37 protein-coding genes and 2 pseudogenes (1 of these 39 running past the window's edge) are annotated in these 48,362 nt (G+C 73.1%); 22 read left to right on the forward strand and 17 right to left on the reverse strand.

The window, feature by feature from the left end:
* Positions 1 to 653: the 3' portion of an ABC transporter substrate-binding protein gene (locus AB0F03_RS19205; RefSeq protein WP_361993058.1), read on the forward strand. Its footprint begins 625 nt before the window's first position; the window shows 653 of its 1,278 coding nt (coding positions 626-1,278); the start codon falls outside the window, past its left edge; the stop codon is at positions 651 to 653.
* 67 nt (positions 654 to 720) lie between these two features.
* Here the strand turns inward: AB0F03_RS19205 and AB0F03_RS19210 are convergent, their stop codons facing one another.
* Complete coding sequence (locus AB0F03_RS19210) at positions 721 to 1,530, reverse strand: SDR family oxidoreductase (RefSeq protein WP_361993060.1); 810 nt, start codon at positions 1,528 to 1,530, stop codon at positions 721 to 723.
* On the reverse strand, positions 1,523 to 2,173 hold the full coding sequence (locus AB0F03_RS19215; RefSeq protein ID WP_361993063.1) for a carboxymuconolactone decarboxylase family protein: 651 nt from the start codon (positions 2,171 to 2,173) through the stop codon (positions 1,523 to 1,525). The genes AB0F03_RS19210 and AB0F03_RS19215 overlap by 8 nt, the downstream gene beginning before the upstream one ends.
* Positions 2,174 to 2,401: 228 nt before the next feature.
* On the opposite strand from AB0F03_RS19215, the gene AB0F03_RS19220 reads away from it, so the two are divergent.
* Together AB0F03_RS19220 and AB0F03_RS19225 are read left to right on the forward strand one after the other, a co-directional pair.
* A complete protein-coding gene (locus AB0F03_RS19220; RefSeq protein WP_361993066.1) occupies positions 2,402 to 3,574 on the forward strand; it encodes a helix-turn-helix domain-containing protein in 1,173 nt (390 codons plus the stop codon).
* A 238-nt stretch (positions 3,575 to 3,812) separates the two neighbouring features.
* Positions 3,813 to 6,233: a SpoIIE family protein phosphatase gene (locus AB0F03_RS19225; RefSeq protein WP_361993068.1), complete on the forward strand. Its 2,421-nt coding sequence runs from the start codon at positions 3,813 to 3,815 to the stop codon at positions 6,231 to 6,233.
* A gap of 34 nt (positions 6,234 to 6,267) precedes the next feature.
* Here the strand turns inward: AB0F03_RS19225 and AB0F03_RS19230 are convergent, their stop codons facing one another.
* The 3 genes from AB0F03_RS19230 to AB0F03_RS19240 form a co-directional block, all read right to left on the reverse strand.
* Positions 6,268 to 7,884: a cation acetate symporter gene (locus AB0F03_RS19230; protein ID WP_361993071.1), complete on the reverse strand. Its 1,617-nt coding sequence runs from the start codon at positions 7,882 to 7,884 to the stop codon at positions 6,268 to 6,270.
* Positions 7,881 to 8,339, reverse strand: coding sequence for a DUF485 domain-containing protein (locus AB0F03_RS19235; RefSeq protein WP_361993074.1), 459 nt, complete (start codon positions 8,337 to 8,339; stop codon positions 7,881 to 7,883). The genes AB0F03_RS19230 and AB0F03_RS19235 overlap by 4 nt, the downstream gene beginning before the upstream one ends.
* Before the next feature lie 138 nt (positions 8,340 to 8,477).
* A complete protein-coding gene (locus AB0F03_RS19240; protein ID WP_361993077.1) occupies positions 8,478 to 8,810 on the reverse strand; it encodes a putative quinol monooxygenase in 333 nt (110 codons plus the stop codon).
* 629 nt (positions 8,811 to 9,439) lie between these two features.
* Here AB0F03_RS19240 and panD point away from each other — a divergent pair.
* Entirely contained in the window at positions 9,440 to 9,859 is a 420-nt protein-coding gene (gene panD / locus AB0F03_RS19245) for an aspartate 1-decarboxylase (protein ID WP_361993080.1), read from the forward strand.
* Positions 9,860 to 9,892: 33 nt separating this feature from the next.
* Complete coding sequence (locus AB0F03_RS19250; RefSeq protein ID WP_361993083.1) at positions 9,893 to 10,237, forward strand: GNAT family N-acetyltransferase; 345 nt, start codon at positions 9,893 to 9,895, stop codon at positions 10,235 to 10,237.
* A gap of 1,045 nt (positions 10,238 to 11,282) precedes the next feature.
* Here the strand turns inward: AB0F03_RS19250 and gndA are convergent.
* Positions 11,283 to 12,719 carry an NADP-dependent phosphogluconate dehydrogenase gene (gndA, locus tag AB0F03_RS19255; protein ID WP_361993086.1) on the reverse strand — a complete coding sequence of 479 codons (1,437 nt, stop codon included), beginning with the start codon at positions 12,717 to 12,719 and terminating at the stop codon, positions 11,283 to 11,285.
* A gap of 284 nt (positions 12,720 to 13,003) precedes the next feature.
* On the opposite strand from gndA, the gene AB0F03_RS19260 reads away from it, so the two are divergent.
* Positions 13,004 to 14,158, forward strand: coding sequence for a transglycosylase family protein (locus AB0F03_RS19260; RefSeq protein ID WP_361993088.1), 1,155 nt, complete (start codon positions 13,004 to 13,006; stop codon positions 14,156 to 14,158).
* A gap of 61 nt (positions 14,159 to 14,219) precedes the next feature.
* Here the strand turns inward: AB0F03_RS19260 and AB0F03_RS19265 are convergent, their stop codons facing one another.
* Entirely contained in the window at positions 14,220 to 15,359 is a 1,140-nt protein-coding gene (locus AB0F03_RS19265) for a DMT family transporter (protein ID WP_361993091.1), read from the reverse strand.
* A gap of 227 nt (positions 15,360 to 15,586) precedes the next feature.
* On the opposite strand from AB0F03_RS19265, the gene AB0F03_RS19270 reads away from it, so the two are divergent.
* From AB0F03_RS19270 to AB0F03_RS19295, 6 genes are all read left to right on the forward strand, one after another.
* Positions 15,587 to 16,366, forward strand: coding sequence for a (2Fe-2S)-binding protein (locus AB0F03_RS19270; protein WP_361993094.1), 780 nt, complete (start codon positions 15,587 to 15,589; stop codon positions 16,364 to 16,366).
* A 41-nt stretch (positions 16,367 to 16,407) separates the two neighbouring features.
* Positions 16,408 to 17,559: a glycogen synthase gene (glgA, locus tag AB0F03_RS19275; protein WP_361993097.1), complete on the forward strand. Its 1,152-nt coding sequence runs from the start codon at positions 16,408 to 16,410 to the stop codon at positions 17,557 to 17,559.
* Between the two features lie 51 nt (positions 17,560 to 17,610).
* On the forward strand, positions 17,611 to 18,831 hold the full coding sequence (gene glgC, locus AB0F03_RS19280) for a glucose-1-phosphate adenylyltransferase (protein ID WP_361993100.1): 1,221 nt from the start codon (positions 17,611 to 17,613) through the stop codon (positions 18,829 to 18,831).
* Between the two features lie 126 nt (positions 18,832 to 18,957).
* On the forward strand, positions 18,958 to 21,279 hold the full coding sequence (locus AB0F03_RS19285; RefSeq protein WP_361993103.1) for a GH92 family glycosyl hydrolase: 2,322 nt from the start codon (positions 18,958 to 18,960) through the stop codon (positions 21,277 to 21,279).
* Positions 21,280 to 21,422: 143 nt separating this feature from the next.
* The gene (locus tag AB0F03_RS19290) at positions 21,423 to 22,754 is read left to right on the forward strand and encodes a wax ester/triacylglycerol synthase family O-acyltransferase (RefSeq protein ID WP_361993106.1); all 1,332 of its coding nucleotides are present in this window, start codon (positions 21,423 to 21,425) and stop codon (positions 22,752 to 22,754) included.
* A 171-nt stretch (positions 22,755 to 22,925) separates the two neighbouring features.
* Positions 22,926 to 24,395 (forward strand): SDR family NAD(P)-dependent oxidoreductase, encoded by a 1,470-nt coding sequence (locus AB0F03_RS19295; RefSeq protein WP_361993108.1) that lies wholly within the window; start codon positions 22,926 to 22,928, stop codon positions 24,393 to 24,395.
* Positions 24,396 to 24,556: 161 nt separating this feature from the next.
* Here AB0F03_RS19295 and AB0F03_RS19300 read toward each other — a convergent pair whose 3' ends face one another.
* Entirely contained in the window at positions 24,557 to 24,952 is a 396-nt protein-coding gene (locus AB0F03_RS19300; RefSeq protein ID WP_361993111.1) for a hypothetical protein, read from the reverse strand.
* A gap of 492 nt (positions 24,953 to 25,444) precedes the next feature.
* On the opposite strand from AB0F03_RS19300, the gene AB0F03_RS19305 reads away from it, so the two are divergent.
* Together AB0F03_RS19305 and AB0F03_RS19310 are read left to right on the forward strand one after the other, a co-directional pair.
* Entirely contained in the window at positions 25,445 to 25,618 is a 174-nt protein-coding gene (locus AB0F03_RS19305) for a hypothetical protein (RefSeq protein WP_356822114.1), read from the forward strand.
* 57 nt (positions 25,619 to 25,675) lie between these two features.
* Complete coding sequence (locus AB0F03_RS19310) at positions 25,676 to 26,161, forward strand: GNAT family N-acetyltransferase (protein WP_361993115.1); 486 nt, start codon at positions 25,676 to 25,678, stop codon at positions 26,159 to 26,161.
* Positions 26,162 to 26,164: 3 nt separating this feature from the next.
* Here AB0F03_RS19310 and AB0F03_RS19315 read toward each other — a convergent pair whose 3' ends face one another.
* The gene (locus AB0F03_RS19315) at positions 26,165 to 27,517 is read right to left on the reverse strand and encodes an amidase family protein (RefSeq protein WP_361993117.1); all 1,353 of its coding nucleotides are present in this window, start codon (positions 27,515 to 27,517) and stop codon (positions 26,165 to 26,167) included.
* Positions 27,518 to 27,749: 232 nt separating this feature from the next.
* Between AB0F03_RS19315 and AB0F03_RS19320 the strand changes: the two genes are divergently transcribed.
* A complete protein-coding gene (locus tag AB0F03_RS19320) occupies positions 27,750 to 30,773 on the forward strand; it encodes a glycoside hydrolase family 38 C-terminal domain-containing protein (protein ID WP_361993120.1) in 3,024 nt (1,007 codons plus the stop codon).
* Positions 30,774 to 30,833: 60 nt separating this feature from the next.
* On the opposite strand, the pseudogene AB0F03_RS19325 reads toward AB0F03_RS19320, so the two are convergent.
* Positions 30,834 to 30,992 (reverse strand): annotated as a pseudogene (locus tag AB0F03_RS19325) (FCD domain-containing protein); the annotation flags it as partial.
* A 47-nt stretch (positions 30,993 to 31,039) separates the two neighbouring features.
* A complete protein-coding gene (locus AB0F03_RS19330) occupies positions 31,040 to 32,464 on the reverse strand; it encodes a lipase maturation factor family protein (protein ID WP_361993123.1) in 1,425 nt (474 codons plus the stop codon).
* 124 nt (positions 32,465 to 32,588) lie between these two features.
* Between AB0F03_RS19330 and AB0F03_RS19335 the strand changes: the two genes are divergently transcribed.
* The 3 genes from AB0F03_RS19335 to AB0F03_RS19345 all read left to right on the forward strand — a co-directional run bounded on the left by AB0F03_RS19335 (position 32,589) and on the right by AB0F03_RS19345 (position 36,853).
* Positions 32,589 to 33,719: a DUF6777 domain-containing protein gene (locus AB0F03_RS19335; RefSeq protein ID WP_361993126.1), complete on the forward strand. Its 1,131-nt coding sequence runs from the start codon at positions 32,589 to 32,591 to the stop codon at positions 33,717 to 33,719.
* Between the two features lie 148 nt (positions 33,720 to 33,867).
* Positions 33,868 to 35,934, forward strand: a complete 2,067-nt coding sequence (locus AB0F03_RS19340; RefSeq protein WP_361993129.1) for a SpoIIE family protein phosphatase — start codon at positions 33,868 to 33,870, stop codon at positions 35,932 to 35,934.
* Positions 35,935 to 35,989: 55 nt separating this feature from the next.
* Positions 35,990 to 36,853, forward strand: a complete 864-nt coding sequence (locus AB0F03_RS19345) for a DNA-formamidopyrimidine glycosylase family protein (protein ID WP_361993131.1) — start codon at positions 35,990 to 35,992, stop codon at positions 36,851 to 36,853.
* Between the two features lie 231 nt (positions 36,854 to 37,084).
* On the opposite strand, the gene AB0F03_RS19350 is transcribed toward AB0F03_RS19345, so the two are convergent.
* From AB0F03_RS19350 to AB0F03_RS19360, 3 genes are all read right to left on the reverse strand, one after another.
* Positions 37,085 to 37,738 (reverse strand): zf-HC2 domain-containing protein, encoded by a 654-nt coding sequence (locus AB0F03_RS19350; protein WP_361993134.1) that lies wholly within the window; start codon positions 37,736 to 37,738, stop codon positions 37,085 to 37,087.
* A 151-nt stretch (positions 37,739 to 37,889) separates the two neighbouring features.
* Entirely contained in the window at positions 37,890 to 38,405 is a 516-nt protein-coding gene (locus AB0F03_RS19355) for a hypothetical protein (RefSeq protein WP_361993137.1), read from the reverse strand.
* Between the two features lie 156 nt (positions 38,406 to 38,561).
* On the reverse strand, positions 38,562 to 39,110 hold the full coding sequence (locus tag AB0F03_RS19360; protein ID WP_361993140.1) for a sigma-70 family RNA polymerase sigma factor: 549 nt from the start codon (positions 39,108 to 39,110) through the stop codon (positions 38,562 to 38,564).
* Positions 39,111 to 39,323: 213 nt separating this feature from the next.
* Between AB0F03_RS19360 and AB0F03_RS19365 the strand changes: the two genes are divergently transcribed.
* Entirely contained in the window at positions 39,324 to 40,478 is a 1,155-nt protein-coding gene (locus AB0F03_RS19365) for a CapA family protein (RefSeq protein ID WP_361993143.1), read from the forward strand.
* Here the strand turns inward: AB0F03_RS19365 and AB0F03_RS19370 are convergent, their stop codons facing one another.
* Positions 40,479 to 41,903, reverse strand: coding sequence for an amino acid permease (locus AB0F03_RS19370; protein ID WP_361993146.1), 1,425 nt, complete (start codon positions 41,901 to 41,903; stop codon positions 40,479 to 40,481). It abuts the gene before it with no gap.
* A gap of 235 nt (positions 41,904 to 42,138) precedes the next feature.
* Positions 42,139 to 42,609, reverse strand: a complete 471-nt coding sequence (locus tag AB0F03_RS19375) for a universal stress protein (RefSeq protein ID WP_361993149.1) — start codon at positions 42,607 to 42,609, stop codon at positions 42,139 to 42,141.
* 125 nt (positions 42,610 to 42,734) lie between these two features.
* On the opposite strand from AB0F03_RS19375, the gene lysX reads away from it, so the two are divergent.
* Both lysX and AB0F03_RS19385 read left to right on the forward strand, forming a co-directional pair.
* Positions 42,735 to 46,013 (forward strand): bifunctional lysylphosphatidylglycerol synthetase/lysine--tRNA ligase LysX, encoded by a 3,279-nt coding sequence (lysX, locus tag AB0F03_RS19380; RefSeq protein ID WP_361993152.1) that lies wholly within the window; start codon positions 42,735 to 42,737, stop codon positions 46,011 to 46,013.
* Positions 46,014 to 46,105: 92 nt separating this feature from the next.
* A complete protein-coding gene (locus tag AB0F03_RS19385; protein WP_361993155.1) occupies positions 46,106 to 46,951 on the forward strand; it encodes a polysaccharide deacetylase family protein in 846 nt (281 codons plus the stop codon).
* A gap of 55 nt (positions 46,952 to 47,006) precedes the next feature.
* On the opposite strand, the gene AB0F03_RS19390 is transcribed toward AB0F03_RS19385, so the two are convergent.
* A complete protein-coding gene (locus AB0F03_RS19390; RefSeq protein WP_361993158.1) occupies positions 47,007 to 47,678 on the reverse strand; it encodes a class F sortase in 672 nt (223 codons plus the stop codon).
* A gap of 333 nt (positions 47,679 to 48,011) precedes the next feature.
* Here AB0F03_RS19390 and AB0F03_RS19395 point away from each other — a divergent pair.
* Positions 48,012 to 48,362 (forward strand): annotated as a pseudogene (locus AB0F03_RS19395) (hypothetical protein); the annotation flags it as partial.

Genomic DNA, 48,362 nt, shown 5'->3' on the forward strand with positions numbered 1-48,362 from the left:
TCAAGAAGGCCGTCGCCGGCAGCGGTGTCAAGGTGGTCGCCCAGGAGAGCTACGAGGTCACCGACCCTTCCGTGTCGGCACAGATGGCGAACCTCGCTCGCTCCGAGGCGGACGTGCTGCTGGACGTCACCACTCCCAAGTTCGGCAGCCAGGCCCTCGCAGCCGACGCCAAGAACACGAAGTGGAACCCCCTGCACCTCGTGAACAACGTGGCCTCGTCCGCCGCCGTGCTGAAGCCCGTCGGGTTCAAGAACGTCCAGGGCGTGGTCTCGGCGACCTACTTCAAGGACCCCGCCGACCCGCAGTGGGCGAACGACCCCGCGATGAAGACCTACACCAGCGCCCTGCACAAGTACGCCCCCGACGCCGACCCGGCCAACCAGTTCAACGCCTATGGCTGGGCCGTCGCCTCCAGCCTGCACCAGGCCCTGGACGCGATGAAGTGCCCGACCAGGGAAGGACTGCGGGACGCGGTGCGCAACCTGAAGAACGTGAAGGTGGGCCTGCTGCTGCCCAAGGTCACCATGTCCACGGGCAGCGGCGACGCCTTCCCGCTCGAGACGATGCAGCTGATGCGGTTCAAGGGCGAGCGGTGGCAGCTGTTCGGCAAGCCGGTGGACACCCGCAAGGAGTTCGGCCCGCTGGCGAAGTGAGCCCGGCGGGGGCGGTCCCGGTCGATTCCTCGACCCCTGGGACCGTCCTCGCCCCGGTGACGCCTTCTCAGACGGCGTTCAGCCCTCCGTCCACCACCAGGCTCTGCCCGGTGATGTAGGAGGCGCGGTCGGAGAGCAGGAAGGTGACGGCTTCGGCCACCTCCCACGCGGTGCCCTGGCGGCCGAGCGGAATGCGGGTGAACGAGGTGGAACGCGAGGCCCGCCTGGCCGAGGCCTCGCGGCCCATCGGGGTGTCGATCAGGCCGGGGACGACCAGGTTGGCGCGAATCCCGCGCGGCGCACCCTCCTTGGCGACATGGCGGGTGAGACCGAACAGGCCTGCCTTGGAGCTGTCGTAGGCGGGTGAGTCGGTGGCCGCGCGCAGTCCGGCCACCGAACCGATGAAGACGATCGAACCACCGTCGGCGATTGCGGGCAGCCCGTACTTGGCGGCGAAGAAGGGGGCGCTCAGGTTGACCGACAGCACGCGTTGCCACTGCTGCGGTGTGGTGTCCGCGAGGCCCGTGCCGAGGCCGATGCCGACGTTGACGACTATCGCGTCGAGCGCGCCGAGTTCGTGGACGGCCTCGGCGACCATGGCCGAGGACCGGCCGGGATCCGTGGCGTCACCGACGACGGGGAGGCCGTGGGCGCCCTCCTCCCCGACCAGGGCGGCGGTGGCCGCCGCGGCGGAGGGGGAGATGTCGGCGCAGGCCACGGAGGCTCCCTCGCGGGCGGCGAGCACGGCCACCGCCCGCCCGTTGCCCACCGGGGCCTGCGGATCGTCGCCGGGACGGGTACCCGCGCCGATGATCAGCACGTTACGGCCGGTCAGGAGGCCGACCGGGTGGGTCGCCGGGTGCCGGGGCTCAGGCATCGCCGGGTGTCCCGTCCGCCGCGTCCACGCCCGCCCTGGTGGGCGCGGGCAGAGTTTCCGTTTCGTAGCCGGGCTCGAGCGGCGTACCGGCGGAGTTCAGGAAGAACGCGACCATGTGGTACTGACCGACGAGCATGGTGATCTCGATCAGCTGTGCCTCGTCGTGGTCGGCGGTGAGCGCCGACCAGGTGGCCGCGGACAGGCATGCGTCGCGGTGCAGTTCGTCGGCGGCGCGCAGCAGCCCGGTGTCGGCCGGTGTCCACCCCGGTGCGTCCGGGCCCGCGCCGACCCGCTGGATCTCCTCGCCGGTGACCCCGGCCGCCCTGGCCAGGGGAACGTGCCGCCCCCATTCATAGCCGGCCCGGGTGTTGTACGCGGTGCGCAGGATCAGCAGTTCCCGGGTCCGGTCCGGCAGCCGGCCGTCGCGCAGCAGGTAGGTGCCGAACGGCAGGAAGTGCCGGAAGAGGCCGCGGTGCCGCACCAAGGTGGTGAAGACGTTGGCGAGGTGGCCGTCGGCGTCGCGGGGAATCGGGGCGAGCAGCTCCCCGGTGGACGGGTCCCAGCCGTCCTCGGGCAGCGGCGCGAGGCGCGGGCCGGTGTCGGCGGCGGCGCGGTGGGGTGGGTGATGGTGCCCGTCGGTCATGGTGGTCTCCGCTGGTCGTCCGGGTGGGTCGGTGGTACGAGGGCGGGGCTGAGCACGGTCGATCGGTGCCGCGTGGGTGCTGCGTGCGCACCGATGCGGGCTCTTCCGCCGCCGTGCCACTGTGCTTGCGCAGACAGGGGGCCGTCGACGGCTCCGTGGCCAAGGCCGGAGGGTTGCTTATTGTTCGGTTGGACAACGGCCGGTGCCGGAGGGGCGGAGGTGAGCGACATGTCCGGACAGCCGGGCGCGGCGGCTCCCCTCGAACGGCTCATCGCCGCGATGGCCGCGCAACAGTGGCAGGTGGGCGGGCGGTTGCACGCGGATCTGGCGGACCACATCCCGTCCTACCGCGTCGTCCCGCGGGAACTCCTGGACCAGATCTGGCATCGGCATTTCCAGCGGGCTCTCGCGGTGTTGCGCGACGGGACGGTGCCCGCGCCGGAGGACTTCGACGAAGCCGAGGTGGCCCGCGACCGGGTCTCCCGAGGCGTGCCGCTCAGCGACGGGCTCCGCGCCTTCCGCCGGGCGCTGAGCGCGATACGGGATCTGTTCATCGCCGAGGCGACCGAAGCCGGGCTGGACCCCGCCCTCATCGTGGACCGCACCAAGTGCCTGTGGGAGCTGGCGGACGTAGCGAGCCTGCAGATCGCCGCCGTCCACCGGCAGGCGGAGGTCGCCTCCGCCCTGTTCGACGCCCGCCGCCGCGCCGGCTTCCTGCGTGGACTGCTCCACGGCACGCTGAGCGCGGCGGAGATCCACAGCGGTGCGGCGATCTACGGACTGGACCTGGCGCGGCCGTACCGGGCCCTCAGGGCTGTCCCGTACGGCAACGTCGGTCCGGACGCGCTGGAACGCGCCCTGGACTCCGACTGCCGCAGGAACGGCCGAGGCGCACTGCTCACCGTGCTGGACGAGGCGGTCGTCGGAGTCATCGAGGGGAAACCGGAGACCGGTGACCTGGAGGTGACGGCGGGGCTCGGCCCGCCGACGGACCTGGGCGCGGCGCACCGCTCGTTCCGTGCCGCCGGCAGGCTGCTGGAAGCCGCCCGTGCGTACGGTCTGCGCGGCGTGTACGACCTGGGCGACCTTTCCTGGCGGGTGGCGGTCGTCGCCGAACCGGACCTCGCCGAGCTGCTGCTCGACCGCTATCTGCGGCCACTGGAGGCGGAGGGGGAGTTCGGCGCGCTCATCGAGGAGTCGGTGCGGGGATACCTGGAAAAGGGCCGGCGCATCCGTGAGGTCGCCCGCGGCGCACACGTCCATGTCAACACCGTGCGCTACCGGCTGCGCCGTTTCGAGGAGCTGACCGGTACCAGCCTGGACGCTCCGGACACCGCGGTGGAGCTCAGCTGGGCCCTGGCGGCGCGCGAGCTGCGGACACCTCCAGGAGGCCCGGCATGAGCGGGCCACCGCGGCTGCCGTCATGCAGCACGTACGCCACGCCGTGCCACGCGGCGGGCGAGACCGGCCCTTCCCGCCGGGTTTCCATAGGCTTACAGGGCATCAGCGGGTCAGCGTGCTGGGGGGAACGCCGAGCCAGCGCCCCGGGCACCGTCGTGCCGGTCACCGGCCGCGGTCGGGACCCGTGGCGGAACGTCGGTGACCGAACACGAGGTGGTGTGCAGCCGTGGACAAGCGGATGACGGAACTCAGTGAAAGCCACGACGATCCGTTCGCGCTGCACCTGGCCGCCTTGGCTGTGCTCGACGACCGGGGGGTCGTGGTCGGGTGGAACCGGCGGGCCCAGGAACTTCTCGGCCATCCGGACACGGACGTGATCGGTCGTCCGGCGTTCGAGGGCCTCGTCGATTCTCGTGATCTGCCGGCTGTCAGGGAGGCCGCGGGGATCTGCAGGAGAGCGGGTGGCTGGTTCGGCGTGCTCAGGGTGCGCCACCGTGACGGGCGGCTGGTGGAGATGGGGATCAGAGCCCATGCGATCTCACGCGATGACCGGGTCCGTGAGTGGTTTCTCGCCGGGGCACTCGCGGTGGACGTCCTGGAGTGGCAAAGGGACCGCGCGGTTCTCGACGGGTTGTACCGCCAGTGCCCGATCGGCCTGGTCGTTCACGGCCCCGACCTCAGGCTTCTCCGGGTCAACCGGGCCATCGAACGCTTCACCGGCCTCCCGGCAGCGGACTTCCGGGGGCTGCCCACCGGACAGATGCTCCTCCCCGACGACGCACGCAAGGCCGTGGACCGGGTGCGCCAGGTGATCGAGACCGGAAGACCGTTGGTCTACTCCGAGCAGTTCGCCCGCCTGGAGCAGGACCCGGCACGAGAGCGGGTCGCCCTGGTCTCGTCCTTCCGGATGGAGGATCCCGCCGGCCGCGTCCTGGGCGTGGCCGAGCTGATCGAGGACATCACCGAACGCCATCGGGCCCAACGCCGGCTCGCGCTCCTCGACCAGGCCGGCAGCCGGATCGGCACCACCCTCGACGTGGCGGAGACCGCCCGGGAACTCGCCGAGGTGATGGTGCCGCACCTCGCCGACCACGCGTCAGTGGATCTGCTTCAGCCGGTGACGCGCGGTGAGGAACTGGCGCGGGGCCTGGCAGGGCCCGTGGTACGACTGGGGGACAGCAGCGTCGGTGTCCAGCGAGCCGGCCCGCCCCACCCGCATGGCGAGCCGGTGGAGTTCGCGCCCGACACGCCCCAGGGCAGATGCCTGGTCGAAGGACTGCCCGTCCTGGAACCGGTCCTTTCGCCCGACTGGTTCTCGACGGAGAGCCGCCGGGGCACCCATGCCCCGGACCTGGGTGCCCACTCGCTGATCGTGGTGCCTCTCGCCGCGCGTGGCCTGGCGCTGGGCGTGATGACCCTGTGGCGTTCGCGCCGTCCCGATCCCTTCGAGGCGGACGATCTCACCCTCGCCCAGGAACTCGCCTCGCGCGCCGCCGTCGCCATCGACAACGCCAGGCGCTTCACCCAGCAGCAGCAGACCGCGTTCACCTTGCAGAGCAGCCTTCTGCCCCGGGTGGTTCCGGACCAGTCGGCCGTCGAGGTGGCCCTGCGGTACCTGCCGGCCAGCGCGGCGCCGGGCCTGGGCGGCGACTGGTTCGACGTCATTCCCCTGTCCGGGGCCCGGATCGCCCTCGTCGTCGGCGACGTGGTGGGACGCGGCCTTCATGCTGCCGCCACCATGGGGCGGCTGCGTACCGCCGTCCATACGCTCGCCAGCCTCGACCTCGAACCCGACGAGGTCCTCTCCCGCCTGGACGACCTGGTCGGCCTGTTGGCGGCCGAACAGGAAGCAGCCGGCGAACGGCCTGTGGGCGAGCAGGTCGTCGGCGCCACCTGCCTGTACGCCGTGTACGACCCGGTCTCCGGGGGGTGCTCCATGGCCCGCGCCGGCCACCCGCCGCCGGTGGTGACCGCCCCGGACGGACAGGCGGCTCTGCTCGACCTGCCCGCCGGCCCACCGCTCGGCTTGGGCGGCCTGCCCTTCGAGGCCCGAGAGATCGACCTGGCCGACGGAAGCCTGCTGTGCCTGTACACCAACGGAGTCATCGGCGAACGCCACATCGATGCCGACATCGCCCTGGCCAAGCTGTCCGCGGCGCTCACCCACCCGGCGGACGCGCTGGAACGGACATGCCAAGCGGTGGTCGACTCGCTCGTGCCCGAGCGGCCCAGCGACGACGTCGCGTTGCTGGTCGCCCGCACCCACTTGCTGCCACCGGGGAATGTCGCCTCCTGGTGTCTGCCGCTGGAGCCCGCCAGCGCCGCTCGGGCCCGGGCACTGACCTCGGCCAAGCTGACCGAATGGGGTCTGGAGCATCTGGCGTTCGCCACCGAGTTGATCGCCAGCGAACTGGTCACCAACGCCTACCGGTACGCCAGTGGCCCGGCGACCCTGCGGCTGATCCGGGAACGGTGTCTGGTGTGCGAGGTCAGCGACGCCAGCCACACGTCACCCCACCTGCGTCGCGCACGTACCACCGACGAGGGCGGGCGCGGGCTGTTCCTGGTGGCCCAGATGACGGAACGCTGGGGCACCCGCTACACCCGTGAGGGCAAGACGGTGTGGACCGAACAACCACTGGCCGGCCCACGCCTGTGACCGTCCAGGCCTTGGCCCGCCCCCGCCGCGGCGGTCATTCCGCTGCGGCGAGCAGCCGTGCCTCGCTTTCCTCGTACAGCCGCCGGCTCTCGCGGCTGTCGGTGGCGTTGCGCCGGTGGTCCAGACGGCTGCCCAGCCAGCCCGCCAGATAGCCGAACGGGACGGAGACCAGTCCGGTGGACTGCATGGGGAACAGGTGGAAGTCGGCGTGGGGGAAGACGGCGGACGGCGTGCCCGAAACGGCCTTGGAGAAGATCATCAGCAGCAGTGCGCATGCCGCGCCGCCGTACAGGGCCGCGAGCAGACCGGTGCGCGTGAACCCGCGCCAGAACAGGGAGTAGGTGAGCGCGGGTGCCACCGCTGATGCCCCTATGCAGATGGCCAGAGTGGTCAGCACGCCGACGTCCCAGTCCTTGACCAGGGTGGAGACTGCGACGGCGACGGTCCCCACGGCCACGCTCGTCCACGCCGCCACCGTCATCTCCGTACGCGGCTCGGCGTGACCCCGCCGCGCCGCATGGGCGAACAGGTCGTGGGCGAGCGACGAGGCGGCGGCCAGGGTCATCCCGGCGACCGACGACAGCAGGGTGATGAACACCATGCCCGCCACGGCCGAGTAGAGAATCGTCGCGCCCGCGGAGGCGGGGTCCCCGCCGAGCGCCTGCGCCAGCATGAGCACCGAGGTGCTGCCGCGCGGATCGACCGCGGTGATGTACCGCGATCCCACCAGCGCCGCTGCGCCCGTACCCATGATGATCACGAGCAGGCAGAAGGTGGTGACAGTGCTGACCGCCCACGACATGGAGCGGCGTACGGCCGGCACGTCCCGCGCGGAGTACAGACGCATGGTGATGTGGGGCAGGCAGGCCACGCCGAGGACCACGGTGATCTGGAGACCGGCGAAGTCCAGCCGGTCAACGGCCGAGGTGCCCAGCTGTAGGCCCTGCCGGAGGAAGGCGGGGCCCGCGCCGCTGCCGTGCTGTGCGGCCCTGAGCACCTCGCCGGGGCTCCAGTCGAAACGGCGCAGCACCAGGGCGGCGACGACGGCACTGGTGCCGAGCAGGAGCACGATCTTGATCATCTGCATGAGCGCGGTGCCTCTCATGCCGCCGAGCGCCGCGTAGATGATCATCAAGCTGCCGACGATGACGATGCACGCCGTCCTGGCGCCCCCCGAGTGCGGGATGTTCAGGATGAAGGTGAGCAGCGACCCGGCCCCGGAGAGCTGGACGACCAGGAACGGCATGGTCGCCGCAAGCGTCACCAGACAGGCGGCGATACGCACGGCCCGCCCGGGTATGGTCCGGGCCAGCACGTCGCCCATGGTGAACCTGCCGGCGTTGCGCAGTGGTTCGGCCATCAGGAACATGAGCACCACCAGCGACAGGGCGGTGCTCACCGCGAGCACATAGCCGTCGTACCCGGCCAGCGCGATGATGCCGGAGGTGCTCAGCACCGTGGCCGCGGAGATGTAGTCGCCCGCGATGGCCAGGCCGTTCTTGAGCGGGGTGAGCGACAGGTAGCCGGTGTAGAAGTTCGTGAGATCGTCGCGGTCCGGGCCCGCCATCACGCACGTCAGCAGCGTGACGGTGACCAGGGCGGTGAACAGGACGAGGACGGCTGCCTGCGTCCCGGAGCTGAAGTCGTTCATCTCGCCACCCCCGCGTCCCGGCCCATGGGGCCGGCCGGCTCCCTGACGGCGCGGGCCAGCGGATCCACCGAGCGCCGTGCACTGCGTCCGTACCAGAAGACAGCCGCGAAGGTGACGACGAGTTGGAAGACGCCCAGCGTCATGCCCAGGCTCAGCTCCCCGGCGATCCTGGACCCCATCAGGCCCGGCGCCCAGCAGGACAGCACCACATACACCGCGAAGGAGCCGAGAGCGGCGAGCGTGGTAATCCGACGGAGCAGACGGTAGGCCGAGCGCAGGGCGGCGAGGTCGGTGCCGCGCCGATGCGTCTCGTGCGCATACGGCTCGTTGCGAGCGGCCTGCCCGTACGACGCGTGTCGCGGGGCGTCGTGTCCGTACGACTGGGGCTCGGGGTGCGGCAGCGGCCATCCCCTCGGTACTGACGGCGGGTACAGGTTGTCGTGGGAGTACGTCATCGCCTGGCCTTCCACTACGGATCGGATCCGCGAGGTGAACGGGGAAGAAGGGTCCGGGCGGCGCACCATACCGACTGGTCGGGATGTCTGTAAGTCCGCAGTCGGTCACGTTTTCAGTTCGACGGTTCCCGGCGGCTGCTACCCCTGCTCGGGAACCGCCATCTCACCCAGCAGCGACCAGTCGTCCTGCGGAACGGCCATGTTCACGATGCGGGGCGTCTCGGCCAGGTGCGGCGGCAGGGTCTGCTGCGCGGCCTTGAAGTGCGCGGACTGCACATGAGCGGCCCCTGCCTCGTCATCACGGAAGGCCTCGACCAGGACGAACTCCGTCGGGTCGTCGACGCTTCGGGACCAGCTGAACCAGAGGCAGCCCGGCTCGCTGCGCGTGGCCTCGGTGAATTCGGCGGCGATCTCCGGCCACCGGTCGGCATGCTCGGGACGGACTCGGAACTTCGCGGTGATGAAGATCATCGTTCTGCCTCTCTCATGGAGCCGCACGGTCGGGCGGCGGCGATTCAGGGTGGAACCAAGATCCTACGGCGTCACGCGGCCGTCGGCGGTCCGGGTGGCCGCAGACGAGCGGTGTCAGGTCGAGGCCGGGACCGGGCCGTGCGTCGTGCGTGCACCGCGATCGGCTTGCCCCCGACGGGACGGCGCCCTACGCTCACGGGTACCTACCGACCAGCCGGTATGCCCGCCGGACGGCGACACGCGCGACGAGCAGTCTGCCGACGTGTGTCGGCCCCGATCCAACGAAGGAGCCGCCCGAGATGCGCGGAGTCACCACCAGGTGCGCCTGGCCGCACGTCCCGTGGGGCAACCCCGGCCCACCGACTGGAAGCACACCGAGGAGTCGGCCGGTGAGCCGGGCGGCGGGGAATTCCTGGTGCTGGCGCAGCAGGCGAAGAGGGCATGGTGGCGCGGTGTGTGCGCGGGCGCAGGAGCTGACGCGCTGGACGCGGAAGCCCAGGCCGGGAGCCCTCTCCCCAATGGCAAGCGAAGTTCCTCACAATCGTCGACTTCGACGCGTGCCCGTGTAGAGTGAAGACCGCCTTTGACCTGCACAAAGCAGGCAGGGAGCCGCCTTTCAGGAGTCCAAAGTGCTGCGTACTCTGTTCAAGTCCAAGATCCACCGCGCCACCGTCACCCAGGCCGACCTGCACTACGTGGGATCGGTGACCATCGACGCCGATCTTCTCGACGCCGCGGACCTGCTGCCCGGGGAGCTGGTGCACATCGTCGACGTCACCAACGGCGCCCGGCTGGAGACGTACGTCATCGAGGGCGAGCGCGGTTCCGGGGTCATCGGGATCAACGGGGCGGCGGCCCACCTCGTCCATCCCGGCGACCTGGTGATCATCATCAGCTACGCTCAGGTCACCGAGGCTGAGGCGCGCGAGCTGCGGCCCCGGGTCGTGCACGTCGACGCCGGTAACCGGATCGTGTCCCTCGGCGCCGACCCGTCGGAGCCGGTGCCCGGCTCCGACCAGCAGCGCAGCCCCCAGGCCGTCCAGGCCTGACCGGCCGCGAGGACCAGGACCTGGAGCGTGCCCATGGGTGACACCGAGATTCGCGACGACCGGGCGGCCGGCCGCCTGGAAGCCCTCGGCGGCGGTGAAGTCGTCGGCCGCATCGAGTACTTCGTCCTGGAGTCACCCGCACGCGCCCTGGTTCCCGTCCACACGATCGTCGAGCCCGCCCACGAGGGCAAGGGCATCGCCGGATCGCTCGCCCGCGAGCTGTACACCCTCGCCGAGCGCGAGGGCGTCGCCGTGGCCCCGCTGTGCTCGTACGTCGTCAAGTGGGCCGAACGCCACCCCGACGTCGCCCCGCCGGCCGACCCGGAACTCCTGTCGGCCGCGAAGGACTGGCTGCGCGCGCACCCAGGACGGTTCTGAGCGGCCGGAGGTTTCCGTGGCCCCGGCCCCCCACCCGGACCCGTTCGGTGCTGCCGTCGGGTGAGTGCCGGGGCGGTGGTCGGGTAGGCGGGGGACAAGTCCAGAGGCGACGCTTCGTGACTGCCGGAGGACAACACCGATGACGAACCCCTATCCCGACCCGGTTCCGCCCGGCCCGACACCGGGCCCGGGTCCGACCCCGCCGGATCCGTACCCCAGCCCGGTCCCGAACCCCGAACCGAGCCCCCAGCCCATCCCGCCGGGCCCCGGTCCGGAACCGGCACCGCCCGCGCCGGGCCCCGACCCGACCCCGCCGCCGGTTCCGCCTCACCCGGGGCCGCCCGGACCACCGGACCCCTCCCCGTCTCCGATCCCGCCGGGGCCGGAACCGGTCCCGAACCCCGAACCCGGTCCACCCCTCACCTGACGGCACCGGCATGTGTCGGCGCCTTCGCGGGCGTGGGGAACCGAGCGGCCCAGCATCGGGCAGGCCGCTCGCTTCCCCACGGGCCGGCTGTCGGCGTGCGGGAGGACGGGCGCCGGCCCGCCGTCGTGAGTGAGCCGCCGGCCTGCCCCACGCGAGCCGCCGTCCCGCTGGCCGCCGACCGCGGCGCGGGCCGCGGTCGCGTCACGGCCGCAGCGCCCCGCCAACGGGCGAGCGGCAGCCGTATCGACAGGCAGCCGTATCGACTGGCGGCCCTAACGACCGGCGGCCGTATCGCCGTCCCGCCCCGCCCGTCCCGCCCCGCCCCGACCCGCAGGGATCCGGCGCAGCTGCCCAGCCCATAGGCGCCAACGCCGTCTGCGCTCAGCCCCGCGGTCACCCCGCCCGTCGACAGGCCGCGACCACCCAACCCCGCCGGTACGCATTCTTGCCACCCGGGCCGCTCGCCCCAGCGAGTACGCGGCCCGCCGTCGGCACGCGCCCCCCACTGGCACCCCCTACGACCGCGCACCGGGTGGCGCGCCCCCCGTTGACGCGCCCCCGTCGGTCGTCCTATCCCCGAACCGCCCGCGCCCGGAGCCGCCCGCCCCGCACCGCCCCCTAAGCCGAAACCTCGGACCGATCCCCGCCCCACAGCGTGTGGAACGCGCCGTCCCGGTCCACCCGGCGGTACGTGTGCGCGCCGAAGAAGTCGCGCTGGCCCTGGGTCAGGGCGGCCGGCAGGCGTTCGGCGCGCAGGGCGTCGTAGTAGGCCAGCGCCGCCGCGAAGCCCGGGGTCGGCACTCCCTGTCGTGTCGCCGCGACGAGCACCTCGCGCCAGTCGTCCTGCGCGGCGGCGATCTCCCGTGCGAACGTCTCGTCCGACAGCAGGCTCGGCAGGTCGGACCGGGCGTCGTACGCGGCGCGGATGCGGTCCAGGAAGGCCGCCCGGATGATGCAGCCGCCGCGCCAGATGGAGGCGATCTCACCCAGGTCGATGTCCCAGCCGTACTCCTCGCTGCCCGCGGCGATCTCGTGGAACCCCTGCGTGTACGACACGATCTTGGACGCGTACAGCGCCTGCTCGACCCGGTCGGCGAAGGCCGCCGCATCCGACTCGCCGAGCGGTGTCGCCTTCGGCCCGGCCAGGCCCCGCGAGGCCTCCCGGAGCGCCGCGTGGCCCGACAGCGACCGGGCGAACACCGCTTCCGCGATGCCCGACACCGGCACGCCCAGGTCCAGGGCGATCTGCACGGTCCAGCGACCGGTGCCCTTCTGCTCGGCCTGGTCGACGACGACGTCCACGAACGGCTCGCCGCCGGCGTCCACGTGGGACAGCACCTCGGCGGTGATCTCGATCAGGTAGGAGTCGAGCCGGCCGGTGTTCCAGGTGCGGAAGATGTCGGCGATCTGCGCGGGGGAGTACCCGGCGACGTCGCGCAGCAACTGGTACGCCTCGCCGATCAGCTGCATGTCGGCGTACTCGATGCCGTTGTGCACCATCTTCACGAAGTGCCCGGCGCCGTCCGGACCCACGTGGGTCACGCACGGCGCCCCGTCGGGGGCCTTGGCGGAGATCTTCTCCAGCATCGGCCCCAGCGGCCTGTACGACTCCACCGACCCGCCCGGCATGATGCTCGGCCCGTGCAGCGCGCCCTCCTCACCGCCGGAGATGCCCGTGCCGACGAAGTGGATGCCGTGCTCGCGCAGTTCCCGCTCCCGGCGGCGGGTGTCCGCGAAGTGCGCGTTGCCGCCGTCGATGATCATGTCGCCGGGCTCCAGGAGCGGAGCGAACTCCTGGATGACGGCGTCCGTCGGCTCGCCCGCCTTGACCATGACGACCAGGCGGCGCGGGCGCTCCAGGGCCGCCACGAAGTCCTTGGCGGTCTCGGCAGCGACGAAGTCGCCCTCGTGCCCGAACTCCTTCACCAGCGCCTGGGTGCGCGACACCGTACGGTTGTGCACGGCGACCGTGTAACCGTTGCGCGCGAAGTTCCGGGCGAGATTGCGGCCCATGACCGCCAGGCCCGTGACACCGATCTGCGCTGAAGTGCTCATACCGCCTGCTCCCTGGTTGCCTCGTGACTACGGCTCCGTCAGTACGGGCCCTCGCTCATCCTGACGTGCCGCTACGGCGAGCGCACTTGCGACCCGCCACGCATGTGTACGCGGCGACGGCGCCTTCCGCCTCACTCACCGGCCCGTCTGCCCGGGCAGGGGGACGTTACCGGCCACTCTCCGGAACCGGGCGGCCGAAATCGCGTCTTGTCATGGCCAGTTCGCCGCGCTTACTTTTGCCCCGCCTGACGCACCTCCTGACGCATGCCGAGGGGAATTCGCACATGGCCGCACGCGGCCGGCACCGCCGGTACCAGCCGAACAGGATCAACCGCGCATCACTCACCGTCACGGCGGGCGGTGCCGGCCTCGCGATCCCGCTGGTCGCCGCCGGCACCGCGAACGCCGCCGACGTGGCCACCTGGAACAAGGTCGCCGCGTGCGAGTCCAGTGGGAACTGGAGCATCAACACCGGTAACGGCTTCTACGGCGGCCTCCAGTTCACCCGGTCCACCTGGGACGCGTACGGCGGCACCCGGTACGCGGCGCGTGCCGACCTGGCCACCCGGGACCAGCAGATCGCCGTCGCCGAGAAGGTCCTCGACGGACAGGGGCCGGGCGCCTGGCCCGTGTGCTCGGGGTCCGCCGGGCTCACCCGCGGCGGCGGCAGCCCCGACGTGCGCGCGGAGACCGTCTCCACCCATCCCGCCCGGTCCCGCCCCGCGTCCACCTCCGTGCGGGACGTACGGCCGCAGACCACTCCGCAGTCCCGCGCGGGCCGCGCCGAGATGTACACGGTGGTGCACGGCGACACGCTCTCCGGCATCGCCGGCGACCACCAGGTGCGGGGCGGCTGGCGCACGCTGTACGCGGGCAACCGCACGACGATCGGCACCGATCCCGACCTGATCGTGCCCGGCCAGCGGCTCAGCCTGAGCGGCACCCGCACCAGGACCGCGCCGCCCGAGGCCCCGGGGAAGAAGACACCTCCGCCGCATCGCACCACGCACCACCCCGGCACGCCCCCGACCCGGCACGCGCTCGTCGCCCCGGTGACCGCGCCGGTCGGCACCGGCTACCGCGTGGCCGGCTCCCACTGGTCCAAGGGCTACCACACCGGCGTCGACTTCCTCGTGCCCACCGGCACCTCCGTGAAGGCGGCGGCGGCCGGGCACGTGGTGTCCGCCGGCTGGGGCGGCTCGTACGGCTACCAGGTGGTGCTCCGGCACGCCGACGGCCGCTACACGCAGTACGCCCACCTGTCGGCGATCTCCGTACGGGCCGGCCAGAGCGTCAGCGCGGGCCAGCGCCTCGGCCGCTCCGGCGCCACCGGCAACGTCACAGGCCCGCACCTGCACTTCGAGGTGCGGACGGGGCCGGGCTTCGGCTCGGACATCGACCCGCTCGCCTATCTCCGGGCGGGCGGCGTCGGAATCTGACACGCGGCACGGCAGCGGGCGCGGCACCACTCACTGGTCCGACGCATCCGCCGCACGCGCGTCAGGAACCGACGCGCGTGCGGTGCCGGTCCAGTACCGGCAGCGGCACCCGCACGCCTCCGGGCAGCGGCGTGTACGGCGCGGGGAGCGCATCGCCGGGGTCCGTGCCGCTGCCGCCCGGGCCCGGGACGGGCAGTTCACGCGGTGGCGGTCCGGCCGGCCCGGCACCGGCCTGCGCCGTGCGCTGCCGCGGTACGACGACCAACCCCTCCGCCGCGTCCCGCACCGACGCGCCCCCGGCGGACGACGTTCCGGCGAACAATCCCACAACCGGGGCCGCCTCGGCGGGCGCCGCTGCGCCCGGCACCGATGTGTCCTCCATCCGTTCCGTCGTCAGCATGACCAGGCCACCCGCCGTCACCACGCCGCAGGCCAGCGCGAGCACCGTGCCCGTGGTGCCGTGGCGGAACGTCTCGCCGAACATCAGGACGCCCACCGCGGCGGCCAGCATCGGGTTCACGACCGTCAGCGTGGCCAGGGGCGCGGTGAGTCCGCCGCCCCGGTAGGAGGCCTGGGACAGCAGCACCCCGGCGACCGCGAACAGGCAGACCGCCGCGAGCGAGGCCAGGTCGGCCGGCCCGAAGCCCAGGGTCCGGTCCACGGCGACGGTCTTGGTGAACACCGACGACATGCCGAACGCGATGCCGGACGCGGTGGCGAGCAGGACACTGCGCATGGCCGGATGCCGGTGCGCGGCCAGGCCGGCGCACATCAGGGCCACCACCGCTCCGCCGGTGACCAGGGCGGCCACCACCCGCTGGGCCGGGGTGAGGGAGTGGGCGCCGGAGGTGCCGACCAGGGACAGCAGCCCGGCGAGTCCCACCGTGGCCATGAGGGCGCCACGCCAGGCCGTGGCGCCGGCCCGGCGGCCGACGCACAGCGCGGCCAGGGGCAGCGCGAAGACGATGGTCAGCGCGCCCAGCGGCTGGACGAGGCTGAGCGGACCGCAGGCGAGCGCCACGACGTGGAGCACGCCGCCGAGACCGTTGAGCGCCAGCGCGCCCCACCAGCCCGGGCGGCGCAGCGGCAGATACGCCTCGTGCGGGGCGGACACCGCGACCTGCTCCTGCACGATGGCGCCGCCCGCGTAGGCGACGGCGGAGACGAGCGACAGGAGCACGGACAGCGCCAGGGCGCTCATCGGCGTCTCCCCCGAGTACGGCGGGGGTCGCGGACCCGGCGTGACGGGCGGTCGGCTTCCATGGCGAACACTCTGCCGGGTGGCGCCCGCTCCGTCGTCGTACCTGAGGCCTCACTACGTCCTACTACCGATGGAGTAGGCACCCGGCCGGTCATCCTCAGGCAGGGGGAGGCAGGATCCGGCCCCGCGCGGCCGGCCCGTGAACGCACCTGGTAGGAGTGCCTGTCGTGGACCTCGACCCCGATCTCGCCGCCCTCCGCTCCCTCGGCGGCTTCTTCGTCCTGCGCACTCTCCCGCCTCCGCCTCCGCCTCCCCCTCCGGCCGCGGCCGCCGACGGCACGGGTCCGCACCGGCTCCCGACCCTCGCGGAGGCCTACGACGGGGTGGCCCCGGACGGCCGCCATGACGCGCTGACGCTGCGTGTCGCCACCGTCGGGGCCCGGTTGGGGACCGCCGAACCGCGGGTCGCCGCCTCCCTCGCCCAGCAGGGGCTGGCCGCCCGGCTGTGGTCGGCCGCGCTGGGCTGCGCCGTGCTGTACGGCCGGCTGCCCTCCCTGGACCCGGGGCTGCTGCGCTGGGACCCCCTCGCCTCCGCCCCTGACGACCTGTGGCTCACCGGGGTGCGCACGCTGCCCGGCGACGCGGACGCCGTCGCCGCCGCCGTCCTCGACGCCCACCTGGAACCCCTGGGCGCCGCCCTGCGGGCCCGCTACGGCGTCGCCGCCGGCCTGCTGCGGGGCAACGCCGGTTCGGCGCTCGCCGCGACGGCCCGCGAACTGGCCCGCTGGGCCCGCGCCCACGGCCGTACCGACGCAGTGGAACGGGCCCGCGCGCTCACCGGCGAACTGTTCACCCACCCCCTGCTGCGCGCCACCGGTGCCCGCGCCGGTACGGCCTTCCGCCGCCACAGCTGCTGCCTGTACTACCGCGTCCCCGGCGGCGGACTGTGCGGTGACTGCTGCCTCACCCGCCTGCCGCGCTCTTCCCCGCGCGCCGCATCTGGGTGACCATGGGGGAGAACGTGCCACCGAGACCAGGGGGTTGTCGGGTGCGAGTGGGACTGCTGAGCCGGGAGTACCCCCCGGACGTGTACGGCGGCGCCGGTGTCCATGTCGAGTTCCTCGCCCGCGAGCTGGCCTCGCTGGTGGACCTGGAGGTGCACTGCTGGGGCGAGGGACGCGGCGACGGTGTCGTACGCCACCGTCCCTGGTCCGCCCTCGACGGAGCGAACGACGCGCTGCGCACCTTCTCCGTGGACCTCGCCGTCGCCGCCGCCCTCGAAGGCCGCGAACTCGTCCACTCGCACACCTGGTACGCCAATCTGGCCGGCCATGTCGCCAAGCTGCTGTACGGCGTCCCGCACGTCGTCACCGCCCACTCGCTGGAGCCGCTGCGCCCCTGGAAGGCGGAGCAACTCGGCGGTGGGTACGCCCTGTCGGGCTGGGCCGAACGCACCGCGATCGAGGCCGCCGACGCGGTGATCGCCGTCTCGGGCGCCATGCGGGAGGACGTCCTGTCCTGTTACCCGGCACTGGACCCGGCCCGGGTCCACGTCGTGCACAACGGCATCGACACCCGGCTCTACCGCCCCGACCACGGCACCGACGCCCTCACCCGGCACGGCATCGACCCCGCGCGTCCCTACGTCCTGTTCGTCGGCCGGATCACCCGCCAGAAGGGCGTGCCCCATCTGCTGCGCGCCGTACGGGACATCGACCCCGGCGTCCAGGTGGTGCTGTGCGCCGGCGCGCCCGACACCCCGGAGATCGACCGGGAGTTCCGCGAGCTGTTCGAGGAACTGAGCCGGGTCCGGTCGGGCGTGTTCTGGATCCCGCAGATGCTGCCGCGTCCGGAGGTGATCCAACTCCTCACGCGGGCGTCGGTGTTCGCCTGCCCCTCGGTGTACGAGCCGCTCGGCATCGTCAATCTGGAGGCGATGGCCTGCGGCACGCCGGTCGTCGCGTCCCGGGTGGGCGGCATCCCCGAGGTCGTGGACGACGGCCGCACCGGCCTCCTCGTCGACGTGGACGACGGTTTCGAGTCCGGGCTCGCCCGCGCGCTGGACGCCGTGCTCGCAGATCCGGCGGCGGCCCGGCGGATGGGGGAGGCCGGACGGGCGCGCGCGGTGGGCGAGTTCGGCTGGGACGCGGTGGCCCGCCGCACGGCCGGACTGTACGAGGAGATCCTCAAGGAGGCTTAGTCCGGCCCTCTCGGGGCAACCATGGTTCAACCAGGGCTGAGGGGAGCGGGCATGCGTCGTGGAGGGCCTTCCGTGCTCGGGATCGTGCTGGCGGGCGGCGAGGGCAAGCGCCTGATGCCGCTCACCGCGGACCGCGCCAAACCGGCGGTCACCTTCGGCGGCACGTACCGCCTGGTCGACTTCGTCCTGTCCAACCTGGTCAACGCCGACGTGCTGCGCATCTGTGTGCTGACCCAGTACAAGTCGCACTCGCTGGACCGGCACATCACCACCACCTGGCGGATGTCGAGCCTGCTCGGCAACTACGTCACCCCGGTCCCGGCCCAGCAGCGGCTCGGCCCGCGCTGGTACCTGGGCAGCGCCGACGCGCTCCTCCAGTCCCTGAACCTGGTCCACGACGAACAGCCCGAGTACGTGGCCGTGTTCGGCGCCGACCACGTCTACCGCATGGACCCGCGGCAGATGCTCGCGCAGCACATCGAGGGCGGCGCGGGAGTGACGGTGGCCGGCATCCGGGTGCCGCGCGCGGAGTCGCCGTCGTTCGGGGTGATCACGCCGGGCTCGGACGGGGTCACGGTGGAACGCTTCCTGGAGAAGCCCGCCGATCCGCCGGGCCTGCCGGACGACCCCGGATGCGTGTTCGCCTCGATGGGCAACTACATCTTCACCACCAAGGCGCTGATCGAGGCGCTGCACCGGGACGCCGAGGACACGCAGTCCGTGCACGACATGGGCGGCTCGATCCTGCCCCAGCTCACCGCGCGCGGCGAGGCCCAGCTGTACGACTTCAGCGACAACCACGTGCCCGGCGAGACCACCCGCGACCAGGGCTACTGGCGGGACGTGGGCACCTTGGACGCCTACTACGAGGCGCACATGGACCTGATCGCCGAGCGCCCCGCGTTCAACCTGTACAACCGCCAGTGGCCCATCTACACCCACTCGTACCAGCTCTCCCCGGCCCGGTTCAACGCGGGCGGCATCGCGAGCGAGTCCATCATCAGCGCGGGCTGCCTGATCCGCGGCCAGGTCAGCCGTTCGGTGCTCTCACCCGGTGTACGCGTCGATCCGGGCGCGGTCGTCCAGGGCTCGGTGCTGCACGACAACGTGCACGTCGGCCGGGGGGCGGTGGTCCGCGGCGCGGTCCTCGACAAGAACGTGGAGGTCCCGCCGGGCGCGACGATCGGTGTCAACCCGGAGCGGGACGCCGAGTTGTACACCGTCTCCAAGGCGGGCGTCATCGCGCTCGGCAAGGGGCAGCGGGTCCCCTGACCGACACCCCGTCAGGCCGCGGCCCCCGCGACGCGTTCCGCCTCGTCCTGACGGCAATGCCCGGGTTCACGCCGTTCGCCCTTCACGATGCAGGCAACGATGTCGAACCTTCGGAGGTCATCCGACATGAGAGGGACCCGGCGCACGCGGCTGTGCCTGGCCGGGGTGATGGCGGCGTCCGCGCTGGTCGCCACCCCCGCCGCACGGGCCGCCGAGCGGACCGACGGCCACCTCACCGACCTGGTGAATCCCTTCATCGGGACCCAGAACGAGGGGAACACCTTTCCCGGCGCGGCCGTGCCCTTCGGCATGGTGCAGCTCTCGCCGGACACCGGGCACAGCACCGGCTACGACTACGCGCACCACCGTGTCCGCGGCTTCTCCCTGGTCCACCTCTCGGGCGTCGGCTGCCGCATCGGCGGCGACCTGCCCGTGCTGCCCACCACCGGTGACGTCACCGAGACGGACTACGCCCGGTACGCGGCGACGTTCTCCCACGACGACGAGGAGGCGAGCCCCGGCTACTACCGGGTGGGTCTCGCCTCCGGCATCCGCGCCGAACTGACCGCGACCGCCCGCACCGGGGTGCAGCGCTACACCTTCCCGGCCACCCGCAAGGCCAATGTCCTGCTGAACGCCGCCCAGTCGCTGCACAAGCCCGTCGGCAGCGCGGTGGAGATCCTCGACGACCACACCGTGCGCACGGAGGTCACCGGCCACGGCTTCTGCCGGGACACCGGCCCGTACACCGTCTACACGGTCACCCGGTTCAGCCGGCCCTTCACCGCCTACGGCACCTGGGACGGCCAGGACGTCACTCCGGGCGCCCGCACCGGGCACGGCGGTGCCTACGTCCGCTTCGACACCACCGGGGACCGTACCGTCGAGGCGACCACCGCCCTGTCGTACGTCGACGCGCGGGGCGCCGCCGGGAACCTGCGGGCCGAGGGCGGCCGGCCCTTCGACGCCGTACGCCACCGCGCCCGCGAGGAGTGGGAGGACCGGCTCGCGGCCGTCCGCGCGCGGGGCGGCACGCCCACGCTCCGCCGGACGTTCTACTCCTCGCTGTACCGGTCCTACCTCGCGCCGAACGCCGGCAGCGACGCCGACGGCCGCTACTTCGGCTGGGATCGCCGCACGCACCGCGCCCGGGGCTTCACGTACTACCAGAACTGGTCGCTGTGGGACACCTACCGCACCCAGGCGCAGCTCCTCGCCCTGCTCGCCCCGCGCGAGGCCCGCGACATGGCCCGGTCGGTGGTCGCGATCGACGAGGACGGCGGCTGGCTGCCCAAGTGGGGGTACGGCCCGGTCGAGACGAACATCATGACCGGCGACCCGGTCACCCCGTTCCTGACCACCGCCTACCACATGGGGCTGCTGAAGGGGTTCGAGGAGCGCGCCTACCGTGCCCTGAGGAAGAACGCCGACGGAGTGCCGCCCGCCGCGTACCCGGGCGTCGGCCGGGAGGCCAATGCCGAGTACCTCGCCCATGGTTTCGCGCCCTACGTCAAGGGCCGCCCGTACGCCAAGATGGGTGACTCCGACTACCACCAGGGCGCCTCCGTCACCCTGGAGTACGCCCTCGCCGACGCCATGCTGGCCCAGATGGCCCGCGGTCTCGGCCACGAGGACGACGCCGCCCGCTACGCGGCCCGCTCGCGGAACTACCGCGCCATCTTCGACCCGGCCACCGGCTTCTTCCGTGCCCGCGACGCCTCCGGCGCCTTCACCGGACCGGCCGACCCCGCCCGCGGCACCGGCTTCCACGAGGGCACCGCCTGGCAGTACCAGTGGCTCGTCCCGCAGGACCTGCCCGGCATGACCGGCCTGATCGGCGGCACCCGCGCGGCCAACGACCGCCTGGACGCCTTCTTCGCCTACGACCGGCTGCTCGCCGACCCGGAGCGGACCGCCCGCGAGGTCTGGGTGCACGGTGACCCGTACGCCTACTACAACGCGGCCACCTACAACCCGCAGAACGAACCGGACCTGATCGCTCCGTACACCTACCTGTCCACCGGGCAACCCTGGAAGACCACGGACGTGGTGCACGCGGCGCTGACCCTGTTCACCGACAGCCCCACCGGCATCACCGGCAACGACGACCTCGGCACGATGTCCGCCTGGAACGTCCTGTCGTCCATCGGGCTCTTCCCGGTCCAGCCCGGCTACGACACCTGGGGCCTGACCACGCCGGTCTTCGACCGCGTCGACCTGACCCTGGACCGCTCCTACTGGCCGGGCGGCCGGCTGACCGTGCGCGCGCCCGGCACGTCGCCCACCGACCGCTACGTCCAGGCCGTCCGCACCGACGGCGCGCCTCACCGCCGGACCTACCTGACGACCGGGGCGCTGCGCTCGCTGCGCTCCCTGGCGTTCACGGTCGGCCCGCGCCCGTCAGGGTGGGGTACGTCAACCGGTGCGGCGCCGCCCGCCCTGAGGTGACCCCGGCTGTCCTGCGGCCCGTCCCTTCCGGAGGGGCGGGCCGCCCCTCGGCGGTCACGTGAAGTAATGTGACCATGCTTGACCGTAATCGTCTGCCGGGGTTTGACTTCTGGTCACCCGTCGTCGACGCGTGAGGAAAGCCCGTGACGTCCGACCTGCTCGCCCCTCTCGACCTGGCTTTCTGGAACATGGAGTCCGACCGGCACCCCATGCACCTCGGCGCGCTCGGCCTCTTCGCCGCGCACTCGCCCACCGCCGGCGCCCACGCCGCCGACCTGCTCGCCGCCCGCGCCGCCGCCGTGCCCGGCCTGCGCATGCGCATCCGCGACGTCTGGCAGCCGCTCGCCTTCGGCGGCGCCACCCGGGAGAGCGCCCCCGACTTCGACCCGCTCGACCACGTACGGCTGCACGCCCCGACCGCCGACTTCCACGCCGCCGCCGGCCGGCTGATGGAGCGCCCGCTGGAACGCGGCCGGCCGCCCTGGGAGGCGCACGTGCTGCCCGGCGAGGACGGCGTGTCCTTCGCGGTGCTGTTCAAGTTCCACCACGCCCTCGCCGACGGACTGCGCGCACTGAAGCTCGCCGCCGGCATCCTCGACCCCGTGGAGCTGCCCGAGCGCGCGCCCCGCGCCGCCGAGCCGCCGCGCGGCCTGCTGTCCGACGTGCGCCGGCTGCCCGGACTCGTCCCCGAGCTGGTCAAGGGCGCCCTGTCCGACGCGGGCCGGGCCCTGGAGATCGGGGCCTCGCTGGCCCGGTCGACCTTCGGCATGCGGCCGACCTCCGCGCTGGCATCCGCGCCCAGCGGCACCCGCCGCACCGCCGGGGTCGTCCTCGACATCGACGACGTGCACCGGGTGCGCAAGAGCGCCGGCGGCACCGTGAACGACGTCCTCGTCGCCGTCGTCGCCGGCGCCCTGCGCCGCTGGCTGGAGGAGCGCGGCGACGCCAGCGAGGGTGTGGCGCCCCGCGCGCTGATCCCCGTCTCCCGGCGCCGCCCGCGCGCCGCGCATCCGCAGGGCAACCGGCTCTCCGGGTACTTGATACCGCTTCCGGTCCACGACCCCGATCCGCTCGGCCGTCTCGACACCGTGCGCACCGCGATGGTCCGCAACAAGGACGCGGGGCCCAACCGGGGCGCCGGCGCGGTCGCCCTGCTCGCCGACCACGTTCCCGCGCTCGGGCACCGGCTCGGCGGGCCGCTGGTCGGCCAGGCGGCCCGGCTGTGGTTCGACATCCTCGTCACCAGCGTGCCGCTGCCGGGGCTCGGGCTGCGCCTCGGCGGTCACGAGCTGACCGAGGTGTACCCGCTGGCTCCGCTCCCGCCCGGACAGGCGCTGGCGGTGGCGATCTCCACGTACCGCGGGCACGTGCACTACGGGCTGGTCGCCGACGCCGAGGCCGTGCCGGATCTGGACCGGTTCGCCCACGCGGTGTCGGCCGAGCTGGAGACGCTGCTGAGGGTCTGCGGGCACTGAGGCCGGGCCCGCGGCCCGCAGCCGGGAACGGCTCATTTGGTGCTGGGGCCGTGCGCTCCGTAAAATTCCCCGTTCGAAAGCGGGCGCGAGTCGGAGCGCTGCGCGGGTGATCAGGGAAACGGCAGCGCGATGACGGTGACAGAGGACGGGTCTGCGTCCATGGAGGTCCCCATGGACGTCCCCACGGACGCCTTTATGGACGAGGTGGTCCACGGGCCCGGTATCGACCCCGAGCGGCTGGCCGTCTGCCTGGGGGTGCTCGAGGAGCTGGACCGGCTCGACGTCGACCACCCCGACGCGATCAGGGTGCGCCGGGCCACCTCGCACATCTACCGCACGGTCAAGCAGCGCCGCCGCCAGGAGCGCCGGGCCGCCAAGACCGCGCACGACCGCGCCGTCACCGAGGCCACCGCCACCGGCTCCGCCGAGCGCATCGACGACGAGACCGAGGGCGTCCTGCCCTCCTCCAAGGTCGACGAGGGCCGGATCGCGGGCATACTCCAGCGACCGCGCTCCTGCTACATCTGCAAGCAGCGCTACGTCGAGGTCGACTACTTCTACCACCAGCTCTGCCAGCGGTGCGCCGACGAGAACCGCGCCCGGCGCGACGCCCGCGCCGACCTCACGGGCAAGCGCGCCCTGCTCACCGGCGGCCGGGCCAAGATCGGCATGTACATCGCGCTGCGCCTGCTGCGCGACGGCGCCCACACCACGATCACGACGCGCTTCCCGAACGACGCCATCCGCCGGTTCAAGGCCCAGCCCGACAGCGACGAGTGGATCCACCGGCTGAAGATCGTCGGCATCGACCTGCGCGACCCCGCCCAGGTCGTCGCCCTCGCCGACTCCGTCACCGCCGAGGGTCCGCTCGACATCCTGATCAACAACGCGGCCCAGACGGTACGGCGCTCCCCGCAGGCGTACAGCGAACTGCTCGGCGCCGAGTCCGCCCCGCTGCCCGCCGGTGAACTCCCGGCCGCCGAGGTGATCGGCACCTTCGGCTCCGGTGCGGTCGCCCAGCTGCCGGTCGCCGGCGGCGGCGCGCTGACCGCCCAGGACGTCACCGGTCTCGCGCTGGTCTCCGGCTCGGCGTCGCTGGAGCGCATCGCGGCCGGTACGGCGATCGACGCCGGCGGTCTGGTGCCCGACCTGCACGACACCAACAGCTGGGTCCAGACGGTGGAGGAGGTGACCCCGGTCGAGCTGCTCGAGGTCCAGCTCTGCAACTCCACGGCCCCGTTCATCCTCATCAGTCGGCTGCGTCCGGCGATGGCCGCGGCCAAGTCCCCCCGCACCTACATCGTGAACGTCTCCGCCATGGAAGGTGTCTTCGACCGCGGTTACAAGGGCGCCGGCCACCCGCACACCAACATGGCCAAGGCCGCCCTGAACATGCTCACGCGCACCAGCGCCCAGGAGATGTTCGAGAAGGACGGCATCCTGATGACGGCCGTGGACACCGGCTGGATCACCGACGAGCGCCCTCACCCGGACAAGGTGCGCCTCGCCGAGGCCGGCTTCCACGCCCCTCTGGACCTGGTCGACGGCGCTGCCCGCGTCTACGACCCGATCGTGCGCGGCGAGGCGGGCGAGGACCTGTACGGCGTCTTCATGAAGGACTACGCACCCGGCAAGTGGTGACCGGCGCAGGTGCCGTGCCCGGCACCGGAGGACGCCACCCGGACGGCCGTCACCCCGACGGCCGTCTTGGCGTCGGCCGTCACCCTGAGGACCGTCATCCGTCACCCCGACGGCTGTCGCCCGTACGGCTGTCACCCGTAGGGCCGTCGCGCGGACGGCCGTCAGTCCACCGCGCCGAGCCGCGCGTGCCGGGCCGCCACCAGTTCCAGCACCGTGCGCCAGTCCTCCAGTACGCCCGCGTCGAAGCCCGCCGTCCGGGCCTCCTCGGCCGCCTGACGCAGCCGCGGTACGTCCTCATCGGCGGGGAACGCCTCCCCGCGCACCAGCCGGTACACCCGTTCCCCGAGCAGGGAGCGCACCGCTCCGGCCGCCCTGCGGGCGCGCGCCGCCTCGTCGCCCGGGCCCAGCAACGGCCCGATGCCGTGCACCAGGGCCGCCACCTGAAGCTCCTTGTCGGCGGGACGGCCGCGGCGCAGCAGCGCCGCGGTCCGCAGCGCGTGCCGGTGCGGGCCGGCGTACAGCAGGTCCATCAGCTCCTCGACGCTGCGCAGCTCCATGCGTCAGTCCTCTCGCGAGTCAGCCGTTGCCGCGCCAGCAGAGCATGACGAGCTTGCCGTCCGGCCAACGGCGCCTGAACTGCGCCGGGTCCGCACGGGCGGACACGGGCCGACCCGGCGACGGGTGCGCCGATGTAAGCCGAGTGGGTGATTGACCGGGGCGCACGAGTGATGCGCTTTGCGTCAAAAGGCCTCATATTGAGGGGTATTGGTAGCCAGGCGAAGCGTATTGGTTACACCATGTTTTCACTCCCTATCGAGCGGATGACTGCTCATTTGGTTAATCTGAGGTGGACGGACAGCAGCACGGGGTCCCACCCACACCCATCGTCCGTCCTGGGGTGAGCCGGTCGACAACGGCCTGCTCCGTCTTGAGGTACCGGCGCCACCGCGTCCGAACTGGCCTTCCATCCAGACCCGAACGGGCGTCGAACGCCGGAGCGCAGACCGTCCGGTACGCCCCGAGGGTGACCGACACATAAGGAGTGCGCGGTGACACCGGAGAAGACGAATCGCGAACAGCGCCCCAAGGAACGCTCGGAGCGCGCGGGCCGCCGGCCCGGAGAACTCGGCAGCCTGGACGTGTGGGCCCGGTCCGCCCCCATCCGCCTCGCGGGTTACGAGGACGACCTCGCCGAGCCCCACATCCTGCCGAGCGTGGACTGACCCCCGGGCCGGACCCGTCGCGATCGCCGCACGCATGGGCGTGGCAGACTCACGCCCATGCCGATCAGAGAAGCCGCGGCCGCGGACTGGCCGCGGATCTGGCCTTTCTGGCACCGGATCGTCGCCGGCGCCGAGACCTACACCTGGGACCCCGACACCACCGAGGAAGCCGCCCGCGCCCTGTGGATGGACCCGGCCAAGCGGGTCTACGTCGCCGAGGACCCGGCCGGAACCGTGGTCGGCTCCGCCTACCTCACCCCCAACTACGGCGGCCCCGCCGCCCGCGTGGCCAACGCCGGTTTCATGGTCGACCCGGACCACACCGGCCGGGGCGTCGGCCGCGCACTCGCCGAGCACGTCCTGGCCGAGGCCCGCACCCACGGCTACCGTGCGATGGTCTTCAACGCCGTGGTCGAGACGAACCCGGCCGTCGGGCTCTGGACCTCCCTCGGCTTCACCATCCTCGGCACCGTCCCGGGGGCCTACGAACACCCCCGGCACGGCCGCGTCGGCCTGCACATCATGTACCGGGCCCTGGACTGAACGCTACGGCCGGTCCGGCACGGGTGCCGTCCGCCGCCACGGGCTCAGCTCCTCCAGTTCCTGCGCCAGCTCCAGCAGGACGGCCTCCGTCCCCGGGCGGCCCACGAGCTGGACGGCGCACGGCGCACCGGAGGGCAGGGTGCCGAACGGGACGGACATCGCGGGCCAGCCCGTCAGGTTCCACGGCGGCGTGAACGGCGAATACGCCGTGTTGGCGAGGACGTTACGCAGCCAACCGCGCTCGTGCCACGGTCCGGCCTGCGGGGAACGGCGGGCCAGCGCCGGGGTGAGCAGGACGTCGTACGCGGTGAAGAAGGGGGTCAGCCGGGCGCGCAGCCGCTCGCGGGCGTCGCCGGTGCGGACCGGGCCGACGAAGCGGCGGCCCACGCTCGCGTGCACCCGGGTCCGGCGGGCCAGCCGCGCCCGGTCCAGGCCCTCGGCGTCCACCGCCGTCCCGGCCGTCCAGTGCTGGAGCGCCGTCACCCCCAGCGACAGCGGGTACGGCGGCTCGGCCCGCCGCACCTGGTGCCCGGCCCGCGCCAGCACGCCGGCGGCCTCCCGGACCACGGTCCGGTACGGCCGGCTGACGCTCACTCCGGCGAGCGGGCTGCGCACGGCGGCGGCGATCCTCCGCGGCGTCCGCTCCGCCCGGCCCTCGAACCCCGCGTCCGCGAGGACCGCCAGCATCAGCCGCAGATCCCCGACCGTCGTGGCCAGCGGGCCGTTCTCCGACATGCCGAACCAGTCGCCGTTGCCGATCCCCGCCGGGACCACGCCGTGCCCCGGCTTCAGCGTGACCAGCCCGCAGTTCGCGGCCGGGATGCGCAGCGAGCCCATCCCGTCGTTGCCGAGCGCCAGTGGCACCAGACCCGCGGCGACCGCCGCCGCGCTGCCGCCGGAGGACCCGCCCGCCGTACGCGAGAGGTCCCACGGATTGCGGGCGGTGCCGAACGGGCCCTCCGTGCTGCCGAACACGCACAGCTCCGGCACGTTCGTCAGGCCCACCACCACCGCGCCGGCCGCCCGCAGCCGGGCCACCGTGACGTGGTCCTCGGCGGCCGGGGTGTCCGGGGTGGCGGGGGAGCCGTCGCGGTGCGACTCGCCCCGCACCGACAGGTTGTCCTTGACCGCCAACGGCACGCCCGCCAGCGGCAGTTCGCCCAAGTCGCCGCGGGAGGCCACCTCGTCGGCCTCGGCGAGCGCCGCCTCCGCCCGGACTTTCCGGAAGGCGCCGACCCGCCGGTCGAGCCGGTCGATCCGGGCGAGGTGATCGGCCACCACCTCGCGGGGCGTGACCCGCTTCTCGCGGACGGCGGCGGCGATCTCGACAGCGGTCCGGCCTGCCCAGCTGCTCACGGGCGCTCCTCGTTACTGATCGGTACGGACGACGGGCAGGGAGAACTCTGCCCGTTCGGGGTGCCGCACGTCGAGAGGCCGGGACGACCGTCCGGCGCGCGGGACGAGCGGGCGGCACGGTTCGAAGTGCGCGCCGTAGGGGAGCTGTACATCTCGTCGGCCCCCGCGGCCGTCACGCACCCCCGGTCACCCGCGCAGCCCCGGCCCCCGACGCAGCAACGGAGGATCCCGCATGCATGACGACCGCACTCTGGTGGAGGCCCGCCTCGGGCGCGTCCTCGCGGAACGCATCCGCCCCGCCGTGTACCCCGAGTCCGTGCCGCTCCAGGTCGCGGTGTGGCACGCGCCCGGCGAGCCCGTGCCGGTCGCGGAAGGCCTCGCCGCCGAGCCCGAACCGATCGCGGTGGGCGCCCGGTGGGGCGCGCCGTGGGGCACCAGCTGGTTCCGGGTGACCGGGACCGTGCCCGCGGCGTGGGCCGGGAGGACCGTCGAGGCGCTGCTGGACCTGGGCTTCGACGAGAACCTGCCCGGGTTCCAGTGCGAGGGCCTCGTCCACCGGCCCGACGGCACCCCCGTGAAGGGCCTCAACCCGCGCAACCAGTGGGTGCGCGTCGGCGCCCCCGTCGCGGGCGGCGAGCGGGTGCGCCTGCACATCGAGGCCGCCTCCAACCCGGTCATCCTGGGCCACCACGCCTTCCGGCCCACCCCGCTCGGCGACAGGGACACCGCCGGGCAGGAGCCGCAGTACACGCTCACCCGCATGGATCTCGCCGTCTTCGACGAGAACGTGTGGCAGCTGGTGCAGGACCTGGAGGTGCTCGGCGAGCTGATGGCCGAGCTGCCCGTGGACTCGGCGCGTCGCTGGGAGATCCTGCGCGCGGTCGAACGCGCCCTGGACGCCGTCGACCTCCAGGACGTGAACGGCACCGCCGGCCGGGCGCGGGCGCGGCTGACCGGGGTGCTGTCCGCGCCCGCCGTGCCGTCCGCGCACCGGATCAGCGCCGTCGGGCATGCGCACATCGACTCGGCGTGGCTGTGGCCGCTGCGGGAGACCGTCCGCAAGGTGGCCCGTACGGCGGCGAACATGACCGCGCTCGTCGAGGACGAGCCGGAGTTCGTGTTCGCCATGTCGCAGGCCCAGCAGTGGGCCTGGGTGAAGGAGCACCGGCCCGAGGTGTGGGCGCTGGTGAAGAAGGCGGTGGCTCAGGGGAGGTTCGTGCCGGCCGGCGGGATGTGGGTGGAGTCGGACACCAACATGCCCGGCTCGGAGGCGATGGCCCGGCAGTTCGTGCACGGCAAGCGGTTCTTCCTCGACGAGTTCGGCATCGAGAACCAGGAGGCCTGGCTGCCGGACACGTTCGGCTTCGCCGCGGGACTGCCGCAGATCATCAGGGCGGCCGGCTCCCGGTGGCTGCTGACGCAGAAGATCTCGTGGTCGCAGACGAACAGCTTCCCCCATCACACGTTCTGGTGGGAGGGCATCGACGGCACCAGGATCTTCACCCACTTCCCGCCCGTCGACACCTACACCTGCTCGATGACGGGCGGCGAGATCGCCCACGCGGCCCGCAACTTCAAGGAGAAGGGCAGGGCCCGGCACTCCCTCGCGCCCACCGGCTGGGGCGACGGAGGCGGTGGCACGACCCGCGAGATGGTCGCCAGGGCGGCCCGGCTCCGCGATCTCGAAGGCTCCGCGACCGTCACGTGGGAGACCCCGCGCGCGTTCTTCGAGCAGGCCGAGGCCGAGTACCCCCAGCCACCCGTCTGGGTGGGCGAGCTGTACCTCGAACTGCACCGCGCCACCCTCACCAGCCAGGCCCGCACCAAGCAGGGCAACCGGCGCAGCGAACACCTGCTGCGCGAGGCCGAACTGTGGGCGGCGACCGCGGCGGTACGCGTCGGATTCCCTTACCCGTACGAGGAGTTGGACCGAATCTGGAAAACCGTCCTGCTGCACCAGTTCCACGACATCCTGCCCGGCTCGTCCATCGCCTGGGTGCACCGCGAGGCCCGGGCGACGTACGAGCGTCTGGCCGCCGAACTGGCCGCGGTCATCGAGTCCGCCCAGCGTGCGCTGGCCGGTGACGGCATCCTCCCGCTGCTGTTCAACGCGGCCCCGCACACCCGCCACGGCGTCCCGGCGGGCGGCGCCGCCACCCCGGCCCGCAGCGGCGGAACGACGACGGTGGCGGCCCGCGCGGGCGGCGGGTTCACCCTGGACAACGGCCTGCTGCGGATCGGTGTCGACGCCCGGGGACTGGTCGTCTCCGCCCACGACCCCGCGGCCGACCGCGAGTCGATCGCCCCCGGAGCCGCCGCGAACCTCCTCCAGCTCCACCCGGACTTCCCGAACATGTGGGACGCCTGGGACGTCGACGCCTTCTACCGCAACACCGTCACCGACCTCACCGACGCCGAGTCGGTCACGGCCGGCGAGGACGGCACGTCGGTGCGGATCGTGCGTGCTTTCGGCGCGTCCCGCGTCACCCAGGTGCTGTCCCTGCCGCCGGGGGAGCGGCGGCTGCTCATCGACACCGAGGTCGACTGGCACGAGACGGAGAAGTTCCTCAAGCTGGCCTTCCCCCTCGACGTGCACGCCGAACGGTACGCCTCCGAGACCCAGTTCGGGCATGTCCACCGCCCCACGCACACCAACACCTCCTGGGAGGCGGCCCGGTTCGAGGCCTGCAACCACCGCTTCGTCCACCTGGGGGAGCCCGGCTGGGGCGTGGCGGTCGTCAATGACTCCACGTACGGCCATGACGTGACCCGTACGGTCCGCGCCGACGGTGACCGCGGTACGACGACGACGGTCCGGGTGTCGCTGCTGCGCGCCCCCCGCTTCCCCGACCCGGAGACCGACCAGGGCGTCCACCGCTTCCGGCACGCCCTGGTCCCCGGTGCCTCGATCGCCGACGCGGTCCGCGAGGGCTGGCGGATCAACCTGCCGGAACGGTGCACGACCGGTGCCCGTGAGGTCGCCCCGCTGGTCACGGTGGACGACGACGCGGTGGTCCTCACGGCCGTGAAACTCGCCGACGACGGCAGCGGGGACGTCGTCGTCCGCTTCCACGAGGCCCACGGCGGCCGGGCCCGCGCCACCCTCACCGCGGGCTTCGCGGTCGCGGACGTCACGGTGACGGACCTGCTGGAACGGCCGGGCGGCGACGGACGTCCGCCGGTGTGCGAGGGCGGGCGGATCACCGTACGGTTGCGGCCGTTCGAGCTGATGACACTGCGGCTGCGCAGGAGCTGACCGCAGACGGACGCGCGTGAGCCGGGCTCCGGCCGGTGCGCGGCGCGGCCCCGGGCGGGGTCAGCCGTCGAGCTGCGAGCGCAGCCACTGCTCCACCCCGGCGACGTGGACCGTGGCCGCCGCCCGTGCCGCCTCCGGGTCGCGGGCGGCGAGGGCGCGGTGGATGGCGGCGTGCTCGCGGCGGGTGCGGGCGAGGGCGCCGTCCCCCTGGTATCCTCTCGCCGGCCGGCACGAGCTGATCGCCGGGGTCGTCGGCCGTACCGACCTCACCCGGACCGGTGAACCGCCCCGGCCAGCCGCGTGGGCGGCAGATACTCCCGCACATACGTCCGCTCCCAGCACGCCCCCGTCTCCCGCCACTCCCGCAGGGTCGTGTAGCGGTACCGGAACAGCCGGGCCCGGACGTAGCGGGGCGGAGTGTCCGGCGGGAACGGGGAGCGCCGGAGCAGCCTGAGCGTGTCACGGTCGTTCTCCAGCAGGCGTTCCACCAGGCCGCCGAACCACTCCCCGGCGTAGCCGGGCGACAGCGCCGCGAACCACATGAGCCAGTCCAGGCGCAGATGGTAGGGGGCGAACTGGCGCGGCCAGCGCCGGGGATCGCCGGGCTTGCCCCGGAACGCGTACTCCCGCCAGTCCGAGTCCTCGCGCGGGCTGCCGTCCAGCGTGCCCTCCACCACCACCTCGTAGCGGACCCGGCTGACACTGCCGAACGCCCCGTACGTGTTCACCAGGTGCAGCGGATCGAACGAGCGGTTCATGATCTGGCGGCGGGAGACCATGTTCACCACCGGTCGGTAGCTCAGGAACAGCAGCAGCGCGGTGACCGCGAGCACCAGCACCTCGAACCACAGCGGTGCCGGCCGCACGGACGGCACGGACCCCGGCAGCCACAACGCGGACAGGGCCAGCACGATGGTGATCCAGTTCAGCCAGGAGAAGTTGCCGGAGAGCACCAGCCACAGCTGGGTGACGATCATCAGGGCCGCCGCGGCCGAGGCGACGGGCTGCGGGGTGAAGAGCAGGACCGGTACGACCAGTTGGGTGACGTGGTTGGCCGCCGCCTCCGCCCGGTGCAGGGGCCTTGGCAGACGGTGGAAGAACCAGCTCAGCGGGCCCGGCATCGGCTGCGTCTCGTGGTGGTAGTACAGGCAGGTCAGATCCCGCCAGCACGGGTCGCCGCGCAGCTTGATCAGCCCGGCGCCGAACTCCACCCGGAACAGGATCCAGCGCAGCAGGAACAGCACGACGACGGGCGGCGCCACCTCGCCGTTGCCGAGGAACGCGGCCAGGAACCCCGTCTCCAGCAGCAGCGACTCCCAGCCGAACGCGTACCACGTCTGGCCCACGTTGACGATCGACAGATACAGCGCCCAGGGCACCAGCCACAGCAGGATCCCCGCCCACAGCGGCAGCGCGGAGTCCGCCCCGGCGAGCAGGGCCACCGACACCGCGCAACCCGCCCACGCGCAGGCCGCGAAAAACCGGTCGGAGTAGTGCAGCTGGAACAGGCTCGGGGCGCGCCGGAACCGGACCCGCGCCGTGAAGCGGGGGATCGGCAGCATGCCGCGCTCGCCCAGCAGAGCCCGGAACTGGAGGGCCGCCGACAGGAACGCGACCAGGTACACGGCGGCCAGAGCCCGCTGGAAGACCAGTCGGCTCAGCCAGTAGCCGGGTGCGGAGAACCAGTCCACGGTCGCGCGCCCTCCCGTGCGGCGCATCGACGCCGCTCTCACGATGACCTTCCCCGAGTTGCCAGCCGAACACGGGCAATGCCAACAATAGGGAGGAATTACCCGGAGTGATGCGGAGTGCACGGTGCGGATACCTTCCCGATCCATCGTCACGGCCTGCCTGCTCCCGGCCGCGCTCCTCGCCGCGGGCTGCGCGGGCACCGGCGTCAAGCAGGACCGGGTGGGCGAGGCGGTCTTCCTCCAGGCCGCCACCGACCGCGGTCCCGAGCCCTTCACCGAGACCGGGTCCGGGCCCACGGCCCCCGCCACCGGTTCCGGCCCCACCGCCCGCACCGACCCCCCGGCCGCCACCACGGGCCCGGCACCGGACCGGGCCGGGACCACGGTGCCGCCCCCCTCCGCGCCCTCCCCCCACCTCTCCGTACCGCCCCCGTCGCCCGTGCCGCCCCCGTCCGGCGTGCCGAGCGGCGGGCAGCCGTGGGCCCCGCTGCCCGCGGCGCACAGCCTGTCAGGGGCGACCCCCGGCCTGTACCGGGGCACCCCGCACGCCGCCGGCTGCGACGTCGAGCGGCACATCGGCTCGCTCGCGGCGGACCGGGTCAGGGCGGACGCCTTCGCCCACGCGGTGGGCGTCCCCGTGTCGGCCCTCCCCGGCTACCTGCGCGGACTGACCCCGGTCGCGCTGCGCCGGGACACCCGGGTCACCAGTCACGCCTACCGCGACCGGCGGGCGGCCGGATACCAGGCCGTGCTCCAAGCCGGCACCGCCGTCCTGGTCGACGACCGCGGCATGCCCCGGGTGCGCTGCGCCTGCGGCAACCCGCTGAAAGCACCCGCGGCGGCCCACGACGGGGTGGACGCCCGTGGTGCCACCTGGCCCGGCTACCGGCCGAGCCGGGTGATCGCGGTGACCCCGGCACCCAGGGCCGTCACCACCCTCACGATCGTCGACGTCGACGCCCGCGTCTGGATCGAACGGCGGACCGGCCAGGACGTCGGCCGGGACCGGGTCGTGTCCCGACCGCCACCGGCGACCGTCGACCCCGGACCCGATCCCGACCGCACCGGCCGCGCGCACACCGGCCCCCTGCCCGCCGGCGGTCCGCTGCCGACGGGCCCCGCGCCCACCGGCCCCGCTCCGGCAGGTCTCCCGCGCACCGGCCCCGCGCCCGCCGCACCGCCCTTCAGCGGGCGCCCCGGCCCGCCCGGAAGCCGACCCGCCGCCGCCCCCGGCCCGCCGGACGGCGGCGCCTGAACCCGGCCGGCGCAGCTCCCGCGCCCCCGGCAGGCACCGCCCCGGCGACGGTCGTGGCGGCGGCAGCGGGCCGGCCGAGGTGCCCGGTGGCCGGACCCGGACCTGGACCGCAGTCGAAGAATCGGACAAATGCTGGCAAGGTAGCCCCATGGCTGATCGGGGAGCGAGCGCCCTGTCACTCCCGCAGGAGTGGCCCGCCCACCCGGACCCGATCCTGGCGCTCAACCGCATGGGCAGCTTCGACTGGGACCTGGACGCCGGTCTGTTCCACATGGACGCCCAGGCCTTCGAGGTGTTCGACCTGCTGCCCGAGGAGTACGACGGCCGCCCGGAGACCCTGGCCGTCCGGGTGCCGCCGCCGGAGGCCGCCCGGCTCGACGCGGTGGTCTCCCGGGCCATCAAGGACGGCAGCGAGAACTACGGCGCCTACTTCCGCATCCGCCGCCGCGACGGCTCCGCGCGCTGGACGCACACCCAGGGCTACATCCGGCGGGACGACACCGGCCGCCCCCGCCGGGTCGTCGGCATCGTCCGGGACGCCACCGAGGAACTCGCGGACAGTGCGACCCGCAGCCACCGGGCCGCCCAGGACGAGGCCTTCCGGCAGCAGACCGGGGTCGTCCAGGTCATCTCCGCCGCCCTCGCCCACGCCCGCAGCGTCCAGGACGTCATCGACGTCCTCAAGGACACCCACGGCGTCCGCCACCTCGGCGCGGCCAGCCTGGTGATGGGCCTGGTGGAGGCCGGCCGTATCCGGCTGGTCGCCGAGGGACCCGCGGGCAGTTTCGTCCCCGGCACCCGGGTCACCCGCGTCGACGAGCCGTACCCGATGAGCGAGGTCGTCCGCACGCTCAGCCCCCGGTTCATCGAGTCCCCGGAGGAGTTCGCCGAGGGCTACCCGATCCTCTGGCCCCACCTCACCGACCTGCACATCACCTCGGCCGCCTACCTGCCCCTGATCGCCCAGGCCCGGCCGATCGGCGCGATGGGCCTGCTCTACGACGACCGGCGGGGCTTCTCCGCCGAGGAACGCGCCGTCCTCGTCGCGCTCGGCAGCAGCATCGCGCAGAGCCTCATGCGGGCCAGGCTCTACGAACAGGAGAAAGACCTCGCCCAGGGCCTCCAGCAGGCCATGCTGCCCCGCACCATCCCCCGCGTCCGCGGCGCCGACATCGCGGTCCGCTACCGCTCGGCCGCTCTCGGCCGGGACATCGGCGGCGACTGGTACGACGTCATCCCGCTGCCGGGAGGCCGGGTCGGCGCGGTCATCGGCGACGTCCAGGGCCACGACACGCACGCCGCGGCCGTCATGGGCCAGCTGCGGATCGTGCTGCGCGCCTACGCCGCCGAGGGCCACACCCCGGCCACCGTGATGGCCCGCGCCTCCGTCTTCCTCCACGAACTCGACACCGACCGGTTCGCCACCTGCCTGTACGCCCAGGCCGACCTGTCCACCGGCGTCGTCCAGATGGTCCGCGCCGGGCACATCGACCCGCTGGTCCGGCGCAACGACGGCACCTGCGGCCGGGTCCCCGTCGAGGGCGGCCTGCCGCTCGGCCTGTCCGCGGAGTTCGGGCGGCTGGAGTACCCCGTCTCCACCCTGGAACTGGACCCCGGGGACACCCTGCTGCTGTGCACCGACGGACTCGTCGAGCAGCCCGGCACCGATCTCGACGACAGCCTGCGCGGCCTCGCCACGCTCATCGGGAACGGCCCGGACGAGGTGCGCGACCTCGCCGACCGGCTGATCCGGCTGGCCGAGGAGCAGGGCGGCGACGACGACGTGGCCCTGCTCCTGCTGCGCCGCCGCGCTCCCGAGGCCGCGCGCGCCCGCGCCCGGCTCCGGCAGCATGTGGCGCCCGGCGACGCGGAGGCCCTCACCCAGGCCCGGCACATGATCCGGGCCGCGGTCCGCGCCTGGGGCGCCCGTGACCGCGCTGACGAGATCGAGCTGGTCGCCGACGAGCTGATCACCAACGCGCTGATGCATACCGAGGGCTCCGCGATCGTCACCCTGCGGGCCCTGGAGGGCAGCGACCGCAGGGTGCGCATCGAGGTCGAGGACTCCTCCAGCGCCCTGCCGCGCCGCCGGGAGGCGGGGGAGCAGGGCGTCTCCGGCCGCGGTCTGCTCCTGGTGGACCGGCTCGCCGACGTGTGGGGCGTGGAGGCGCGCGGCGGCGGCAAGGCGGTGTGGTGCGAGTTCCGGCTGCCGTAGCGGCCGGCCCGGCGCAGCGCAGGGCGTTGTCGGTACCGGGTGGCACTCTGGACGTATGCCGGAACTGCCCGAGGTAGAAGCGCTGACGGACTTCCTCACCGAGCACCTGGTCGGCCTGCGGGTGGTGCGGGTGCTGCCGGTCGCCGTCAGCGTCCTGAAGACGTACGACCCTCCGGTCACCGCCGTCGAGGGCGCCGAGGTGACGGCCGTGCGCCGGCACGGCAAGTTCCTGGACATCGGGACGGACACCGGGCTGCACCTGGTCACCCATCTGGCCCGCGCCGGCTGGCTGCACTGGCGGGACCGGCTGCCGGACGGCCCGCCGAAGCCCGGGAAGGGCCCGCTCGCGCTGCGCGTGGCGCTGGAGACGGGCGAGGGCTTCGACCTCACCGAGGCCGGCACCCAAAAGCGCCTCGCCGTGTACGTCGTCCGCGACCCGCGGGAGGTGGAGGGCATCGCCCGCCTCGGCCCGGACCCGCTCGCCGACGACTTCGACGAGGACCGGTTCGCGGCGCTGCTGAGGGACGAACGGCGTCAGCTGAAGGGTGCCCTGCGCGATCAGTCGCTGATCGCCGGCGTCGGCAACGCCTACAGCGACGAGGTCCTGCACGCCGCGCGGATGTCCCCGTTCAAGCTCGCCGCGTCCCTCACCCCGGAGGAGACCCACCGGTTGTACGAGGCCCTGCGCGGCACGCTCACCGAGGCGGTCGAGCGCTCCCGCGGTGTGGCCGCCGGGCGCCTCAAGTCGGAGAAGAGGAGCGGCCTGCGCGTGCACGGCCGCACGGGCGAACCCTGCCCGGTGTGCGGCGACACCATCCGCGAGGTGTCCTTCAGCGACTCCTCGCTCCAGTACTGCCCCACCTGCCAGACGGGCGGCAAACCCCTCGCGGACCGCCGCCTGTCCAGACTCCTGAAGTGAGCCCCGCCCGACAGCGGACCTGAGCCCGGACCGGCCACCGAAGCGGCCCCGGAACGGCCACCGAGGGGAGCCCGGACCGGCCATCGAAGCGGCCCCGGACCGTGCTGCCCCCCTGCCGCCCCGGTGCGCCCCTGCCGGCCCACGCCCACGCCACGCATGCCCCTGCTCGGCCCTTGCCGGCCCCGCGGCCCCGCCGGACCCGCTCGGGCCGTCGGCCGGGGGGCGGTGGCGTTACGGCGCGTCGACCGTGACCAGCCGTTTGCCGTCGTCCGTGCGGACCTCGTACCGGGCGATCTGGCCGGGGTGGAGCGCGGCGGCGCCCATCGCGTGGGTGGGCCGCCTGCCGTCGCCGGGGCTGGTCCAGCCGGCGACGACCTGTTCGGTGCCGTCGTGGCCGACCGCGACCAGCCGGCAGCTGTGCCGCCCGGAGCCGTCCTTGATCTCGAGCCGCAGATCGCTGCCCCAGTCCGCGTCCGCCGAGGTGACCCGCGCCCACACCCCGGTGTCCGGATCGGTCGCCGCCATGACGTGCGCGGCCGGCTCCGCGTGGCCGGCGAAGGCCACGATCCCCGGGCCGGCCACGGCCAGCGCCACCGAGGCGGCCAGGCCGTACAGCAGCCGGCGGCGCCGCGCCCGCTGCCGCCGCGCCAGCTCGCCCAGCAGCCGCTCCAGCAGCCGCGGGCCGGGCCGCGTCATGGGGTGCACGAAGCGCGGTGTGGCCCGCCGGTACAGCATCAGCTGCCGGGTCGTGGGCCCGAACCCGGTCACGTGTGCCGCGCACCGGGGGCACTCCATGAGGTGGTCCTCGAAGCGGAAGGCCTCCGCCTCGTCCAGCACGCCGAGCGCGTACGCGCCGACGTCGCGATGCCTTTCCAGGGACCTCATGCCGAATCCTCGTGCCTATGGGTGCGGGTGGGGTTACTCCTTGCTCCCACCGGTACGCAGCCCACCGCCGAATCACTCAAGCCGCGCGCAGAATCGCGGACAGAGGATTCGGAGCGGGAGGGCAGGCGGATTGGTGTGAATTCCGGTTGGTTCAGAAGAGGTGGATCGCCAGGTGCCCGAGGGGCAGTCCGAGCCGCCAGGCCGGCGTCCACACCTTCGGTCCGTCGTCCTCGCCGGACACCGCGCCACCGCCCGGCACGGCGTCCAGGTCCGGCGCGAGCAGCTCGGTCTCCTCCAGCCAGCGCCAGGCGTCCGCCGCCAGCGCCAGGTCGGGGGAGGGGGTGCCGGAGCCGGCCGACCGCTCGGCCAGCTCGGCCATGCGGGCCCCCACCCAGTCCTGCCACGGCTGGTCGTAGGCGGTCAGCGACAGCCAGTTCTCCAGCTGGGAGATCACCCGGATGCCGGAGAGTTCGCCGTCGGTGTCGGACAGGAACACGGTCAGCGCCAGCGCGTCCCGGCCGGCCCGGAACTCGAAGGACGTCGGCGGCATCAGATCGCCGGTGCGCAGCAGCTCGTCGGCGATGTACTCGGCGTACAACCAGGCCATCGGGACGGTCAGTTCACCGTCGTCGGTACCGCCCCTGCTCTCGTGACCTCTGTGCTGCATCCCTTCCTGCCCTTCCTCCGGTGCGTGCGCGCCGCCCGACCTCCGGGCCCGGCCTCCCGGGCCCGGCCCCCGCTCGGAACGCGGATGAGGACAGCCCATGCCCGCGGGGGGTCCGGCGGCAAGGCGCTTTGCCGAGTCTTGGCAAGGGTCCCGGTTTCACCGCAGGTCGGCCGTGTAACCGGGGAGGACCCGGCGCAGGGCGCGCAGCGCGTAGAACGCGCGGGACTTCACGGTACCGGGTGGGACACCCAGGGTCTGCGCCGCTTCCGCCACGCTGGCCCCGCGGAAGTACACGAGTACCAGGACGTCACGGTGCTCCGGCGTGAGTGTCTTCACAGCCTCCCGGACGTCGAGCATGGTGGCGGCCCGTTCGGCGTGGTCGGCGGTCACCCGCGCGTCCTCGGGAACCGCGTCGCCGACCTCGCGGGGCCGGGCCCGCCGGGCCCGCCGCGCGTCGATGGCGAGCCGCCGCGCGACGGTCAGCAGCCAGGGCCGTACGGAGTCGAAGCCGTCGGCGTGCAGCGCCTCGGGATGCTGCCAGGCCCGTACCAGGGTTTCCTGGACGAGGTCCTCGGCACGCTGCCGGTCCCCGTCGCAGAGCCTGAGCAGCAGAGCGAACAGGGGGCCGCCGTGCTCGCGCTGGAGTGCGGCCAGCTCGTGCCCGGCGGTCGTCGTCCCGTGGGTGAGTGAGGTTCCGGCCGTCATGGCCGTATGCCAGCGCAGGGCGCGGCCTGCGGACAGGGGGCGGGCCCGGCTGTGCGGCGGACGGTCGATCGGGTCGGCGAACGGTCGGACGAGCGGTCCTTCCGGCACCGGACGGGCTAATCAGAGCCTCCGGTCTGTTTATCCGGCACGTCAGATTCATACCCATATGCCGTCACGGCCTTGTCTGTATATACGACAACCTGGGGTGAGTTGATGATCGGACGCAGACAGCAGGTGGCCCTGGCCCTGACCGCCGTTCTCACGGCGGCGGCCGCCTGCCAGAACCACAACCGGCAGGACTCCGGCTCGCAGCAGGGGCGCCCGGCGCCCGCCGCGGCCCGCGGGTTCACCCTCGTCGCCTCCGGGGACGTGCTGCCGCACACCTCCGTGATCGAGCGGGCCTCCTACGACGCCGGCGGCAACGGCCACGACTTCCGCCCGATGCTCTCCGGTGTCGAACCGCTCGTCTCCCACGCCGACCTGGCGCTGTGTCACATGGAGACCGTCTACGGCGTCGAGGGCGCCTACAGCGGCTACCCGGCCTTCAGGTCCCCGCCGCAGATCGCCAAGGGCCTGGCCGCCACCGGCTACGACGGCTGCTCCACCGCCTCCAACCACGCCCTGGACGACGGCACCGCCGGCATCCGCCGCACCCTGGACGCCCTGGACGCGGCCGGCCTGCGGCACGCCGGAACCGCCCGCAGCGAGGCCGAGGCCCGCTCGGTGACGCTCCTGCGGGCCGGGCCGGCCAAGGTCGCCCACCTGTCGTACACCTTCGGCACCAACGGCAAACCGCTGCCGCACGGCGCGCCGTGGGCGGTCAACATGATCGACGCGGACCGGATCATCGCCGACGCCCGCGTCGCCCGGCGGGCCGGCGCCGACGTGGTGGTCCTGTCCATGAACTGGGGCACCGAATGGCAGGACGAACCCGACCGGCTCCAGCTCACCCTCGCCCAGCGGCTCACCGCCTCCGCCACCGCCGGGCGCCCCGACATCGACCTGATCCTGGGCACCCACGCCCACGTCCCGCAGGCGTACGAGAAGGTCAACGGCACCTGGGTGATCTACGGTATGGGCGACCAGATCGCCGGCGAGATGTACAACCGCGAGGGCGCCCAGGACCCGCGCGGCAACGAGTCCACGCTCGGCCGCTTCACCTTCGCCCCGCCCGACCGGCCGGGCGGGGCCTGGCGGGTCACCAAGGCCGAGTTCGTCCCGCAGCTGTACGACCTCGACGCCGGCCGGGTCGTCGACCTGAGCCGGGCCGTCGCCCAGGGCGCCGACCTCGAAGGGGTGCGCGACCGGATCCGGGACGTGGTGCTCAGCCGCGGGGCCGGCCAGGACGGCCTGGTCATGGCCGAGTGATCACTCGGCGGGTTGCCGCGCGGCGAGCGCCGAATGCCGGTAGGAGTAGCCGAAGTAGATCACGCAGCCGATCACGAACCACACCGCGAACCGGACCCAGGTCTGCCACTGGAGGCGCGTGACCAGCCAGACGGAGAAGAAGATGCCCAGGGCGGGCAGGAACGGCATCCACGGGGTGCGGAAGGCGCGCGGCAGCTCCGGCCGCCGGTAGCGCAGCACGATCACCGCCGCGCACACCACCACGAACGCCAGCAGGATGCCGATGTTGGTCAGTTCGGCCACCTCGGCGATCGGGAGGAACCCGGCGATGGCCGCCGAGGCCGCCCCGACGATCCAGGTGACCCGGGTCGGCACGTGCCGGGTGGGGTGCGTCTTGGCGAACCAGCGCGGCAGCAGCCCGTCCCGGGACATGGAGAACCACACACGGGTCACACCCAGCATGAAGGTGAACATCACGGTGAGGATGCCGATGATCGCGCCGACCGCGATCACGTCCGCCAGCGCGCCGAGCCCGACCGACTTGAACGCCGTGGAGAAGCCGCTCTCCTTGTCGATGTCCCGGTAGTTCTGCATGCCGGTCAGCACCAGACAGGCCGCCACGTACAGCACCATCGAGATCGCCAGCGAGTAGATGATCGCCTTCGGCATGTGCCGCTGCGCGTCCTTCGACTCCTCGGCCGCCGTGGACATCGCGTCGTAGCCGAACACCGCGAAGAACACGAGCGCCGCGCCGTCGAACGCGCCGCCGAGGCCGTACGGGAAGAACGGGTGGTAGTTCCCGCTGTCGATGTGGAACGCGCCCACGACGATCACCAGCAGCACCACCAGCACCTTCAGAGCCACCACGAAGGTCTCGAAGCGGGCCGCGCTGCGCATGCCCAGGTTCAGCAGCCAGGCGATGAACAGGCAGAGCACCATCGCGAACAGGTCGACGCGGTGCCCTTGCCCGGTGCCGGGCGCGCCCAGCATCCAGTCCGGCAGCTGCGCGCCCATGTCCGTCACCAGGAAGCCGAAGTAGCCGGAGATGCCGATCGCCACCACCGCCACGATCGCGGTGTACTCCAGCAGCAGGTCCCAGCCGATGAACCAGCCCGCGAACTCGCCCAGCACCGCGTAGCCGTACGTGTACGCCGAACCGGCCTTCGGGATCATCCCGGCGAACTCGGCGTACGACAGGGCCGCGCAGGCGCTCGCGAGACCGGCGATCAGGAAGGAGATCACCACCGCCGGCCCGGCCGTACCGTTGGCCACCGTACCGGCGAGGGTGAAAATGCCCGCGCCGATGATGCCGCCCACCCCGATCGCGGTGAGCTGCCACAGCCCGAGCGACCTCTCCAGCCGGGGGCCCTGGGTGACCTCGGTGTCCTCGATGTGTTCGATGGGTTTGCGGCGGAGAATGCCCTCACCCGCGCGGATCCTGTCCATGCGCCTCACCTCTTCGCCGACGGCAAACGGCTGACGCCGGATCATGATGGCTCAGGGCCGCCCCGCAGGGAAGACGCCACGCACGTCCCAGGACCGAGTCCACACGGGGCTGCGGACGGCGCCCGCGCACGACCCGGGACGGAGCCCGCGTGCGGGGTTGCCGGGCGACGGCAGCTCGCCGGCGGCCGGCGGGAGGCCTGCCCGTCGCGACGGCCGCCGCCCGCTCCTGCCGCGGTTACGGTACGACCGTCACCGGCCAGCGTCCCGCCTTCACCAGCCGGACCGCCACCGAACCGATGATCCGGTGTCCGGCCTGCTCCGAGGCACCCACCACCACCGCGTCCGCCTTCAGCTCGTCGGCCGCGGTCACCAGACCGGTGTAGGGGTCGCCGCGGAAGGTGTGGAACTCCCAGCGCACCTCGAATATCCCCTTGAGCCGCTCGGCGGCCTCCCGGATCTGCGCCACCAGCTCGTCGGCGATCTCGTCGGTGGTCTCCGCCACCGGCGCCCCGAGCGCCGCGCCGGCCGCGAGCACCGGCTGCACGTACACCACCGCGAGCAGCGCGTGCTGGCGCCGGGCCAGTCCACCCGCGTACGCGGCGGCGCGCATCGAGGAGTCCGAGCCGTCCACCCCGACCAGGACGACCTTCGGCCCGTCCGTGCCCCGCTCGAACTGATGCGAGCGCTGTTCGTGCTGTTCCGTCACGGCCGTGAGGCTATCGGAACCACTCCCTCCCACCGCGAAGCGGGGCCCCGCGCCCGGTCCGCACCGCCGGGCGGCACCGGCCGTTCGACGCGCGGGCCGTGCCGCCCCTTCCTACAGTCGGAACCATGACTGCCAGCGCGGAGCCCGCCGCACCGAGGGGCGCCCCCGCCCCGGCCCCCCCGCCCGCCGGCGGACGCCTCGGCTGGGTCCCGGAGGCCTTCGGCGCCCTCTTCGCCGCTCTCGGCCTGCTGTGCGCCCTGCTCGCGTTCATCCCTCCGCTGCGCCGCCTGCTCCTCCCGGCCGTCCGCGCCCTCGACCTGTTCCTCGTCCCCATCAGCGCCAACCTGGCCTACGCCGTCTTCCTGTTCCTGCTGGCCGGTGCCACCGCCGCCCGCAAGAAGGTCGCCTGGTGGCTGGTCGTCGTCTACCTCGGGCTGCTCGTCCTCACCGACGCGCTCGGCGCGGCCGCCGGGCTGGACGCCGACTCACTGCCCTCCCTCGTGCTGTGCGCGCTGCTGCTGCTCCTGCTGCTGGCGGCCCGCCGGGAGTTCTACGCCGCCTCCCGGCGCGGTGCCGTGCTCCGGGCGCTCGCCGTGCTGGCGGCCGGGCTGGTCGTGGCGATCCTGCTCGGCTGGGCTCTGGTGCTGCTGTTCCCGGGCACCCTCCCGGCGGGCCAGCACCTCGCCTGGGCGGCCGACCGGGTGTGCGGCGGGCTCGTCGCCAACAGCTCCTTCGGCGGCCGGCCGCCGCACCGGGTCACCTTCGCGCTCGGCCTGCTCGGCGCCCTCGCCCTGCTCAACGCGGCGGCCACGCTGTTCCGCTCCCAGCGCCTGGAAGCCGCCCTGCACGGCGACGAGGAAGCCCGCATCCGCGCCCTGCTGACCGCGTACGGCAACCGGGACTCCCTCGGGTACTTCGCCACCCGGCGCGACAAGGCCGTCGTCTTCTCGCCCAGCGGCAAGGCCGCCGTCACCTACCGCGTCGAGGCCGGCGTCTGCCTGGCCAGCGGCGACCCCGTCGGCGACCCGGAGGCCTGGCCGCCGGCCATCGCCGCCTGGCTGGACCTGGCCCGCCGGTACGCCTGGGCGCCCGCCGTGATGGGCGCCTCCGAGGACGGCGCCCGCGCCTACGCCCGCGCCGGACTCGGCGCCCTCCAGCTCGGCGACGAGGCGATCCTGCACATCCCCGGCTTCGACCTCGACGGCCGCGACATGCGGGTCACCCGGCAGGCCGTGAACCGGGTCCGCCGTACCGGCGCCACCTGCCGGGTCCGCCGTCACGCCGTCCTCACCCCGGTGGAGATGGAGGAGATCGTCCGCAAGGCCGACGCCTGGCGCGACACCGAGACCGAACGCGGCTTCTCCATGGCCCTGGACCGGCTCGGCGACCCGGCCGACGGCGACTGCCTGCTCGTGGAGGCCCTCGGCGACGACGGCCGGCTCCTCGCCCTGCTCTCCTTCGTCCCCTGGGGCCGGGACGGCGTCTCCCTGGACCTGATGCGCCGTGACCGGACCGCCCCCAACGGCGTGATGGAGTTCATGGTCGCCGAACTGTGCGCCGCCGCCCCGAAGCTGGGCGTGCGCCGGATCTCCCTGAACTTCGCCGTCTTCCGGTCCGTCTTCGAGGAAGGCGCCCGGATCGGCGCCGGACCCGTCCTCAGGCTCTGGCGCCGCCTGCTGCTGTTCTTCTCCCGCTGGTGGCAACTGGAGGCGCTGTACCGCTCCAACGCCAAGTACCGCCCCGAGTGGTACCCCCGCTTCATCTGTTACGCCGACACCGCCTCCCTCGCCCGCATCGGCCTCGCCTCCGGCATCGCCGAGGGATTCGTGTCCGTACCGTCCCTGCGCAAACTCTGGGGAAAGGGGCACCCGAACACCGGACAGCGGCCCGCCACCGCCGAGGGGCTGCCGTCCCTGACGGCGCTCGGCCCGGACGGAGGGGACCGGGCCGGGCCCGCGACCCCGGACGCGGGCCTGCCCGACCAGGTCCGCGTCCGGCACCACACACTCGACCGGCTGCGCGCCACCGGCACCGACCCCTACCCGGTCGCCACCGCCGCCCCCACCCACGCCCTCGCCGACGTACCGCCCGGCACGGACGTCACCGTCGCCGGACGCGTCATGCTGGTCCGGGACCTCGGGGGCATCGTCTTCGCCGTGCTGCGCGACTGGTCCGGCGACCACCAGATCGCCCTCACCCGCGACGGCTCCGGCCCCGAACTCGACCGCTTCACCGCCGACACCGACCTCGGCGACCACATCACCGCCACCGGCCACGCCCGGCCCAGCGACCGCGGCGAACCCACCGTCTTCGTCACCACCTGGCGGCTCACCGGCAAATGCCTGCGTCCGCTGCCCGACAAACGGCGTGGCCTCACCGACCCCGAGGCCAAGGTCCGCCGCCGCTACCTCGACCTCCTCACCAGCCCCGACGCCCGCGCCGTCGTCCGCGCCCGCTCCGCCGCCGTCCAGGCGCTGCGGCAGGGCCTGCTGGAGCGCGGCTACCTGGAGGTCGAGACGCCGATGCTCCAGCAGATCCACGGCGGCGCCAACGCCCGCCCCTTCACCACCCACAGCAACGCCTACGACCTCGACCTGTACCTGCGCATCGCCCCCGAGCTGTACCTGAAACGGCTGTGCGTCGGTGGTCTGGAGAGGGTCTTCGAGCTGGGCCGCACCTTCCGCAACGAGGGCGTCTCCCACAAGCACAACCCCGAGTTCACGATGCTGGAGGCCTACCAGGCCCACGCCGACTACGCCGTCATGCTCGACCTCACCCGCGAGCTGATCCAGGGCGCCGCGACCGCCGTCTTCGGCGCCCCGGTGGCCCGCAGGGACGGCAGGGAGTACGACATCTCCGGGGCGTGGCCCGTGAAGACGGTGTCCGGGGCGCTCTCCGAGGCACTCGGGGAGGACATCGGCCCCGGCACCGAACTGCTGCGGCTGCACCGGCTGTGCGACCGCGCCGGGGTGCCGTACACCCCCGACGACGGACCCGGCGACATCGTCCTGGAGATGTACGAGCGGCTGGTCGAACACCGCACCGAGCAGCCCACCTTCTACAAGGACTTCCCGACCGACGTCTCCCCGCTGACCCGGCAGCACCGCACCGACCCGCGGCTCGCCGAACGCTGGGACCTCGTCGCCTTCGGCACCGAGCTCGGCACCGCCTACTCGGAGCTGACCGACCCCGTCGAACAGCGCCGCCGGCTCACCGAGCAGTCCCTGCTGGCCGCCGGCGGCGACCCGGAGGCCATGGAACTGGACGAGGACTTCCTCCAGGCCCTGGAGTACGCGATGCCCCCCACCGGCGGCCTCGGCCTCGGCGTCGACCGGCTCGTCATGTTCCTCACCGGCCTGACCATCCGCGAGACGCTGCCCTTCCCGCTCGTCCGGCACCGCTGACCGCACCGTCCACTCGGCTGTTCGGGTGCAATCCGGCCGCCACACCGGTGGTGTTGGGGTGCGCCGGAGCCCGGCGGGGCGACTGATGAGTCATGCAGAAGGATCAGTTGCCCACACGGCGCCGGATGCTGTTCGCAGGCGCCGCCGCGCTGGGAGCCGCGGGAGCCGCGGGCGCCGTCGGCGCCGTGCTGGCGGGAGGCGGCGGAGAACCGGCCGGAACGACCGCGGCACCCGTCGCCGGCCCGCAGGCCCGCCAGGTGCTCAAGCCCTCCGCCTTCCGGCTCCAGCCCCTCACCGGATACGGTCCGCCGCGCGCCGCGCCCCGCAAGCTCAAAGTGCGCAAGGAACCCTTCCTGCGGATCCCCGGGCACGGCCGGCGCATGATGCTGACCTTCGACGACGGCCCCAACCCCAACTACACCCCGCACATCCTGGACACCCTCGCCAAGTACCACGTCCGGGCCATGTTCTTCGTGTGCGGCGAATGCGTCGTCGAGAACAGAGAGCTGCTGGCCCGGATGGCCGACGAGGGCCACGTCGTCGGCAACCACACCTGGACGCACCCGCTGCTGACCACCCTCGGCCGCAGGGAGATCCGCTCCGAGATGGAACGCACCAGCGACGTCATCGAGGACACCTACGGCGAGCGCCCCCAGTGGTTCCGCGCTCCCTACGGCGCCTGGAACCGGGCCGCCTTCCAGCTGGGCGCCGAGATGGGCATGGAACCGATGGCCTGGACCGTGGACACCACCGACTGGACGGTGCCCGGCACGGACACCATCGTCGACCAGGTGGTGCAGGGAGCCGCCCCCGGTGTCGTGGTGCTCTCCCACGACGCCGGCGGAGACCGTTCGCAGAGCGTCCGCGCGATCCGCGAGTACCTGCCCTATCTGCTGGACTCCGGCTACCACCTCACGGTGCCCCCCCGGCGCGTGTGACGCACGCCCGGGGACGCGGGACGCCCGCCCCGTCGCCCGCCCGGGCCTCGTTGGTTCAGCCGACCGAGGCCAGGCGGGCGAAGACGACCACGTTGCCTTCGTAGCCGCTCTGCTTGGAGAAATCGCCGCCGCAGGTGATGACGCGCAGTTCCGGCCTCCCCTTGGAGCCGTACACGCGGTCGCCGGGGAAGTTGTTCTTCTCGAAGACCTCGACCCCGTAGACCTCGAACACCGCGGTCCGTCCGTCCTGCCGCACGACCTCGACCCGGTTCCCCTTCTTCAGGGCCCCGAGACCGAAGAACACGGCGGGGCCCTGCTTGTTGTCGACATGGCCGACGACGACGGCGGTGCCCTTCTCGCCGGGGGACACCGCACCGGTGAACCAGCCGGCCGTGCCGGGGTTCTCCGGCGGCGGCGCGGCGACCCAGCCGTCCGCGTCGAGACCGACCGGCACGACCGGCGCGTCCACCTGGATGGCGGGGATGCGGACCCGGTCGGCGGCGGAGAACGGCAGCGTGACGGGCGGGGCGACGAAGGTGTCCGGGGCGGCGCTGGTGTCCGGGGCCGCCGCGGACGCGGGCTGCGGAGGGCCCACGTCGAACTCACCGGAACCGTTGCGCATGAGCGCCAGGCCGGTCAGCAGAACAAGCGCTATCACCCCCCAGGGCGCGCGCTTCTTGCGCCGTTCCTCCTCCTCGGCCAGTTCGGACAGCCTGGACGCAGACATTCGCCAACCCCTCTCCACGCTGCCGGCACCACGTCCCTCGCGCATGGGAAAACGCTAAGTCCCGCGCGCGCGACGGGCGACGGGGTGAGAGGCGAACGGGTGGTCCGCGGGCTTATCGGTGCGCCATCCGAGTTGCCGTTCCGAGGATTTTTCTGACGGTCCGTGACCTGCGGCAATATCAGATTGTGTGGATATCTGTCGGCGTGTCGGCTCACCAGGACGGACCATTCTCGACATGCGGGCGTGTTCCGCACGTCGGAGGGTCGGTCCGGGAGGTGCTTTCTCGCCGATCCACCGGGAACGGGACCCGGGGCGCCTTCCGCGGAGGATCACATGCGAAACCAACGTGCCCTCGCGGCGGCGTGCGCCGCGGTCGCCGCGCTCGGGCTCGCCGCCCCCGTGGCCGTCGCGGACGGCATGGGCAATGGGGGCGGGCCGAGCAGCACCGACACCACCGTCATCGTCCCGGGAACCGGCATCGGCACCGGCGCCGGCAACTGGAACGGGAATGGCAACGGCAACGGCAACGGGAACGGCCGCGGGGACGGCGGCTTCGGGAACGGCAACGGGTTCGGCAACGGGAACGGGAACGGGAACGGCCGCGGGGACGGCGGCTTCGGGAACGGCAACGGGTTCGGCAACGGGAACGGGAACGGGAACGGCCGCGGGGACGGCGGCTTCGGG

Origin of the sequence: Streptomyces sp. NPDC028722 (assembly GCF_040637655.1) — a bacterium.
In the GTDB taxonomy this organism is placed as follows: domain Bacteria; phylum Actinomycetota; class Actinomycetes; order Streptomycetales; family Streptomycetaceae; genus Streptomyces.

Bases quoted from the DNA above. Each gene is read 5' to 3' on its own strand.
- AB0F03_RS19265 (WP_361993091.1), bottom strand. From the start codon at position 15,359: ATGAGCGCCCTGGCGCTGTCCGTGCTCCTGTCGCTCGTCTCCGCCGTC.
- AB0F03_RS19235 (WP_361993074.1), bottom strand. From the start codon at position 8,339: ATGACGTACTCCCACGACAACCTGTACCCGCCGTCAGTACCGAGGGGA.
- AB0F03_RS19370 (WP_361993146.1), bottom strand. From the start codon at position 41,903: ATGGACAGGATCCGCGCGGGTGAGGGCATTCTCCGCCGCAAACCCATC.
- AB0F03_RS19355 (WP_361993137.1), bottom strand. From the start codon at position 38,405: ATGCAGCACAGAGGTCACGAGAGCAGGGGCGGTACCGACGACGGTGAA.
- AB0F03_RS19350 (WP_361993134.1), bottom strand. From the start codon at position 37,738: ATGAGGTCCCTGGAAAGGCATCGCGACGTCGGCGCGTACGCGCTCGGC.
- AB0F03_RS19340 (WP_361993129.1), top strand. From the start codon at position 33,868: ATGGCTGATCGGGGAGCGAGCGCCCTGTCACTCCCGCAGGAGTGGCCC.
- AB0F03_RS19360 (WP_361993140.1), bottom strand. From the start codon at position 39,110: ATGACGGCCGGAACCTCACTCACCCACGGGACGACGACCGCCGGGCAC.
- AB0F03_RS19260 (WP_361993088.1), top strand. From the start codon at position 13,004: ATGGCCGCACGCGGCCGGCACCGCCGGTACCAGCCGAACAGGATCAAC.
- AB0F03_RS19300 (WP_361993111.1), bottom strand. From the start codon at position 24,952: ATGGAGCTGCGCAGCGTCGAGGAGCTGATGGACCTGCTGTACGCCGGC.
- AB0F03_RS19390 (WP_361993158.1), bottom strand. From the start codon at position 47,678: ATGTCTGCGTCCAGGCTGTCCGAACTGGCCGAGGAGGAGGAACGGCGC.
- AB0F03_RS19345 (WP_361993131.1), top strand. From the start codon at position 35,990: ATGCCGGAACTGCCCGAGGTAGAAGCGCTGACGGACTTCCTCACCGAG.
- gndA (WP_361993086.1), bottom strand. From the start codon at position 12,719: ATGAGCACTTCAGCGCAGATCGGTGTCACGGGCCTGGCGGTCATGGGC.
- AB0F03_RS19250 (WP_361993083.1), top strand. From the start codon at position 9,893: ATGGGTGACACCGAGATTCGCGACGACCGGGCGGCCGGCCGCCTGGAA.
- AB0F03_RS19240 (WP_361993077.1), bottom strand. From the start codon at position 8,810: ATGATCTTCATCACCGCGAAGTTCCGAGTCCGTCCCGAGCATGCCGAC.
- lysX (WP_361993152.1), top strand. From the start codon at position 42,735: ATGACTGCCAGCGCGGAGCCCGCCGCACCGAGGGGCGCCCCCGCCCCG.
- AB0F03_RS19215 (WP_361993063.1), bottom strand. From the start codon at position 2,173: ATGACCGACGGGCACCATCACCCACCCCACCGCGCCGCCGCCGACACC.
- glgC (WP_361993100.1), top strand. From the start codon at position 17,611: ATGCGTCGTGGAGGGCCTTCCGTGCTCGGGATCGTGCTGGCGGGCGGC.
- AB0F03_RS19310 (WP_361993115.1), top strand. From the start codon at position 25,676: ATGCCGATCAGAGAAGCCGCGGCCGCGGACTGGCCGCGGATCTGGCCT.
- AB0F03_RS19230 (WP_361993071.1), bottom strand. From the start codon at position 7,884: ATGAACGACTTCAGCTCCGGGACGCAGGCAGCCGTCCTCGTCCTGTTC.
- AB0F03_RS19225 (WP_361993068.1), top strand. From the start codon at position 3,813: ATGACGGAACTCAGTGAAAGCCACGACGATCCGTTCGCGCTGCACCTG.
- AB0F03_RS19385 (WP_361993155.1), top strand. From the start codon at position 46,106: ATGCAGAAGGATCAGTTGCCCACACGGCGCCGGATGCTGTTCGCAGGC.
- AB0F03_RS19365 (WP_361993143.1), top strand. From the start codon at position 39,324: ATGATCGGACGCAGACAGCAGGTGGCCCTGGCCCTGACCGCCGTTCTC.
- AB0F03_RS19220 (WP_361993066.1), top strand. From the start codon at position 2,402: ATGTCCGGACAGCCGGGCGCGGCGGCTCCCCTCGAACGGCTCATCGCC.
- AB0F03_RS19320 (WP_361993120.1), top strand. From the start codon at position 27,750: ATGCATGACGACCGCACTCTGGTGGAGGCCCGCCTCGGGCGCGTCCTC.
- AB0F03_RS19210 (WP_361993060.1), bottom strand. From the start codon at position 1,530: ATGCCTGAGCCCCGGCACCCGGCGACCCACCCGGTCGGCCTCCTGACC.
- AB0F03_RS19285 (WP_361993103.1), top strand. From the start codon at position 18,958: ATGAGAGGGACCCGGCGCACGCGGCTGTGCCTGGCCGGGGTGATGGCG.
- AB0F03_RS19295 (WP_361993108.1), top strand. From the start codon at position 22,926: ATGGACGTCCCCACGGACGCCTTTATGGACGAGGTGGTCCACGGGCCC.